This is a genomic window from Lentzea tibetensis (genome assembly GCF_007845675.1).
GTDB classification, from domain to species: domain Bacteria; phylum Actinomycetota; class Actinomycetes; order Mycobacteriales; family Pseudonocardiaceae; genus Lentzea; species Lentzea tibetensis.
This window is the reverse complement of sequence record NZ_VOBR01000010.1, coordinates 1-56,256: the sequence shown is the minus strand read 5'-3', so window position 1 is coordinate 56,256 and position 56,256 is coordinate 1. Positions and strand designations below refer to the sequence as shown.

Sequence of the window (56,256 nt, the reverse complement as noted above, 5' to 3'; positions counted from 1 at the left end):
TGCGGCGGTCGACGTACAGCAGCACGGTCACCGCCGAGCTGAACGGGTAGGTGATGGTGCCCGCGATCGTGCCGCCGACGGCGGTCAGCAGCAGCGCGCCGAACGACGTCGTCGCCGGCTTGCCCGCCATGATCGCGCTGAAGTCCGTGCCGAGCAGGCTGAACGGCAGGCCGATGATGTTGTTGATCATCGAGCCGATCAGCAGCGCCAGCAGCAGGATGCCGAACGTGCGCCACCACGCGTCCTGCACCAGCAGGCGCGACCGGCGGAACGACTCGACGATCGGGCCGCGCTCCAGCACCAGCGCCGGGGTGACCAGGCTGAACATCACCATCAGCCAGATGATCAGCGCGACACCCAGCAGCGCCGACAGGATGAACAGCGGGATGCTCAGCGGGACGAACAGCACGCCGAGCAGGACGCAGAGCGCCACGCCGGTGAGGAGCATCAGGGTGATGAGCGCGGTCGCGCCGAGCAGCGACAGCAGCCGCGGGCGGAACTCGTCCCACGCCTCGCGGAACGAGATGGGCTGGCCGAGCACCGCGCGCCCGACGACGACCGTGACGTACCCGGACAGGAACGTCTGCGCCACCAGCTGCACCAGCAGCGAGACGCCGCCGCCGACGAGCCCGCTGTAGATGACGTCGATCGCCATCTCCCGCGCCTGCGACGGCGTGAGGTCGTTCGGGTCGACGGACGCGAGGTTGTTGATGTCGTTGATCAGCGGCCACACCACCAGAACCGTGATCAGCTGGGTGATCGCGACGACCACCGCCGACACGCCGAGCACGGCCTTCGGGTAGCGCCGCATGGTGGTGATCGCGCCGTCCAGCACCTCGCCGACGCCGAGCGGGCGCAGCGGGATGATGCCGGGCTTCGGCGCCTGCGGCGGCTGGTGGTACGGCTGGCCGTACTGCTGCTGGCCGTACTGCGGGGGAGGAGGCGGTGCCGGGTTGTTCTCCTGCTGCGGTCGCTGGTCAGGAGAGGACCACTCCGGTGTCTCGCTCATCGCGCGCCCCCGCTCGTCGGAATGACCGGCATCCTGCCAGACGAGGCGATCACACCCGACTGGCCACGCCCTGCGCGGTGCGGAGGGCATACAGTGAACTGGTCGAAGCAGTGAGGGACGTGGTGGACGCAGTCGAACCGCCGGACGACCAGGTGTCGCTGACCGCCGATGAGTCTCGCGGGGCGACGGTCGTCCACGTCGCGGGTGAGCTCGACATGGTGACCGCGCCCCAGCTCGAGGAGTACGTGCGCGCCCGGATCGGCGGCGGGGCGGTGGTGCTCGACCTGGCCGGCGTCACCTTCTTCGGCTCGGCCGGTGTCATCGCGCTGATCACGTTGAACAGCGAGTGCGCCCGGCAGCGCGTGGCGTTCCGGCTGAGCGAGTGCTCGGCCGCCGTGCGCCGGACGCTGGAGCTGACCGGCCTGGACACCTACTTCCGCTGCGCCGGGGACGCCGAGACCGGTTAGGGCAGCTGCACCGTCACGGTGTCGGCTGCCGACGAGACCGGCCAGTGCGGCTGTGCTGTCGCGGGAGTCGGGCTGTCGGAGTGACCGGTCAGGGCAGCTGCTCCATCACGAGTATCGCGCCGCTGGGGCTGCCGTCGTTGGCGCGCAACGAGCTGCACACCGCCCGGATCGTCACCGCGCGGCCACGCCGGTTCACCGCCGGTAGCCGCACGTCGGTCATGAACGCCGGGTCGCTGAGCGCCTGCCGCACCACCGGGCGCAGCTCGGCCAGCGGCAGTCCGGCATCGATGTTGAGCAGGTGCTCGCCCTCGGCCTCGTCGCGCCGCACGCCCCACAGCTCCTCGGCGCCGCGGTTCCACGCCAGCACCCGCATCTCCAGGTCCAGCACGATGACGCCGGCGCGCAGGGACGTCAGTATCGACTCGAGGAACTCGTTGACCTGGTCCAGTTCCGAGCTGCGGTCGCGCAGCGCGTCGTTGATCGTCTGGAGCTCGTCGTTGGTGGACTGGAGCTCCTCGTTCATCGTCTCCAGTTCCTCGTTGGTCGACTGGAGCTCCTCGTTCGTGGTCTCCAGTTCCTCCACGGTGGACTGGAGCTCCTCGTTGGTGGTCTCGAGCTCCTCGTTCGTCGACTGCAGTTCCTCGTAGGCCGACTCGAGCTGCCGGTTGGCGTACTCCAGGTCGTCGAGCAGCCTGCGCGCGGACGTGACGTCGCGGAACACGATCGACACGCCGAGTATGCCGTTGTCGTGGTCGATCAGCGGGTTCACGTGGATCTCGAACCACAGCGACTCACCGGGGCTGCGCTGCCACTCGACCTCCTTGATGCGCAACGACTTGCGCTCGACCCGCGCCTGCTCGACGTAGCCGCGCAGCTCGACCGGCCGGTAGGACAGGTCGAGGTCGCGCAGCGGGCGGCCGACGTCCTTCGCCGACAGGCCGAACACGGTCTCCGCCTGCTTGTTGACCAGCGCGATGATGTCCTCGGCCGACACGACGACCTGTGCGACCGGGCTCGCCGAGAACGCGTGCTCGCGCAGCTGGTCCAGCGGGCCGACCTCGACCCGGCGGTCGTGCGCGAACGCCTGCGTGACGAAGTGCGTCGTGGTGCCGGGACCGCTGGGCGCCTTGCGGAAGATGCGCCGCTTCAGGTCGATCGGGTCGAAGATCCGGCTGTGGCTGAGCAGCATCTCGGCCTTGCCGAGGAACAGCACGCCCTGCGGCACCAGCGCGAAGTGGAACCGGCCGAGGATCTTGGCCTGGGTCTCCTGGTTGAAGTACATCAGGGTGTTGCGGCACAGGAGCAGGTCGATGCGCGAGATCGGCGCGTCCTGCACCAGGTCGTTGCGGCCGAAGATGACCGACCGGCGCAGGTCCTTGCGGAAGACGTAGCGGCCGTTCTGCTGCTCGAAGTACTTCGTCTGCAGCTCCGGCGGCACGGACTGCAGGTCGCGTTCGACGTAGCTCGCGTGCCGCGCGTGCGCCAGCGCCTCGTCGTCGACGTCCGTCGCGTAGATCTTCACCTGCTGGCGGAAGCGGTCGGTGCCCAGCGCCTCGGCCAGCACCATCGCGAGGGTGTAGGCCTCCTCGCCGGACGCGCAACCCGCGCTCCACACCCGCACCGGGTCCTCCAGCCCGTGCCCGTCGAGCAGTTGCGGCACCACGTGCTCGCGCAGGTGCTCCCACGCCTCGGGGTCGCGGAAGAAGCCCGTGACGTTGATGAGGATGGTGTTGAACAGCGCGTCGAACTCGTCGGCGTTGACCTGGAGGTGGTCGATGTAGTCCGGGTACGCCTCGATGCCGACCTGCGCCATCCGGTGCCGCACGCGGCGCATGAGGCTCGTGCGCTTGTACCCGGTGAAGTCGAAGCCGCGCGACTCCTTGAGGTGCTGCAGCACGTCCTCGAACTCGTCGTCGGGTGCGGGGAGGTGGTCGGTCACGGGCAGGAAATTACTCGGTTCGCGGAACGGCGAGTACCGCCCACACGACCTTGCCCCCATCGAATGACGGCGACCAGCCCCAGGTGCGGCTCACCCGGTCCACGATGTCGACGCCGTGCCCCGGCACCGGCCGCTCCGGCGGGCGCGGATCCAGGTCGCGCAGCGCGATGGCGAGCGCGAACGGCCGCAGCTCCAGCCGCAGCACCGACGGCGACCCGGCGTGCCGGACCGCGTTCTCGGTGAGCTCGCTCGCGACGAGCACCGCGTCACCGGTGATCAACGGCACGTCCCAGCGCCGGCACGTCGCCCGCACGAACCGGCGTGCGAGCCGCGGTGCCGTCGGGTCCAGCGGCAGCTCGACCGTGTCCCGCCGGTGTGCGGGTGGCCTGCGGACCGACTCCACGGCGACCCGCATGCTCGCGTACGCCGGGACGAACTGGGTGATGCCGCTGCGCCGCATGTCCGCGTGGTGCTGGACGGTCTCCGGCACGAGCACCACCGGCACGCCCGGCCACTCCGACACGCGCATCCACACCGTCGTGAAGACGGCCAGCATCGTGTGCGTCGCGACGTTCAGCTCGCTGCTGAGGCACACGATGATCGCGGCGGGTTCCTCGGCGGCGAGCTTGAGCAGGCCGTCGCGGAACGCGGCGTAGCTGGACAGGTCGAGCCTGCCTCGCGGGCGGACGACAGCGAGGCCGCCGAGGCGGTGGACGCCGAACTGCATCTCGCTGGTGATCACGGTGCTGCCCCCGCTTCGGTGGAGCGGGCGCGGTGGTTGCCGGTGATCACTGTGCCGCTCCCGCTCTGGTCGAGCGTGCGCGGAGTGCCGTGCGGTCGTTCGCGGGTGTCCGGTCGGGTCTGCCGTTGCCGGTGATCACTGTTCCAGCCCCCTCCGCGTCAGGTGGGCGCGCAGGACGTCGGCGGCCTCGGCCGCCTCCTGGTGCGCCCGTGCGTACCGCTCCGCCAGATAGGAGTGCGCGCGCGCCAGCGGGCTGGCCCGCATCCGCCGGGACAGCTCGGCCTTCTCGTCGAGCGTGTGCAGCGCGGTCCACAACGCCCGCTCCATGCTCAACTCGTCGCGCACCGGCCCGTCCGCGTCCACCTGCTGTCCCACGAGGTGCGCGAGCTGGTGGCCGATCTCGCCGACCGGCAGCACGTGGTCGACCCGCACGTGCCGGATCACGCTGAGCGGCATGCCGGAGCACCGCGCCTCCACCGGGTCCTGGACCAGGGCGACGCCACCGCGCGACTTGATCGCGACCATGCCCGCGGTGCCGTCGGCGAGCGCGCCGGACAGCACCACACCGATCGTGCGGGCGCCCCGCGTGCGGGCGGCGGAGGAGAAGAGCACGTCGACCGACGGCCGGTGGCCGAGCGCGGGCGGCTCGTCGGACAGGCGCAGCTGCTCACCGGACACGACCAGGTGCCGGTCCGGCGGCGCGACGTACACGCGGCCCGGCCGCACCGGCTGGCCGTCGGACACCGGGACGCAGCGCAGCGGACCGCTGCGGGACAGGATGAAGTGCAGCGCGCTCGGGCCGCGAGAAGGCATGTGCAGTACAACGGCGACGGCGGCGGGCAGATTCGCGGGCAGGCTCGCGACGAACTTCGTCAGCGCCTCGACGCCTCCGGCCGAGGCACCGACGACCACCAGGTCTCTGCGGGCAGGTGCCACGGCGACCACCTCTCGTGCCCACGGTTACCCCCACGGCCGCCGTGCTACACGGGCGCGTTGTCCGCGGTGTGCACGGACTTCGCGAGTTCCTCGCGTGCCCGCGCGGGGGTGAGCCGCCGCATGCCCGCCGCCTCGCAGCGCCGGACGACGCCCGGTTGCTCGCGCATCAGCCGCCAGCCCCTGCTGAGCAGCACCGGCACGGGCTTGCGGGCCTCGGACACGTCGCGGAAGAACCGCCGCAGGAACGTCACGGGCGCGCTCGGCGCGAGCACGATCGCGTCCTTCAGCACGCCCGTCTCGCGGGCCCGGCCGACCAGCAGGTCCGCGAACAAGCCCTCGGCGATGAACGCGGGCGCGTCGCCCAGGCTGACGGTCTGCGCGCCGACCCTGCGGTCCTCGCCGAGCGCGTACACCGGGGCATCGACCGAGCCCGTGCGGGCGAGGGTGACGACCGCCTCCAGCGCGTCGTCGTCGTTCCAGGAGCCCTCGGCGTCCCAGTCGGCCCTGCCGTGCGCGTCGCGGGGCAACAGCGGGTCGTCGCCTTCGCGGTAGAAGTCGTCCAGCCGCAGCACCGGCCAGCCGAGGCGGGCGGCGAGGGTGGACTTGCCGGAACCGGATGGGCCGGCGAGGAGTACGGCGCGGGGAGGAACAGCCACGAGCGTGCATTTTCGCACAGGTTAGGCTCGAACGCATGAGCGAAGGTCTGTTCGACGAGGGCCTGTTCGGCGCCACCGACGAGGAGAAAGCCGAGCGTCTGGCCGCGAACGCGCCGCTGGCCGTCCGGATGCGGCCCGCGGTGCTGGACGAGGTCGTCGGGCAGGATCACCTGCTCGGCCCAGGAGCGCCGCTGCGCAGGCTGGTGGAGGGCGCCACCCCGGCGTCGGTGATGCTCTACGGCCCGCCGGGCACCGGCAAGACGACGCTGGCCACGCTGGTGTCCAGGGCGACCGGCCGCCGGTTCGTGGCGCTGTCGGCGTTGTCGGCGGGCGTGAAGGAGGTGCGCGCGGTCATCGACGAGGCGCGTCGCCGCCTCGTGCGCTCCGGCGAGTCGACCGTCCTGTTCATCGACGAGGTGCACCGGTTCTCGAAGACCCAGCAGGACGCGCTGCTCGGCGCCGTCGAGGACCGCATCGTGCTGCTGGTCGCCGCCACCACGGAGAACCCGTTCTTCTCGGTCGTGTCACCGCTGCTGTCGCGCTCGCTGGTGCTCCAGCTGCGGCCGTTGACCGACGAGGGCGTGCTGGCGGTCGTCTCGCGCGCCGTGTCCGATCCGCGTGGACTCGGTGGTTCCGTGACGGTCGACGCCGACGCGCTCGACCACCTGGTCCGGCTGGCCGGTGGCGACGCCCGGCGCGCGCTGACCGCGCTGGAGGCCGCGGCCGACTCGGCGGTCGCCTCGAACGACGGTGTCGTGTCGCTCGCCGTGCTGGAGTCCACTGTGGACAAGGCGGCGGTCAGGTACGACCGGCAGGGCGACCAGCACTACGACGTGACGTCGGCGTTCATCAAGTCCATCCGCGGCTCGGACGTCGACGCCGCGCTGCACTACCTGGCGCGCATGATCGAGGCGGGCGAGGACCCCCGCTTCATCGCGCGGCGCCTGGTGATCCACGCGTCCGAGGACGTCGGCATGGCCGACCCGACGGCGTTGCAGGTGTGCGTCGCCGCGGCACAGGCCGTGCAGCTGATCGGGCTGCCGGAGTGCGCGCTGAACCTCGCGCAGGCCACCATCCACCTGGCGACCGCGCCGAAGTCCAACGCCGTCACCACCGCCATCTACGGCGCCATCGAGGACGTGCGGAAGGGCTTCGTCGGCACGGTCCCGCCGCATTTGCGCGATGGGCACTACGCGGGCGCCGCGAAGCTCGGCAACGCGCAGGGCTACCACTACCCGCACGACGTGCCGGAAGGCGTGCTCACGCAGCAGTACCCGCCGGACGACCTCGTGGGCCGCGACTACTACTCGCCCACGCCGCGCGGTGCCGAGCGGGCGCTGTCCGAGCGGCTTCCCAAGCTGCGCAAGGTGATCCGCGGCGAGTAGCCCGTTCGGCTGCGTTACTCTCCGGCCGTGTGGAGCAAACAGAACTGGGGGAGCTGAAGCGCAGGGTGCTTCGGCTGGTGTTCGCGGTCCTGGTCATGCCGCTGCTCGGCTGGCTGCTGGGCGCGACGATCATCAACGCGTTCACCGACAGGTACGGTCCCGATCCCGCGCCGCGGCCGGGGCAGACGTTCGCCATCGCGCGGGAGTGCGACCGGCACGGTCCGGTCAGCACGCACGGGTTCGGCTTCTGGCACCAGTGCATGGCGGACCTGGGGCAGCACGACGGGCCGTTCGCGCGCAGGCCGGTGAACTTCCTGACGCCCGCCGACATCGGTCAGCACGTGCCGGTCGTCAAGGAGGGGACCGGGCGGCGGTCGCACCACGTCCGCGCCGCCGACCAGCCGCTCGCGTGGTGGGGCTGGCTCGCGCTGCCGTTCGCCCTCGGGTGGCTGTACCTGACCTACCTCACGGCACGCCCGGTGCTGCGGAAGATCAAGGCCGAGGTCGACGCCGACGACGCGGCCGGCTACCAGCGGCCCACCGAAGAACCGAGCAGGGACGTCGTCGTCAGCGGTGGGCGGAAGATGTGGCTCGGCTTCAAAGGGCACCTGATCGTGCTGGTGCTCGCCGTCGTCCCGGCCGTCCGGTCGACGCCGTGGGCGTTCGGGGACTACCCGAACCACACCGCGCTGGCCGTCGGCGGATGGGCGGTGGTGCTGCTGGTCGTCGGCAACTGGGTGCGGCGCGCGGTGTTCATGCCGTCGGTCACGATCTCGCCCGAGGGCATGGCGTGGGGCAGAACGAAGCTCGGCTGGGCCGAGATCGGACGGGTGCACCTGACCAGGGCCAACACCCTGGTCATCGAGCCCCGGACGGGGGAGACCACGCGGATCAGGCGGTTCGGGGACGAGCAGGCCACCCGCATCCACGTGGCAATGGGGCACTTCGCGACGGTGCCCTACACGCGGGAAGGGCAGGCCGCACCACCCGAAGCGCTGTCCGAGCCGGAACCCGTGGCGGACGAGCTGCCGAGCGGTGAGGTGTCGGTCATCTCGGGCGGGCGCAAGCCGTGGCTGCGCGGCGGATGGCTCGTGATGGTGCTCGTGATCGCCGGTTCTGGTGCCACCCTCTACACGACCGAGATCGTCGGCGGCAGCCCGAAGGCCAGCTCGTACGGCCTGGTGTGCTGGGCGGTGCTGCTCGTCATCGCGGGCGACCGGGTGCGCAGGTGGAAGTTCGCGCCGGAGATCACCGCGTCGCCGGAGGGACTGGCGTGGCGGCGCGGAATGCTGTCGTGGCAGGAGATCTCACGGGTCCACCTGTCGCGGGGCAACGTCGTGTCGATCCAGCCGGTCGGCGGCGAGCTCGCGCAGATCGGGCCGTTCGGCGACGAGCAGGCCGACCAGGTGCACGGTGCGCTGCTGCGGTTCGCACGCGCCGAGTACACCCGCGAGGGCTCACCAGCCGTCCACGGGAGCGATCGCTGACACGGAGTGCATCGGGTTCGGGACCTCGCCCGCCGACGGGATCGGCGGACGCTGGGCGAGGTCCCGGTACCCGAGCGTGAGCCGGTAGCCGTTCAACGGGAACCGCGTGAAACTGGGCCCCAGCAACGTTCCCGCGTCCATCCGCGACGCGAGGTCGGGGTGGCGGTTGCGGTAGGACTCGACCTCGCCGCGCACCATGCCCCAGAACTGGGCCTCGGTCAGCGGCAGGAGCAGCTGCAACGGGCGGAAGACACCGACCAGCAGCGCGTCGACCAGGTACTGCCGCAGCACGTTCCAGTGCTTGCGCGGCAGCACCCGGTCGTGCGAGTCGGGTTCGAGCCCGCGCTCGGGCACCGGCTCCACGGACACGTTCACGTCGTCGACCAGGTCGTGGATCACCGCGCGGACCGGCACACCGCCGGAGCAGATGATCGCCACGTTCTCGCCGTGCGGGTTCACCGTGATGCCGTACGTGTAGAGCACGTGCAGCAACGGCCGCAGCAGCACGCGCAGCAGCGCGGCGAACCAGTCCGCGGCGGAAAGTCCGGACAGGCGAACGAACTCACCGACCAGCGGCGTGCCCCACGGGTCGACGTGCAGCGCCGCCGCGAGTGACCACGCGGTCTCGCCGGGACCGACGTGCGGGGTGAGCGGCTCGCGCCAGATGCACCCCAGCGTCTCCAGCCACTGGTACGGCACGTCGCCCGCGCGCGTCAGGTGCGGGTGCCGCACGGTCACCGACGCGAACTCGCCCAGCAGCACCGTGCCCCACTCGGACAGCAGCTTGTCGCGCGACCACAGACCCTGCAGCCACTGGGTGGTCATCGGCGCGGCGGCCGTGCAGTGCGGCGGGATGCCGCGGTACACGGCGGTGTTGAGGATTCGCAGCGGCAGCTTCACCTGCGCGCGGCCCGGACTGTCCACGTTGCACATCGTGCGCACGGACTGCGTCGGCAGGTACCAGTCGGGCGCCTCGCCGAGCTCGACCAGGCGGCCGGTCGCCAGCTCGGGTGCCCACATCGTGCGCACCACGTGGTCCAGCTGCCACGGGTGGACCGGCAGCCACACGTACGCGGCCGGGTCGAGGCCCAGGTCGTTCAACGCCTCGGTGAACCGCTCGCGCGTCGCCGCGTCCAGCTCGTCGGCGAACAGCGACGACTCGGACACCGTCGAGGTGGCCCGGAACTCGGCGAGACCGCGGTGCGCGGCGAGCCAGGCCAGCCGCACCGGGGTGCGCGACTCGGGTGCGTAGCGCTCGCGGTCGGACTCGGCGAACCCGACGCGGCCCTTGTTCGCGAACAGCCACGGGTGGCCGGTGAGGTGACCGTCCAGCTCGATGTGCGGCAACGAGGTCAGCTCGGCGACCGGGCGCGCGGTCGACGCGAGCGCCACGTCCGCCGCCAGCGTCGAGGTCGTCTCGGACAGCAGGCCCGCGGTCGTCGAGCCGTCGACCCCCATGTGGCGGCACGCGTCGACGAGGAACTGCTGCACGTCCTCGCACGGCTCGACCACGTCGTCGCCGAGGATGCCGGACGCGGCCCGGCGCACCGAGCCGGGCGTGACGACCCAGCCGTCGAACGCCGTCCGCTCGGCTTCGAACGTGTAGACGGACTCGGCGAAATGCAATACGCAGCCCTGCTCGGGGGTGAGCCGCTGCTCGAAGCACAACTCGCCGATGATCTTCGCGAGCAGCCTTCGCGAGCACTCACGCCACAGGTCGGTCAACAGAGTCTCCCGGTGCGGTGAAGCTGGTGAACGCGGTCCGCTTGGGCAGCGGGTACACCTCGCGGCCGGTGACCGCGTTGATGATCGTCGCGTTGCGGACGGCGCCGATCCCGAGGTCGGGCGCGGCGACGCCGTGGCTGTGCAGGTCCGCGTTGGCCACGAACACCCGGCCCGCCACCACGGGCGCCAGCTCGACGGAGTGGTCGAGCCCGACGACGAACCGGCCGTGCGAGTCGCGCTTGACCAGCGGCTCGAGCGGTTGCAGGAACACGGGCCTGCGCTGCCGGTACCCGGTCGCGGCGATCACCAGGTCGGTGGTGTGCTCGAACGCCCGGCCGGTGTCGCGGTGCGTGCACGTCAGCACCGCCTGCCCGGAGTACGACACGCGCGACTCGCGGATCGCCGTGCCCGGCCGCAGCTCCACCTCGCGCAGCCCGTGCAGCAGCTCCCGCCGGTACAGCAGGTCGTGCAGCTCGTCGATCGTGCCCTCGGAGATCGCCTTGTAGTGCCGCCACTGCTCGGCCACCAGCGAGTCGCGCTTGTCCTGCGGCAGCGAGTGGAAGTGCCGCACGTACCCCGGCGTCGTCATCTCCAGCACGAGCTTCGTGTAGTCCAGCGGCGCGAACACCGGCGTGCGGGTCAGCCAGCTCACCGCTGGTCCGCCGGACATGTTGCGCCGCAACAGGTCCAGCACCACCTCCGCGCCCGACTGGCCGGAGCCGACGACCGTCACGTGCTCGACGTCGACGTCCCGGTTGAGGTAGTCGGCGCTGTGCATCAGCCGCTCGGACGGCAGGTTCGCCAGCGCGTCGGGCACGTACGGCTCCGTGCCCACCCCGAGCACCAGGTCGTCGCCGTGCACGGTGATCCGCTTGCCGTCGCCGCGGGTCGCCTGCACGGCGAACCGCTCGCCGTCCCACCGCACCGACTCGACGCGGTGGGAGAACCGCACGGACGGCAGCCGCGACGCGGCCCAGCGCAGGTAGTCCTCGTACTCGCGGCGCGTCGGGTGGAACCGCTCGCGCACGTAGAACGGGTACAGCCGGTCCACGTCGTGCAGGTAGGCGAGGAACGACAGCGGGTGCGTCGGCGCCACCATGCTCACCAGGTCTGCCAGGAAGCTGACCTGCAGCACCGCGTCGTCGAACATGACGCCCGGATGCCAGCGCAGCTCGCGCTCCGCTTCCAGCACCACCACGTCGAGGTCGTCCACAGTGGACGCCAGTGCCGCCAGCCCCAGGTTGAACGGCCCGCAGCCGATGGCCACGACCTTCTTGGGAGTCATCGCGGGCACACCATCAGCGCGGCCACCTTGTCCGGCAGCAGGATCTCGTCCGCGAGCTGGAAACCACCGGCCTGGAACGACTTGATGGCGCGCGTGTTGCGCACGTCCGGCTCCAGGATCACCCGCGTGCACTGCGGGTCCGCGTCGAACAGCGCCCGCGTCAGCACCGGCAGCAGCGTCCGGACCAGCCCGCGATCGGTCATCGCCAGCTCACCGACGGCGATGTGCAGCCCGATGTCGTGCGGCCGGGCGTGGTAGCACTTCGCGACGCGGTCGCGCGCCGCCCGGTACACCTCCAGGTAGATCACCGGCCTGCCCTCCAGCGCCACCAGCACCGGCCGGATGTCGTTGCCGGCCAGGTGGTCGCGCAGCTCCAGCTCCCACCGGTCGCGCGGCCACGCCTGCCGCCAGAACGCCGCCACGTGCGGCGACTGCATCCACCGGTGGATCAGGTCGAGGTGGAACCCGTCCGGGTCGGCCAGCCGCGCGTCCCACGGCTGCGGCAGCACCGGTAACGGTGGCGCTGGTGCCTCCACGTGCCCGGCCGTCCGGTACGAGTCGAGGTGGCTCACGGGCCTCACTTGGCCTCCAGCAACGGGTTCGGCGTGTCCAGGTACACAGATTGCGCGTCGAGTGGTGCCAGGACCTCGTCGATCCCCTGCAACCGCGTCAGCAGATTTCCCTTGCACGGCAACGTGGGTGCGGTCAGCCAGCGGCGCGCCAGCCGGTCGCCGTCCGGACCGGCCTTGGCCAGCGCGGGCAGTGCTTCCTCGAGTCTTCCGGCGAGCACGCCCAGCAGCTCCCGCTCGTCGGCGACGCCGTGCGCGCCGAAGCAGCCGATCGGCGCGAGCGCCTGGTTGCGCAGCAGGTAGTAGGTGAGCCGGTCGTCGACGATCGCGTCGTCCACCACGGCCAGCCGCGAGTGCTCGGCACCCAGGTGGTCGAGCAGCTTCGGCAGGTACGACGACGCCAGGTAATAGCCCTGGTTGTCCCGGTACGCACCACCGGACGCGTCCTCGCGCACCAGCGTGTTCTGCTGGTGCCCCTCCAGCCCGATCCCGGTCTCCGCGTACAGCTTCAGCATCGGCACCAGCACGTGGTCGGTGTACGACGCGACCCACGCGGCCGGATCGGGCACGACCGAGATCAGCTTGCTGGGCCCGATCCCCGGTCGCGGCGCCACCAGACCGGCGAGGCAGCGCAGGTCGGTGAGTCCGGGCGGCACGTCCCGCACCGCCACGTCGAGCCCGGTCACGTCACCGTGCTCGTCGACCGCGATCCACGACGGGTCCCGCACGACCGTGAACTCGGGGTGCGCCAGCACCGTCTCGGCCGCGTACCCGGTGTCCAGCAGCTGCTTGATCTCCATGCCGCGGCGCAGCTCGGTCGCCGTCGACTCGCGCCGCGAGTTCGTGATCCGCAGGCCCAGCGACAGCTTCAGCATCACCGGCGCGCCCGGCCGGTACACGGTGCGCAGCGACGACGTCGGGAACCACTCGGGCCCGAACTCGCCGAGCGACTCGAGCAGACCGTGTTCCAGCAACGACCTGATCCGCGGCCGCTGCACCAGGTCGTGCGCCTGCCACGGGTGCGCGGGGATCAGCAGCTTCCCGTCGACGTGCCGCCCGGCGAGCTCCTGCATCAGCACGTCCGCACCGCCGGCGTGCGACACCACCGACGGGTCCGCCGCGAACCAGTGCAGCGGGAACGACCCGCGCAGCTCCGGTGCGAACCGCGCGTTGTCCCGGTCGGAGATCCCGTCGCGCGACTTCGGCGCCGGGTGGTGCAGGTGCCCGAGCAGGAGCGACTGCTCGGCGTCCAGGAACCCGTCCGCGGGGGTGGGGGAGTGGCCGCGGTGCTCCAGGAACCCGGCGACCCTGCGCACCGACTCGGCAGTGCGCTCGACGAGGTCAGCCGTCTCGCCGCCCAACTCCTGCGCCACCAAGGCGACTGCCAGCACCGGGTCGGCCGGAAGCGTTCCGATCGTCACCGGCCCGAACGTGTGCCAGCCCGTCGCCGACGCGTGCCGCACCTCGGTGTGCAGCGCGAGCCCGGTCGACGGCAGCGGAACCGTCAGCGGGCCGGGCGAAACCGCTGTGTTGGTCTCTCGCACCCAAGCCCGCAACAGGGCCTCCAGGTGCGCGTGCTCGGCGTCCGTGCGTGTGCTCATGCGACGCCCTCCTGTCGCAGCATCTCCTCGGTCACGGCACCGGCGTGGCGCACCAGGCCCAGCAGCCGGACGAGGTCGTCGGGTGTGGTCTTCGGGTTGAGCAGCGTGAACTTCAGGCATGTCGCCTTGCCGACCTCGGTGCGCCCGACCAGCGCGACGCCGGTGCGCATCAGGTGCCGCCGCAGCTCGGCGTTCACCGCGTCGGTCAGCTCGGGATCCGATGCGGTGTAACGGAACACGACCGTCGTCAGGGTCACCCCGCCGATCAGCTCGAACGCCGGGTCCTCGGCCAGCAACGCGGCGGCGTGCTGCGCGAGCGAGTGGCAGTGGTCGACGAGCTGCCCCAGCCCCTCCCTGCCGAACGCGAGCAGCGTGGCGGCCACCTTCACCGCGTCCGGCCGCCGGGTCGTCTGCAGCGAGCGGCCGAGCAGGCCGTCGTACCCGGCCGTCCGGTCGTCCTCCGGGTTCAGGTAGGCCACCGAGCGGTTCAGCGGCTCGAACGCCGCCGCCGACCGCACCAGCAACGCCGACGCGGCCGCGGGCTGCCAGCCGATCTTGTGCAGGTCCGCGGTGATCGAGTCGGCCAGCTCCAGCCCGTCGAGCAACGGCGCCAGCCGCGTGGAGAACAACGCGCCGAAGCCGTACGCGGCGTCGACGTGGAACCACGCGCCGTGCGCCGCGGCGATCTCCGCGACCTCGCGGAGCGGGTCGATCGAGCCGAAGTCGGTCGTGCCCGCGGTCGCGACGACCGCGACCGGCGTCGACGCGTGCCGCAGCGCGCGGGCCAGCGACGACGGCTCCATCCGGAACGACGAGTCGACCTCGATCGGGCGCACCGCGTTCTCGCCGATCCCGAGCGTCGCGCACGCCCGCTGCACAGAGAAGTGCGCCAGCTCCGAGCAGTACACGGTCGGCTCGACCAACTCGGCGACCCCGTCGAGCCGCACGTCGACGCCGTGCCGCGCGGCGGCCGCGTCGCGGGCCAGCAGCAGCGCGGTGAGGTTCGAGATCGTGCCGCCGGGCGTGAACACCCCGTCGCCCGACGGATACCCGGCCAGCGTGGCGAGCCGCGCGACGACCCAGCGTTCGACGGCGATCGCGGCCGGACCGGAGTCGTAGGTGTCGAGCGAGGCGTTCGACGCGCTCGCCAGCGCGTCCGCGAGCACCGCGACGGCCAGCGGTGGCGGTTGCAGGTGGGCTGCCGAGTACGGGGACCGCAGGCCGACGCCGTACGTCTCGAGCACGTCGGCGAGCCTGCGCAGTGCCTGCTCCTGGCCGATCCCGTGTTCCGGCAGTTGGTCGCCCAGCGACCCGGCCGCGGCCGCCAGCACGTGCGCGGGCCGTCCGGGGGGCAGGGACCTGGGGTGCACGACACCTCCGCATGAATTCAACTAAGGGTAGGCTTACCTCATCTACTCCGAGTCGCGTGTGTCAAGCCCCGTGTGATCACCGTTTCACGGTCGGTGACCACGCTAGTCGCTGAAACACGTGGTTTCGGTGGGCCGATTGGGGGACGTGTGACTGGACGTGCAGCTACCTGCAAGCGAACTGAAAGCCGCGATTCCTAACGTCCCGCGCCATGGGAACTCTCAGGAAACTCACCGCGATGATGGTGATGGCGATGGCTGTGACGCTCGCGCCCTCCGCGCCGGCGACTGCCGCCGCCGGTGACTGGATGTCCGTCACGTGGCAGAAGCAGCAGACCGGCTACTGGTGCGGTCCCGCGGCCATCCGCATGGCGATCTCCGCGCGGACGTCCTCGCTGCCGACCCAGGCCGCCATCGCCGCCAGGGTCGGCACCACACCGGACGCGGGTACGAACCGCTACCAGGTGCGCGACGGGATCAACAGCTACCTCAACAGCCGCTACCAGGTGTTCAACGTGAACAACCCGATGACACCCGCGCAGCTCGACGCGATGTGGGGGATGTTCAAGCGCAACGTCGGGATCAACTGGGCCACGCCGGTCAACATCGTCACCAGGCCGGGAGGGGTGCGGCCGCCGGGGTACGCGGCGAGCACCAACGTCGACCACTGGGTCGTGGTGACGGGGTGGTCGTTCGACGGGACCAACAACTACGTCCACGTGCACGACCCGGCGTCGGGGAGTCCGGGCTTCAACAGCTCGCCGACCTGGAGCATGACCCTGTGGTCGTTCCGGCAGCTCGTCACGAAGACCTACGTGGCCTGAGGCCGCCGAATCGCCGTGGAGGCCGCCGTCGCGACGCGACGGCGGCCTCCACGGCAAAGGGAGACCTGATCAGGGTCGTGAGCTGGCGCACGGTAATCTGACCGGCACTTCCGCCAGTCGCTCCCACCAGGAGGATCCGTGTCGCCAGGGCAGATCGCCGCACTGGTCGCCGCCGGTGCGTTCGTGCTGCTTGTGCTCCTGCTGGCGATCCCGTTGATCAAGCTGGGACGCACGCTCGACGAAGCCACCGTCGCGATCCGCAAGGCGCACCAGAACAGCGACCCGCTGTTCGACGAGGCCAACACGACGCTGACGCACGTCAACACGCAGCTCGAGCGGGTCGACGGCATCACGGCCAACGCCAAGGCCGTCACCGGCAACGTCTCCGCGCTCACGAGCCTGTTCACCGCCACGCTCGGCAGCCCGCTGGTCAAGGTCGCCGCGCTGTCCTACGGCGTCAGCAAGGCCGTCAAGGCCCGCAGGAAGGCCGCGCAGGAGCCGAACAAGCACGCCCGCCGCCGTCCTCGCAAGGGAGGCAAGCGATGAGCCGCCTCTTCTGGTTCGGGCTCGGCGCCGCCGCGGGCATCATCGCCGCGCGCAAGGCCGCCGAGGTCACAAAGCAGGCGACCCCCGCGGGCATCGGCGCTAACGTGGGTGAAGGCCTGCGTGAACTCGCGGGCGCGCTCGGTTCCTTCGGGGCCGAGGTGCGCGCCGGGATGGCCGAACGGGAGCAGGAGTTGCAGGAGACCGTGGAACGTCAGACGGGCCAGACGCCGGGGCGCCGAGCGCCCAGGGCGAACGACAGGTAGTCGTTCGCCTCTTCCGCGCGCCCTGACAACTTTTCTGAACCCGAGGAACTTCCGTGCAGACCCACGAGATCATCAAGCGTTTCCGCGAGCACTTCGAGAACGCCGGGCACAAGTACATCCCGAGCGCCTCCCTGTTGCTCGACGACCCGAACCTGCTGTTCGTCAACGCCGGCATGGTGCCGTTCAAGCCGTACTTCCTCGGCGAGGCCCCGCCGCCCGCCCCGCGGATGACGAGCATCCAGAAGTGCGTGCGCACGCCGGACATCGACGAGGTCGGCAAGACGACGCGCCACCTCACGTTCTTCCAGATGGCCGGCAACTTCTCGCTCGGCGACTACTTCAAGGAAGACGCCATCCGGCTCGCCTGGGAGCTGATCACCAAGTCCCAGGACGACGGCGGCTACGGCTTCGACCCCGAGCGCATCTGGGTCACCGTCTACCTGGACGACGACGAGGCCATCGAGCTCTGGCAGAAGATCGCCGGCCTGCCGCTGGAGCGCATCCAGCGCCGCGGCGTCGAGGACAACTTCTGGTCGATGGGCGTGCCCGGCCCGTGCGGCCCGTGCTCGGAGATCTACTACGACCGCGGCCCCGCCTACGGCAAGGAGGGCGGGCCCATCGTCGACGAGGACAGGTACCTGGAGATCTGGAACCTCGTCTTCATGCAGAACATCCGCGGTGAGGGTGGCGCCAAGAAGGACTACCCGATCCTCGGCGAGCTGCCGTCGAAGAACATCGACACCGGCATGGGCGTCGAGCGCGTCGCCTACCTGCTGCAGGGCGTCGACAACGTCTACGAGACGGACCTGGTCCGCGCCGTGATCAGCAAGGCCGAGGAGCTGTCCGGCCGCAAGTACGGCGACAACGAGACCGACGACATCCGGTTCCGCGTCATCGCCGACCACGCCCGCAGCGGCGTGCTGCTCGTCGGCGACGGCGTCACGCCCGGCAACGAGGCCCGCGGCTACGTGCTGCGCCGCCTGCTGCGCCGCATCGTGCGCTCCAGCCGCCTGCTCGGCGTGAACGAGCCGGTGCTCAACCAGTTCGCCGAGGTCGTCCGCGACTCGATGGGCCCGGCCTACCCCGAGCTGGTCAGCGGGTTCGCCCGCATCCAGCAGGTGCTCAAGGCCGAGGAGGACACGTTCCTCCGCACGCTCGACGCCGGTTCGCGGATCTTCGAGAACGCCGCCGCCGAGGTGAAGGCCGACGGCCGCGCCACGCTGCCCGGTGACCAGGCCTTCCAGCTGCACGACACCTACGGCTTCCCGATCGACCTCACCCTGGAGATGGCCTCCGAGGCCGGGCTGAGCGTCGACGAGGACGGCTTCCGCAAGCTGATGGCCGAGCAGCGCGCCCGCGCCAAGGCCGACGCCGCCGGCAAGAAGACCGGCCACGGCGACCAGACCGTGTACCGCGAGCTGCTCGAGCTGGGTGCCACCGAGTTCACCGGGTACCAGGAGCTGGCCTCCGAGGCCACGCTGCGCGGCATCATCAACGAGGGCAAGCGGGTCAAGTCGGCTCGCGAAGGCGAGATCGTCGAGGTCGTGCTCGACCGCACGCCGCTCTACGCCGAGTCCGGTGGCCAGGAGAGCGACGCCGGCACCATCGTGACCGGCAACGCCGAGCTCGAGGTCATCGACGTCCAGAAGGTCTCCCGCAAGCTGTTCGTGCACCAGGTGCGCGTGCTCAGCGGTGAGATCGCCGAGGGCGAGCACGTCGAGGCCCGCGTCGACCCGGAGTGGCGCGTCGGCGCCCGCCAGGGCCACTCGGGCACGCACGTCGTGCACGCCGCCCTGCGTCAGGTGCTCGGCCCGTCCGCCCTGCAGAGCGGCTCGTACAACAAGCCCGGCTACCTGCGCCTGGACTTCGCCTGGACCGGTGGTCTCTCGGACGAGGCCAAGTCCGAGATCGAAGAGGTCTCGAACCTCGCCGTGCGCAAGGACCTGCCGGTGCAGGCCATCTACACGGACATGTCCGGTGCCCAGGAGCTCGGCGCCGTCGCCCTGTTCGGCGAGACCTACGACGAGACCGTTCGCGTCATCGAGATCGGCGGCCCCTGGTCGCGCGAGCTCTGCGGTGGCACGCACGTCGAGCACTCGTCGCAGATCGGCGCCATCACGCTGCTCGGCGAGTCGTCCGTCGGCTCCGGCGTGCGCCGCTTGGAGGCCTACGTGGGCATCGAGGCCATGCGCTACCTGGCCAAGGAGCGGGCCATCGTGCAGAACCTGAGCGACATGCTCAAGGTGACCGGCGAGAACCTGCCCGGCCGCATCGAGGCCCTGCTCGACCGGCTCAAGTCGGCCGAGAAGGAGCTGGAGAAGGTCCGCGCCGCCGAGCTGCTCGCTTCCGCCGGTGAGCTGGCCGCCAAGGCCCTCGACATCCGCGGCCTGTCGTTCGTGGCCCACGTGGCCGAGGGCGTGTCGGGCAACGACCTGCGCACGCTCGGCGGCGAGATCCGCAACCGGCTGGGCAACCGGCCGGGCGTGGTGGCCCTGTTCGCTCCGGACGGCGACAAGGTCAGCTTCGTGGTCGCCACCACGGCCGCGGCCCGCGACCTGGGCATCGCCGCCGGCAAGCTGGTGCCCGTGTTCGGCCCGGCCATCGCCGCCCGCGGCGGTGGCAAGCCGGATCTGGCCCAGGGCGGCGGCACGAATCCGTCTGGGATCCAGGACGCCGTCGCGGTGCTGACCAACGAACTGGACAAGGTGCTTGAGCAGCGCTGATTCGCCCTTCGTCGACGATCCGGGCCCCGGAAAGCGGCTCGGCGTCGACGTCGGTTCCGTGCGGGTGGGAATATCTCTCAGCGATCCGACAGCATTTCTGGCCACGCCGCTGGTTACCCTGCAGCGAGACGAGAAGGGTGGTTCGGACCTTTCCGAGCTCACCGCTCTCGTGGCCGAGCACGACGTTGTCGAGATCGTGGTCGGTTTGCCCAAGACCCTGGCCGGGCGACACGGACCAGCGGCTGAGGTGGCGACGGCGTACGCTGCCGCCTTGGCCGATCGGGTCGCCCCCGTGCCGGTTCGGCTCAGTGACGAGCGCCTGACGACCGTCGTCGTGAGCCGGGTGCTGGCGCAGCGGGGCGTGAAGGGCAAGAAACAGCGCGCCGTGGTCGACCAGGCCGCTGCAGTGGAGATCCTGCAGTCCTGGTTGGATGCGCGAGCGCGAGCGGTTGCCCGAAAGGAATGAGCCTTGAGCGACGATCTCGGGTTGTTCGACCCCGACGTTGATGTTGAGCGTGAGCGTCGCCCCAGCACCAAGAGCAAGGCACGTGCGGCGGCGGCCCGCAAGAAGCGCAAGCAGAAGAAGACGGTCCTGTGGATCGTCGTGGCGATGGTGCTGGCACTGGGTGCCGGCGGCGCCTACTACGGCTACCGCGAGCTGCGCGGCATCGGTTCGTGGGACGACTACTCCGGCACCGGTGAGAGCGACGTCATCATCGAGGTCAAGGACGGCGACCCGGTGAGCGAGATCGCGTCGACGCTGCAGAAGAACGGCGTGGTGGCGAGTCCCCGCGCGTTCACCGAGGCCAGCAAGACCGACCAGCGGGTCACCGCGATCCAGCCCGGCTTCTACGTCATGAAGACGCGCATGTCCGGTGCGTCGGCGGTCGCGCGCATGATCGACCCGAAGACGAAGGTCGGCGCGCTGCAGGTCGTGGGCGGCGTGATCCTGCGCGACCTGACCGGTGGCGACGGCAAGGTCGTGAAGGGCATCTACACCCAGCTGTCCGAGGCGAGCTGCACGGAACGCGGCGGCCAGAAGGTCTGCGTGCCGGTCGAGGAGATCAAGGCCGCGGCCGAGACGGCGGACCCCGGCGCGCTGGGCGTGCCGGACTGGGCGATCGCGGACGTGAAGGCCGCGCCGCCGGAGTTCCGGCTCGAAGGCCTGATCATGCGCGGCGTGTACCAGGTCAACCCCGGTGTCTCGGCGGTGGAGATGCTCCGCGGTGTGATCACGGCGTCCGCGCAGAAGCTGCAGGGCTACGGCATCCCGAGCAACACCGGTGACACGGGCTTCCGGCCGTACGAGGTGCTGGTCATGGCTTCCCTGATCGAGAAGGAAGGCATCGAGAAGGACTTCGGCAGCGTCTCGCGGGTCATCTACAACCGGTTGAAGCTGCCGATGAAGCTGCAGTTCGACTCCACGGTCAACTACAAGCTGAACCAGCCGCACATCCGCACGTCCGACGCGAACCGCCAGGCCGCCGGTGCGTACAACACCTACAGCACGGGTGGTCTGCCGCCGACGCCGATCGGCTCGCCGAGCATCAAGGCCATCGAGGCCGCGCTGAAGCCGGCGGACGGCAACATGATCTACTTCGTGAAGTGTCAGAAGGACGGCACGTCCTGCTTCTCGGACAACCAGGAACAGCACGACATCTACGACGCGAAGGCACGGGCGGAGGGCGTTTTCTAGTGAGGGCAGCGGTGATCGGTTCGCCGGTCGCTCACTCGCTTTCCCCGGTGCTGCACAACGCCGCGTACGCGGCGCTCGGGCTGTCCGGCTGGACGTACGAGCGCATCGAGTGCGTGGCTGAGGAAGTGCCCGCGTTGCTGGCGGGACTCGGCCCCGAGTGGGTCGGCCTGTCGTGCACGATGCCGAACAAGCGCGCGGCGCTGGCGGTCGCCACCGAGGTGACCGCCCGCGCCGCTGCCGTCGGTGCCGCGAACACCTTGGTGCGCACGGAGAACGGCTGGCGCGCTGACTGCACCGATGTGGACGGTGTCGTGGGTGCGTTGCGCTCGGTCGGCTTCTCCGGTGGTGGCCGCGGCGTGCTGCTCGGCGCGGGCGGCACCGCGACGGCGACGCTGGCCGGGTTCGCCGAGCTGGGCGTGAAGGACGTTTCCCTCGTGGTGCGCGAACCTTCGCGTGCCGAGGAGGCCGTCGAGTGCGCCGCGCGCGTCGGCGTCGAGGTCTCCGTGCTGCGGCTGTCCGATGTGGACCTGGGTGAGCTCGCGTCCACTTCGGACGTTCTCGTGAGCACCGTTCCTGCGGAGGCGACCGCGACGGTCGCGGACGCGCTGGCGCGGGCCCCGTTCGTGCTGGACGTGATCTACCACCCGTGGCCGACGCCGGTCGCGACCGCGGTCGAGCGCACCGGGAGCAAGCTCGCGACCGGGCTGGACATGTTGCTGCACCAGGCTTTCGGCCAGGTGGAGCAGTTCACCGGCCATTCGGCCCCGCGCGACGTGATGCGGGTGGCCCTGCGCGAAGCCCTCGGCTGAAACTTTCGGCCACACCGGGGGCTGTTTCGCTTCCCACCGATCGTCTCACGTGGTTACTCTGCGCCCGAACAAAGTCGTTTGGGTCCGGACGAGCCCGCTGGACCCATCATGCCGGCGCTGCGGCTGCGCCGGTGGGCGGGGCCGTGCGGGTCGATGCGGTGGGCCGGGACTCCGCGTGGGCGCGGGGGTTTCCGGTGAGGGACCGTCCGCCCGCACGGCCCGCCTCTTTCGGTGCGCCCGGCTGAGACGTCGGGCATCCTTCGGCCAGAACGGGGTGCGGAGGCGATGCGATTCGCGTGCGCTGTGGTTGCCTGCCGCCGTGCCGTCACTTCACGTTGGTTCCGATGATCTGACTGTCACGGCCACCGCCGTTGTGGCCCGTGAACCCGGCGTACTGGACGTCGCCGTGGACCCGAGCGCTGAGCTGCGCATGAACGAGTCCGTCAAGCTCATGCGCGACCTGATCGCGACCGGGCAGCCGATGTACGGCATCACCACCGGCTTCGGTGACAGCTGCACGAGGCAGATCAGCCCGGACAAGGTCGTGGCGCTGCAGCGCAACCTGATCCGCTACCACCTCAACGGCAGCGGCCCCGGTGCCGCGCGGGACGTGGTGCGCGCGACGATGCTCGTGCGCGCGAACTGCCTGGCGCGCGGGTACTCCGGCGTGCGCCCCGAGGTCGTGCGGCAGCTGCTGGACTTCCTCCGCCACGACATCGTGCCGGTCATCCCGGAACGCGGCTCCGTCGGCGCGAGCGGTGACCTGGTTCCCCTGTGCTACCTGGCGTCCGCGCTGACCGGCGAGGGCGACGTGTGGTTCCGCGGCTCGGTCGTCGACGCGGCGGACGCGCTGCGCGAGTGCGGGCTGGACCCGCTGGTGCTGGGGCCCAAGGAAGGCCTCGCGCTCATCAACGGCACGTCGTTCATGTCCGGCTTCGCCACGCTGGCGTGCGCCGACGCGGCCGAGATCGCGCACGTGGCGGACGTGTGCACCGCGCTGGGCATGGAGGCGCTGCTCGGCAACCGCGGCCATTTCGACCCGTTCATCCACGCGCAGAAGGCGCACGCGGGTCAGGTGCGCAGCGCGGGGACGATCCGGTCGCTGCTGGAGGGATCCACGCTCACCCGCGACGACCACCACGTGCTGCGGGCGAACACGGCCTTGGGGGACAACAGGTTCCTCAAGCTGGAGCACCCGATCCAGAACCGCTACTCGCTGCGCTGCGCGCCGCACGTCGTCGGAGTCCTGCACGACACCCTGGACTGGGCGCGCGGCATGGTCGAGGTGGAGATCAACTCGACGAACGACAACCCGCTGTTCGACGTGGACGCGGGCGCGGTGCGCAACGGCGGCAACTTCTACGGCGGTCACATCGGTCAGGCGATGGACTCGCTGAAGACGGCGGTGGCGAGCGTCGGCGACCTGCTCGACCGTCAGCTGGCACTGGTGGTGGACGAGAAGTTCAACAACGGGCTGACGCCGAACCTCATCCCGTTCCTCGCCGACGACGACGAGACCGGCCTGCACCACGGCTTCAAGGGCACCCAGCTGGCCGCCTCCGCGTACACCGCCGAGGCGCTGAAGCTCACCATGCCCGCGACGTCGTTCTCCCGCTCGACCGAGGCGCACAACCAGGACAAGGTCAGCATGGGCACGATCGCGGCCCGCGACGCCAGGACGGTCGTGGAGCTGGTCCGCGAGGTCGCGGCGATCGTGCTGATGGCGCACTGCCAGGCGATCGACCTGCGCGGCGCGGAGGGCCTGGCCGACGGCACCCGCGCGGTGCACTCGCTGGTGCGCTCGAAGGTCACGTTCCTCGACCGGGACCGCAGGCTGGACGGCGACATCGCCGAGGTCGTCGAGCTCATCCGCTCCGGCGCGGTCCGGGCGGCGACCGCGTGACGCCGCCGCGGTTCGGCGAGGTCAAGCACCTGCCGGTCACCCAGGCGCTGCGGGACTACATGGTGCGCCACTCGTCGCCGCTGGACCCGGTGACGGCGAGCCTGCTCGACCGCACGGCCGAGCTCGGTCACCCGGCGCTCATGCAGGTCCCGGCCGAGCAGGCCACCCTGCTGACCCTGCTCACGTCGCTGACCGGCGCCACCGTCGCGATCGACGTCGGCACGTTCACCGGTCTCTCCGCGCTCTCGATGGCCCGCGGCCTCGCGCCGGGCGGCCGGGTGATCACCTGCGACGTCACCGACGACTGGGGGATCGCGCGGGAGCACTGGGAGAAGGCAGGCCTCACCGACGTCATCGACTTCCGCGTCGGCCCGGCGCTGGAGACGTTGCGGTCGCTGCCTGCCGACCTCGTGGTCGACATCGCGTTCCTCGACGCGGACAAGGACAACTACGAGAACTACTACCGGCTGCTGCACCCCAGGCTGCGCTCCGGTGGCCTGCTGCTCGTGGACAACGTCCTGTTCAACGGCTACGTCATGGCACCGGACTACGCGGACCCCGGCGTGATGCGGGACAGCGCGCACGCGCTCGCGGCGTTCAACAGCGTGCTCGCCGCCGACGAGTCGATGGACGTCGTGATCCTCCCGATCTCCGATGGGCTCACTGTCGCCAGGAAGAAATGAGAACTCCCTTGTCCCACCCGCTCAACTACCGCGTCGACTACGGCGACTGGGCCTTCGACTACGACCTCAGCGTGCCGGGGAAGCTGAGCTACACCGGCGCCACCGAGGCCGTCCGTCACGTCGACGAGACGGTGGACGTGTCGGTGGTCCCGGTGGCGTCCGAGGTGTTCGTGGTGAGCTTCACCGAGCCGAGCGCGTCGATCGTGTCGGTGCAGGACTTCGGACGGCGAGTGGTCAACACGTGGTTGACCCTCGTCGCCGACAACTCGTTGGTGCACATGACGGGTGAGCTGATTCCCGCTTAGTCCCTGCTGAGCTTGACCGGGAGGGTGTCCAGGCGGCGCATGAACATGCCTGGACGCCACCGGACGTCCTCCGCCGCGACGGCGAGCTCGATGCTGGGGAAGGTGTCCAGCAGCACGTCGAGCGCGACGGTCGTCTGCATCCGGCCGAGCTCGGCGCCGAGGCAGCGGTGGTTGCCGTGGCTGAAACCCAGGTGTCCCTTGGGACAGCGGGCCACGTCGAACCGGTCCGGCTCGGCGTACTTGGCGGGATCGCGGTTCGCCGCGCCGGTGGACACCAGGATCAGTTCGCCCGCGGGGATCGTGACGTCCGCGAGCTCGAGCGGGTGGTCGAGGTAGCGCGGGGTCAGCATGCGGAACGGCGTCTCGTAGCGCAGGACCTCGTCGATGGTGCCCGGCAGCAGTGACCGGTCGGCGCGCAGGCGAGCCAGCTGCTCCGGGTGCTGCACCAGCGTCAGCACGCCGCTGCCGATGACGCTGGTCGGTTCGAGTCCGGCGATCAGCAGCAGGGTGATCATCGAGATCACCTCCATCTCGGCGAGCACACCCTCGTCGCCCGCCCGCACCAGCGTGGTGAACAGGTCGTCGGCGGGCTCGGCGCGCTTGAGCTCGATGATCTCCCTGGCGAACGCGTGCAGCTGGCGGCCCGCGTCCTCGACCTCCTCCTTGGTCGGCGCGGTGAGAATCGCGGTCTCCCACAACGGAAAGCGGTCCTGGGCGTCCACGGGCACGCCGAGCAGCTCCGACTGGAGGATCACCGGGAGCGGCCGTGCGTAGGCCTCGATCAGGTCGACCTCGCCGGACGGGATGGCGTCGAGCAGCCCGCGCGCCACCTCCTCGACGCGGGGCCGTGCCGCTTTCAGCCTGCTGGGGCTGAAGAACCCGCTCACCAGTCCGCGCAACCGGCGGTGGTCCTCACCGTCCTGGTCGAGCATGCTGCGCCGCAGTTCCCTCGGCAGCTTGGGTTTGCGCTCGCCGTTGACGAGGTTCTGCTTCACCACCTCGTGCCGGTGCTTCACCAGGTCCCGGTGCAGCGACGGGTCGGCGAGCACCGCCCGTGCGTCCTCGTAGCGGGTGAGCACCCACATGCGGAAGCCGCCGTTCTCGACCGGCACCGCCGCGCACGACTCCCGCATCTCCGCGAGCGACGGGTACGGGTCGTGCATGAACGCGCGGTTGAGCAGTTTCATGAGAGCTCCACGGGAAGTGTTGTCAGCACGTTGACGAGCGGGGTCTGGCGCCAGGACACGTCTTCCGCGCGCAGAAGGGCGTGCGGGAACCGTTCCGCGAAGACGGCGATGCCCACCTGCGCCTGCAGCTCGGCCAGGTTCGCGCCGAGACAGCGGTGGATGCCGTGGCTGAACGCCAGGTGCTGGTTGTCGCGGCGCCGGACGTCGAACCGCTCCGGCTCGGGAAAGCGCTCCGCGTCGTGGTTCGCGGCCAGCAGCGAGCACAGCACGATGTCGCCGCGCGGGATCGTGATGCCGTCGACCTCGACGGGCTCGGTCGCCATCCGGAACGCCGACATCTGCAGCGACGGGTCGATCCGCAGCGTCTCCTGCACCGCGGACGGCACCAGGTCCGGCTTTTCGCGCAGCGCGGTCAGCTGGTCCGGGTTGGTCAGCAGCAGGTGCAGACCCTTGGCCAGCAGCTGCGCGGTGGCCGTCTGGCCGGCGATCATCAGGATGAACACCATCGAGCTGAGCTCGTCGTCGCTGAGCCGGTCCCCGCTGTCGCGCAACGAGATCAGTCGCGTGACCATGTCGTCGCGCGGCTCGTCGCGGCGCCGCCGCACCAGGTCCGCCGCGTACTCGGACAGGCTCGCGGTGGCCGCCATGACCTCCTCGCTGAGCGTGAGCAGCTCCATGACGAACATGTCGGACCACCGCCGCACGTCCGGCGCGTCCTCGGGATCCATGCCGATCAGCTCACCGAGCACCCGCGTGGCGAGCGGTCCCGCGAAGTCCTCGACGAGGTCCGCCTCGGCGCCGCACGCGTCCAGCAGCTCGTGGGCGATGCGCTCGATCCGCGGCCGGTGCTCGGCGATGCGCCGCACGGTGAACGTCGGCGCGACCAGCCTGCGCAGCCTGGTGTGCGCGGGCGGGTCGCAGTTGAGCATGTCGCTCGCCACCGCGGCCTGCACCGACTCCGGCAGTGCCGCGAGCGGCGCCTGGTCGCCCATCTTCCTCGTGTCGTTGGACAGCCGCGGATCGGTGAGCACCTGCCTGGCCTCGTCGTAGCGGGAGACCAGCCACACCTTGCGACCGTCGGGCAGTGCGATCGGATCGACGGAGCTCATCTGTTGATGCTAGGGACGACAAGCTCGACTAAAGTCCACATCTCTCGCAGTTAGCGTGCGCTGGTGGACCGCAGGAAGCTCGCACCGGACGTCGAAGTGCACCCGCTCGGACTCGGGACCGCGACGTGGACGGACGTCGCCGACGCGACGAAACAGGCGCACGCCTTCATCGAGGCGGGCGGCTCGCTGATCGACACCGCCGACATCTACCTCGGCGGCCGCTGCGAGACCGTCGTAGGACAGTTGTGGGACAACGGGATCGCGCGCTCGGACGTGGTGCTCGCCACCAAGGCCGCCGGCGTGCGGCCGGGCGAGGCGAACGCCACCCGCGCACACTTGCTGTCCTCTTTGGACACCTCACTGAGCAGGTTGCGCACCGACCACGTCGACCTGTGGCAGCTGCACGTGTGGGACCACAAGACGCCCGTCGAGGAGACGCTGAGCGCTCTCGAGACGGCCGTCTCAAGTGGTCGCGTGCGCAACGTGGGCGTGTGCAACTACGCGGGCTGGCAGACCGTCCGCGCCGCGCTCGGCCCGGTGCCGCTGGTGACGACGCAGGTCGAGTACTCGTTGCTGGAACGCGGCATCGAGCGCGAGGTCGTGCCCGCGGTCACCGAGCTCGGCATGGGCGTGCTCCCGTGGGCGCCGCTCGGGCGCGGCGTGCTCACCGGCAAGTACCGCAAGGGCGTGCCCGCGGCCAGGGAGAACAGCGACTTCTTCCGCTGGTACGTCGGCCACCACCTGCGCGCCGACCGCACCGCGCTGATCGTCGAGGCCGTGTCGGCCGCGGCGGAGCTGCTCGAGACGACCGCGCTCGGCGTGTCGCTGGCGTGGGTGCGCGACCGGCCGGGTGTGGTGGCGCCGATCGTCGGCGCGCGCAACGTCGACCAGCTGCTCGAGACGCTGTCCGTGCTCGACGTCGTGCTGACGCCCGAGATCCGCGGGCGGCTGGACCACGTGTCCGCGCCGTACATCGGCTACCCCGAGTCGGGCGTCTAGAACACCACTAGCCGTCGCAGGCGAAGCCCGGCTTCGTGCCCGCGACGCGCAGTCCCGCGCTCGTCGCGGTGCAGCTGAGCTGGGCGTAGCCGGAACCGGTGAGCGAGCCGACCTCGATCGGCACGACGACCACGGTGTCGCGGAACTCCACCGGGGCGGTCGTGATCGGCAGGTCGGTCGTCAGCCCGTCGGCCCGCTCCTGCTCGTTCGGCCCGGTCAGCAGCGCCTGCAGCGGTGAGGCGACGGTGAACTCGCCGGTGATCACGCGGGTGCGCCGCACCAGCGCGCCGTCGGCGGACAGGAAGTAGAGCGTCACCTCGTTCGACCTGACGGTCGGCGCGGGGCCACCGGTCAGCACGCCGGTCGGACGCACGCCGCACGCGGTGACGAGAAGGGCTACCAGGGCAAGCGCAACACGAACAGCGCGCCTCCCTCCGGTCGGTTGGCCGCTTCGATCGTGCCGCCGTGCAGGCGCGCGTTCTCCCATGCGATCGCCAATCCCAGCCCGCTGCCCTCTGATCGGGTGCGGGCCGTGTCCGCCTTGTAGAACCTGTCGAAGACGTGGGGGAGCACCTCGGGCGAGATGCCGGGCCCGCGGTCGCTCACCTCCAGCCGGTCGGGGCGCAGCACCACGCGGACCGGCGGCCCGCCGTGGCGCAGCGCGTTGCCGACGAGGTTCGCCACGATCACGTCCAGCCTGCGCCGGTCGACCCGGCCCGTGACGCCCGTCGGCAGGTGGGTCTCGACGACGCCGGTCCAGCCGCGCGCGGCGAGGCTGTCCGCGACCGCGGTGCCGATGTCCCACTCGTCGAGCACCAGCTCGTTGCGCGCCTCGTCGAAGCGCGAGATCTCGATGAGATCCTGCACGAGCCGGGTGAGCTTGCGGGTCTCCTCGGACACCAGCCGTGCCGCGACGGCCGTGTCCGGCGGCAGGTGCTGCGCGTCCTCGTCGAGCACCGCGGTGACGGCGTTCATCGCGGTGAGCGGGGTGCGCAGCTCGTGCGACACGTCCGCGACGAACCTCCGTGACGCGGCCTGGCTCGCCTCCAGCGCCTCGGCCGCGCTGTTGAACGTCCGCGCGAGCTCGGCCAGCTCGTCCGAGCCGATCGGTTCGATGCGGGTGTGCAGCTTGCCGTCACCCAGTGCGCGGGCGGCGGTGCCGAGCCTGCGCACCGGCCGCAGCACGCCGCGTGCCGCGAGCAGGGCCAGCGCCAGCGCGAGCGGCAGCACGAGCGCCACGGCGATCCACGCCCACTGCGCGAGGTTCGTGATGGCGCGTTCCGGGCCGACCAGCGGGGAGATCGTGTACACCTCGACACCGCTGGGGCTCGCCGCGCCGTTCTCGCCGGGCTTGAGCACCGGGATGCCGACGACGAGCGAGGGCTGGCCGTCGGCGACGACGCGCTGGAACAACACGGTGCTGCTGGTGCGCATCTCGGTGCGCAGCTCCGCCGGGATGCTCGCCAGGTCGGGGCCGGTCTGCGAGCGCTCGTCCTGGTAGACGACCACGACGTAGGACTGCAGCGAGGTGGCGAAGTCGTTGAGCGTCTGCTGGGTCGGCGGCAGTTCCAGCCGGTTCGCGTACGCGGTGACCTCGTCCTTGAGCGGGTTCATCACCTCGTTCTGCGCGTCGTCGAGCAGCGTGTTGCGGGCGGTGGCGTAGCTGGCGCCGCTCGCCGCGACCGCGCCGAGCAGCGTGACGACGGTGAACGCGGCCATGAGCCTCGGCCGCAGGCCGCGCCAGAACGCCAGGCGGTGGATCATCTCGGGCCGAACCGGTACCCGAACCCGCGGACGGTGTGCACGTACTTCGGGTCGGCGGGGACGTCCTCGATCTTGGCGCGCAGCCGTTGCACGCACGCGTCGACGAGCCGCGAGTCGCCGAGGTAGTCGTGCTCCCACACCGCCTCGAGTATCTGCTGGCGGCTCAGCACGCGGCCGGGCGTGCGGGACAGCTCCAGCAGCAGCTTCAGCTCGGTCGGCGTGAGGCCGACCTTCTCGTCGTTCTTGGTGACCTCGAAGCCCGCGCGGTCGATCACCAGCTCGCCGTGCCGCTCGCTGTTCGACGGCTCGGTCGTCGACGTGCGGCGCAGCACCGCGCGGATGCGCGCGTCCAGCACCCGCGGCTCGGTCGGCTTGATCACGTAGTCGTCCGCGCCCGCCTCCAGCCCGGCGACGACGTCGAAGTCGTCCCCGCGCGCGGTGAGCATGATGATCGGCACCTCGGCGATCGTCCGCATGCGGCGGCACGTCTCGAAGCCGTCGATGCCGGGCAGCATCAGGTCCAGCACCACGATGTCCGGTCGTCTCGTGCGCAGCTGCTCGACGCCCTCTTCGCCGGAACCCGCCGCCTGCACGTCGTGACCCTGGCGGCGCAGTGCGAGCTGCAGTCCTTCGCGCACCGCCGGGTCGTCCTCGACCAGTAGAACCATCACCACCCGGCCCATTATTCGCACGGCCGGGTGATCTCGCCCGGTCTGTAGCAGAACCATGACATCGCGCGGACCAGGCCGGGAAGTCCGGTGCGGACAGTCGGAGACATGATCGGTTGTGTCGCCGCGTTCCTGTTCGCCTACTACGCGCTCGTGCTGACGTCGTTCGGTCAGCGCGTCGAGAACACCGCACTGCAGGAGATCTCGCTGGTCAGCTCACTGGGCTGGCTGGAGACCGCCGTGGTCGTCGCCGGCGTCGCGGTCGTGCTGCTCGGACGGCGGCGATGTCTGCCCGCGCTGGCCGTCCTGGGTGGTTCGATCGCGTTGTCGCAGGTGCTGAAGCTGTCCGTGCTGGAGCGTCCGCTGCTGGACGACAACGCGGTGGTCGTCCACAACAGCTTCCCCAGCGGGCACGTGACGGCCGCTGCCGCCGCCGTGGTGGCGATCGCGATGGTGCTGCCTCGGCGCGTGGTGTGGCTGGCCGTGCCGCTGGCCGGCTTCCCCGCCTACGTGGCCTACGAGACCCTGGCGCTGGGCTGGCACCGGTTCAGCGACGCGCTCGGCGCCGCACTGCTCGTGTCCGTGGTGTGCTGCCTGGTGCTGCGGGCCTGGACGCGCGGTGCGCTGGTCCCGGTCGTGATCGCCGCGCTCGGCATCTACCTGATGGTGTTCAGCTCGGTGCCGTCGACCTGGCTGGCCGCGGCCTCGGTGTTCGCTCTGTGCACCTACTGCGTGGTTGTCGTCAGGGCCACATCCACTGCCGCGGATGTGGCCCTGACGACGAGCGGATCAGTCGTCGAGGTCGGTCGCGATGATCGCGGCGATCGCTTCGAGAGCGGTGTCAGCGCCGTCTCCGTCGGCGGTGAGCACCACCTCGTCACCGTGCATTGCCCCGAGCGTCATCAGTCCGAGCACACTCGCGGCTTCCACGGGGTCGCCGCCGTCCTTCCTGATGGTGACCTGCACCGGCTGGTCGGCGGCGGCCTTCGCCAGCAGTGCGGCCGGTCGGGCGTGCAGTCCGACCTTGCTGGCCACGGTGACCCGTCGCTCCGGCATGATCCGTCCTCTTCTCGTTCTCGCTAGCTACTTTTCGTTCCGCGCCGAGGTGCTGACGCTCTCATCGGTCTCGGGCGACTCGTCGTCCTCGCGACCCGGCGTCTTCAGGTTCCACTTCGTGATCACGAAGCGGAACAGGAAGTAGTAGATCGCCGCGTAGACGAGGCCGATCGGGATGAGCATCCACGCCTTCTGGCCGATGCCGAAGTTGAGGATGTAGTCGATGGCACCCGCGGAGAACGAGAAGCCCATGTGGATGTCCAGCGCGTTCGTGATCGCCAGCGCGGTACCCGTGAGGAACGCGTGGATCAGGTACAGCGGCCACGCCACGAACATGAAGGCGAACTCGAGCGGCTCGGTCACACCGGTGATGAACGACGTGAGCGCACCGGCCAGCATGATGCCGCCGACGAGCTTGCGCTGGTCGGGACGCGCGGTGTGCCAGATCGCCAGAGCCGCGGCGGGCAGCGCGAACATGAAGATCGGGAAGAAGCCCGTCATGAACGTGCCGGCCGTCGGGTCCTTGGCGAAGAACCGGTTGAGGTCACCGGTCACGTCGTTGGTCTTGCCGAACACGAACCACATGAACGTGTTGATGATGTGGTGCAGACCGAACGGGATCAGCAGCCGGTTCGCGATGCCGTAGACACCCGCGCCGACGACCGTGCTGCCGGCGATGGCGTTGCCGAACTTGGTCAGACCCGAGTCGAAGATCGGGAAGATGAGCGCGAAGACGACGCCCAGCAGCACCATGACACCGGCGGTGATGATCGGCACGAACCGGCGGCCACCGAAGAACGCGAGGTACGGAGGCAGCTTGATGCGGTAGTACTTCTGCCACAGCAACGCGCTGATGACGCCGACCATGATGCCGGCCAGCACTCCGTACGGCCAGGACATCGGCATGGTGCCGAGCTGGTCGGGAGTCAGTGTGGCTGGTGCTTTGTCGTTGAACTCGTGAAGCGGGTTGGGCTTCTTGTTCAGCACCTGGACGACCCGGCTGAACACCAGGTAACCGACGACCGCGGCGAGCGCGGTCGAGCCGTCAGCCTTGCGTGCGAAACCGACGGCGACACCGACGGCGAACAGCAGCGGCAGGTAGTCGAACAACACGCCGCCGGCACCGCCGACGACGGCCGCGAGGTCCTGCCCGAACGTGGTCTTCCACCTCCCGAGCAGGTCGTCCTGACCCAGTCGGAGCAGAAGACCGGCTGCGGGCAGAGCCGCGATCGGCAACATGAGGCTGCGACCCAGGCGCTGCAACGCGGCTAGGCCCTTGAACTCGCGACCGCCGGTGGCCTGTGGGGCGCTGGCGCTCATCGGGTACCTCCCTTGGCGGAGAACGGTCCGGAACCCGGGACGGTCCGGTCCAGCTGCATGGTCACCTGGTAGAGATCGCCCCGGTACCAGGAAGTCATGTCCTCCACCGCGCGGCCGGCACTGCTGGCGACGCGGCGGAAGACGAGGAGCGGGCTGCTCTTGCGAACCTCGAGCAGCTTCGCGGTGTCCGGGTCCGCGGCTTCGGCCCAGACGGTTTGGTGAGCGTGGTCGAGCTGGACGCCGTAGCTGTCGGCGATCAGCGTGTAGAGCGAGACCGCGAGGTCGTGCCGGTCGAGGTTCGGCAGCATCCGCGGGCTGTACCAGCCGCGTTCGACGGCGAGCGGTACGCCGTCCGCCCTCCTCAGCCTGGTCAGGCGGAACGCGGGCTCCTGCGGTCCCAGATCGAGTGCGGCCGCGGTCGCCGTGCCCGGCACCGCGCGTGTGCAACCGATCAGGTCTGTGCTCGGGGTGAGTCCCCGGTGCACCATGTCGTCCGTGAACGACTCCAGGTACAGCTGGGCGTCCAGCCTGCGGCGCGCGGTGAACGTTCCGCGCCCCTTCGCCCTGGTCAGGAGTCCTTCAGCGACGAGCTGGCCGACCGCGGCGCGCACCGTGATGCGGCTGACGCCGTACCGCTCGGCCAGGTCGCGCTCGGACGGGATGGGCGAGCCGGGAGCGAGCTCGTCCTCGGCGAGACGGCGGAGGATTTCGCGGAGTTGTGCGTGCTTGGGCTTGGGCCCGTCCACGATCTCGCTCATCCGTCACCGCCTCAGTGGTACTTTCCGGTCTAGACCAGTTGGTGCGGGAGAATGCTCCCCGCACATCGCGGGTGTCAACCGCTGTTACGGGAACGAGAGGTACTTCAGGTGGCCTACGACGCGAAGAAGATCATTGAGGCGCTGGGCGGTGCCGACAACATCGTCGAGATCGAACCCTGCATCACCCGCCTCCGCTGCGAGCTCGAGGACGGGTCGGTCGTGGACGAGAAGGCCCTGAAGGCGCTGGGAGCGCACGGTGTCATGCGTTCCGGCAACGTCGTCCAGGTCGTCGTCGGACCTGAGGCGGACACGATCGCGTCGGACATCGAGGACCTCCTGTGAGCCTCCGCGTCGGCAGCCCCGTGGCCGGGCGCGTGGTATCGCTCTCAGCGGTCCCGGACCCGGTGTTCTCGCAGGCGATGGTCGGGCCCGGCGTGGCCGTCGAGCCGTCGCGCGGTCCGTCGGACGTCGTGTCGCCCGTCGACGGCACCATCGTCACGCTGCACCCGCACGCGTTCGTCGTCGCCACCGGTGACGGGGCCGCGGTGCTCGTGCACCTCGGGATCGACACCGTGAAGCGCAAGGGCGAGGGCTTCACGCTGCACGTCGTGAAGGGCGAGAGCGTGCGCGCCGGTCAGCCGGTCGTCACCTGGGACCCGGCCGAGGTCGAGGCCGCCGGGTTCGCGCCCATCTGCCCCGTCATCGCGCTGGACGCGTCCGCCGAGGTGCTGGCCGACCTGGCGACCGATGTGGACGTCAAGGCGGGCGACGCGCTCTTCACCTGGTCCCGCTGACACGATCGGGGCTCCTCGCAGCCGCGGGGAGCCCCACGGCGCCGGAATTGTCGGTGCTGGCTGAGAGAATGAAAGCAGGGGTCCCCCAGGCGGGGACGCCTGCGTGAGCGAACTCGCCGCGTGAACGGGCCGTTCACGGCACCACCTGATTGCCTCGCCGCACCACCGGCCGCGACCGTGGACGTGTGGTCGAACTGTGCGGGTGGGTGGCGGGAGCGGTGGGCGGCTCGGCGTTCCGGCGCTGGGGCGTCAGTCCACTGTGGTCCGGCGCTCTCGTGGGTCTCCTGTGGACGGTCGCGCCGCGTCCGCTGCCGATGGCGCTCGCCTGGTTCGGCGTCCTGCTCGCCGCCATCGACCTGGAGCACCGCCGCCTCCCGGACGTCCTGACCCTCCCGCTGTACCCGGTCGTCGCGGTCCTGTGCGCGCACGAGTGGCGCAAGGCGCTCATCGGCTGTGCCGCGTTCGGCGGCGTCCACCTGGTGACACGCCTGGTGAACCCGCGCGCGATGGGCGGCGGTGACGTCAAGCTGGCGGGCGCACTGGGCGCCGCTCTGGCCGTGCACGACTGGTTCGCCCTGGTGTGGGCGACCGGGCTCGCGAGTGCGGTCACGCTCGCGATCAGTGTCGTCACGCGCAGGCGCGAGGCGCCGCACGGGCCCGGCCTGCTGGCTGTCACCTGGTGGGTGACCGCGCTGTGAAAGGATTGCCCACGTGCTGCGTTGGATTACCGCTGGAGAGTCTCACGGGCCCGCACTGGTCGCCGTGCTGGAGGGCATGCCCGCCGGGGTCGAGGTCACGACCGCCGTGCTGACCGAGCAACTGGGCCGTCGCAGGCTCGGGTTCGGGCGCAGTCCGCGGATGAGCTTCGAGGTCGACGACATCGAGATCCTCGGCGGCGTGCGCCACGGCCGGACGCAGGGCGGCCCGATCGCCGTGCGCATCGGCAACACCGAGTGGCCCAAGTGGCAGAAGGTCATGTCGCCCGACCCGGTCGATCCGAGCGAGCTCAAGCCGACCGGCCGCAACGAGGCGCTGACCAGGCCCCGGCCCGGCCACGCCGACCTGCCCGGCATGCAGAAGTTCGGGTTCGACGAGGCCCGGCCCGTGCTCGAACGCGCCAGCGCCCGCGAGACGGCGGCGCGCACGGCGCTCGGCACGGTCGCGAAGGAGTTCCTGCGGCAGCTGCTCGGCGTCGAGATCGTCAGCCACGTCGTGTCCATCGGCACGGCGAAGAGCCCGGAGACCGTGCACCCCGGCCCGGACGACCTGGCCGCCATCGACGAGAGCCCGGTGCGGTGCTTCGACCCCGCGGGCACCGAGGCGATGATGGCCGAGGTCGAGGCCGTGCAGAAGGCCGGTGACACGGTCGGCGGCGTCATCGAGGTACTTGCGTTCGGGCTGCCGCCGGGCCTCGGCTCGCACGTGCACTGGGACCGGCGCCTCGACGCGCGGCTCGCCGCCGCGCTCATGGGCGTGCAGGCGATGAAGGGCGTCGAGATCGGCGACGGGTTCACCACCGCCGAGCGGTGGGGCAGCCAGGCGCACGACGAGATCGACCGCGGCAGCGGGCCGGTCGGCGTGACCCGGCGGTCCAACCGGGCCGGTGGGCTCGAAGGCGGCATCACCAACGGCGAGCCGCTGCGCGCCCGTGTCGCGATGAAGCCCATCTCGACCGTCCCGCGCGCACTGGCCACTGTGGACGTTCGCACCGGCGAGGCCGCGACGGCGATCCACCAGCGTTCGGACGTGTGCGCCGTGCCCCGCGCGGGTGTGGTGCTGGAGTCCGTCATGGCGCTGGTGCTCGCCGAGGCCGCGCTGGAGAAGTTCGGCGGCGACTCGCTCGACGAGACGCGCCGCAACGCCCACGCGTACCTGAAGGCGCTCGAAGCCCGTTGGGAGGGGCTGTGAGCCCGAAGATCGTGGTGCTGGGCCCGCCCGGAGCGGGCAAGACGACCGTCGGTGAGCTGCTCGCGAGCAAGCTCGGTGTGCCGTTCCGCGACGTCGACTCGGACATCGTCGAGACCGCGGGCAAGCCGATCTCGGACATCTTCACGCAGGACGGCGAACCCGCTTTCCGCGCCATGGAAGAGGAAGCGGTCGCCAAGGGCCTCGCGGAGCACGACGGCGTGCTCGCGCTGGGCGGTGGTGCGGTGCTGTCCGCGACGACCCGCGACAACCTCAAGGGGCACACGGTCGCGTTCCTCAACGTGGGCATGGCCGAGGGGGTGCGGCGCACCGGGATGTCCTCGGCGCGGCCGCTGCTCACCGGCGTGAACCCCCGTTCGACTTTCAAGGCGTTGCTCGACGCGCGCATGCCGCTGTACCGGGAGGTCGCGACGGTCGAGGTGCTGACCGACGCGCTCGACCCGGAGCAGGTGGCCGACACCATTCTCGAATTCTCAGCGATCAAGGGAGTGGAATGACCGAGCCCGTGCGCATCCGGGTCGCGACCGCCGAGCCGTACGACGTGGTCGTCGGCCGAGGACTGCTCGGCGACGTGGTCGAGCACGTGCGCGGCGTCGTGAAGGCCGCGATCATCCACCCGCCCACGCTGACCGCGACCGCGGACGCCGTGCGCGACGAACTGATCGCCGTCGGCGTGGACGCGCACCGCGTGGAGATCCCGGACGCCGAGGACGGCAAGGACCTCGCGGTCGCCGGTTTCTGCTGGGACGTGCTCGGCCGCATCGGGCTGGGCCGCCAGGACGTCGTCATCGGGCTCGGCGGCGGTGCGGTCACCGACCTCGCCGGGTTCGTCGCGTCCACCTGGATGCGCGGCGTGCGCCTGGTGAACGTGCCGACGACGCTGCTCGGCATGGTCGACGCGGCTGTCGGCGGCAAGACCGGCATCAACACCGACGCGGGCAAGAACCTCGTCGGCACGTTCTACGAGCCGGACGCCGTCTTCGTCGACCTCGCGACGCTGGAGACGTTGCCGCGCAACGAACTCGTCGCCGGCATGGCGGAGATCGTGAAGGGCGGCTTCATCGCCGACCCGGTGATCCTCGACCTCGTCGAGAAAGATCCCGCCGCCGCGCTGGACCCGACCGGCGACGTGCTCGCCGAGCTGGTCCGCCGCAAGATCCAGATCAAGGCCGACGTCGTGGCGAACGACCTCAAGGAGTCGTCGCTGCGCGAGATCCTCAACTACGGCCACACGCTCGGTCACGCGATCGAGCGGCGCGAGCGGTACAAGTGGCGGCACGGAGCGGCGATCAGCGTCGGCCTGGTGTTCGCCGCCGAGCTCGCCCGCCTCGCCGGCCGCCTCGACGACGAGACCGCGGACCGGCACCGCGCGGTGCTGAAGTCGCTCGGCCTGCCCACCACGTACGACCCGGACGCGCTGCCGCAGCTGATGGAGGGCATGCGGGTCGACAAGAAGAACAAGTCCGGCGTGCTGCGCTTCGTCGTGCTGGACGGCCTGGCCAAGCCCGGTCGGCTGGAAGGTCCCGACCCGTCGCTCATCGCCGCCGCGTACTCGGCCGTCGCCGCCGAGGCCAAGGGACCGGGGACGGTGCTGCTGTGAAGGTCCTCGTCCTGAACGGCCCGAACCTCGGCCGCCTCGGCACCCGCGAGCCGGACGTCTACGGCGCCACCACGCACGCCGACCTCGCCGCGCTGTGCGTGGAGGAAGGCGCCGAGCTCGGGTTCGACGTCGAGGTCAGGCAGACCGACCACGAGGGGGAGATGCTCGGCTGGCTGCACGCGGCCGCCGACGCGGGCACCCCGGTCGTGCTGAACGCGGGCGCGTGGACGCACTACTCGATCGCCGTGCGCGACGCGTGCTCGCAGCTCACCGCGCCGCTCGTCGAGGTGCACATCTCGAACGTGCACAAGCGCGAGGACTTCCGGCACCACAGCTACATCTCGGCCGTCGCGTCCGGCGTCATCGTCGGGCTGGGCGTCGAGGGCTACCTGCTCGCCCTGCGCTGGCTGGCGCTGCGGAAGTGACGCTGCACCACGTCGAGCTATGGGTGCCGGACATGGCTCGGGCCGAGTCGACGCTGGGGTGGCTGCTCACCGCGTTGGGCTGGACCGAGTACCAGCGCTGGTCAGCGGGTGTGAGCTGGAAGATGGACCGCACGTACGTCGTGGTCGAGCAGTCACCGGCCATGACCGGGGGACATGACCGCATGCGGGCGGGACTCAACCACCTCGCCCTGCACGCCGGCACCCGCGCCGAGGTCGACGCGGTGACGGAGCAGGCGTTGTCGCACGGGTGGACGCTGATGTTCGCGGACCGGCACCCGCACGCGGGTGGCGACGATCACTACGCCGCATACCTGGAGAACAGCGACGGTTTCGAGGTCGAGCTCGTCGCCGCATGACACCGGGTTATCGCCCACTCGGGTGAGTTGATCACTAGACTTGTTCGCATGTCCCCGATCCGGCTCGTTGTCGCCATGGCGCTCGTCTGCGGACTGACGGCGTGCGACGACGAGCCGGTCGCGATCGCCCCGCCGGTGGAAAAGCCCAGCTCCACCACCAGTTCGGCGCCTCCACCAGCCCCGGAGAAGCTCACGCTCGCCGTGGAGAAGCCCCGGCAGAGCGGCGGCGTCGTGGTGGAGGGCGGCGGGAACGCGCCGTACAACTACGCCCCGACCGTGCTCAGCGAAGGCGGCCGGATCCGCGCGTGGTGGTGCAGCCAGATGCAGGCCGCGGTGCCACCGGGCGACGACGTCCTGATGAGCGAGGGCCCGTCGGCGTCCGGCCCGTTCGGCCCGGCGTCAGCCGTCTTCGCGGGCAGTTCGACGGGCTTCGACGGCATGCACGTGTGCGACCCGTCCGTGCTGCGCGTCGGCGACACCTACTACATGTACTACACGGGTGCGGCCGGTGATCACGCGAACGGCAACGCCATCGGCGTCGCGACCAGCCCGGACGGCATGAACTGGACGCGCGCGAACAACGGCGCCCCCATCGTCGGCCCGGCGTACGACGCGATGCGCGAGAACACCTACGGCGCGGGCCAGCCGTCCGTCACGCACGTCGACGGCTGGTACTACCTCATGTTCACCGACACCACGGGCCGCGCGACCGAGCACAACGGCGCGGGCCAGTTCGTGCTGCGGTCGAAGAGCCCGCTGTTCACCGAAGGCGTCGAGGCGCTGGGGGAGTCCGGCATGGCGCCGGTCACCGCCACGAACACCCCGCGCACCCGTTCGATCGTGCAGGCGTTCAGCGCGGACTGGATGTGGGTCGACGCGGCACACGCGTTCGCCATCGCCCACGAGACCGACGCGGGCACCACGATCACGTTCTGGGACAAGGACTTCACCCGAACCCCTTATGACCCGGTGCTCATCCCCGGCGTCTGGCGCGAGGGCCCGGGCCTGGTGCGCACCGCCGAGGGCCACGCGCCGATCGACCCGGCCGACCCGTGCGGCCGGGTGTCGCTGGACGTGCTGCGCGCCACCACCACCGGTGCCGCAGGCGCGCCGACGGCCATCAGCCACTTCGGCCTCGACGCCGTCGGGATGGCCGGCTGCTTCGACATCCACTCGGCGACCGCACTGGACGGCCTGGCCCTGCCGTCACCGGAACGCACCGTCGACCTGGTGCTGGGCGGCAAGGTCATCCGCTTCGAACGCCGCTCGGTGGCCGAGAAGTTCGCGCGCGGCGTGATCGCTGTACGTCCCGCGTTCGTCGACTCGCTGCCGGTCGTGGCTCGGGTGCCCGCCGGGGCGCAGGCCGTGCGCGGGCCGGACGGGCAGGTGGGGCTGGTGCTGGACGGCAAGTTGTGGATCGTGGGGGCCGAGGAGGTGGCGGCGCTCAACTCGTCGACCATCACGGGCATCGGCAAGGACGAGTGGAATCGGTATGAGCGGCGCGGTGACCTGACCGTGCGTCGCTAGCGCGGTGACTCGCCGGTGTTGCGCGTGTGCGGCGGATGGTGTGTCGCTGGCGCGACGGCCTGGCCGTGTGCCGCGGGTGCGCCGGCTTGACGTGTGTCGCGGGGGCGGTGACCTGGGGGTGTTGCGTGAGTGTGGTGGTGCGCCGCTGGCGCAGTGACCTGGTCCTGTCCCGCGAGGGCGACAGACGATGTGCCGCGAGTGCGGTGAGCTGACTCGTCGGTGTGTTGCGAGTGCGGCGGATGGTGCTCCGCGGGCACAGTGAACTGGCCCTATGCCGTGAGTGTGGCTGACGGTGCGCCCCTTGTGCGGCGACGTGGCGGTGTTGCGCGTGTGGGGCGGACGGCATGCCGCTGGCGCGGCGGCCTGGCTGTGTGCCGCGTGTGCGGCGGCGTGGCCGTGTGCCGCGAGTGCAGCGACCTGGCGGTGTTGCCCGAGTGCAGCAGACGGGGCGCCGCCGGCGCGGCGACCTCACCGTGCGTCGCTAGTGCGGTGACTTGGCGGCGTTCCGCTGATCGTCAGCAGGAAGCGAGCCGCCGAGCAGCAGCCCGAGCCCGGCGGGCGCGAGCACGAGCAGCGCGGTGAACGCGGCGCCGCCGGTCAGCGCGACCCAGAGCGCTTCCTGGCCGGTCTGGTCGACGAGCAGCGCGGAGCCGATGACGCCGAGCGCGCCGGCGAACGGTCCCGCGATCAGCGCGGCGATGAACCACTGCATGCCCCGGTCGGGCAGCTGGCGCCACCCGTCGACGACGCCCCACAGCGCCGCGGCCACGATGAGCAGGCCGAGCGCGATCGGGCGGATCGACGTGGCCTCCGGGCTGCGCACGCTCACGGCGGCCACGCCCGTCTGCACGGCACCGTGCAGCAACCCCATCCACAGTGCTCGCACGAACCACGGCCGCATGTCCACACCCTAATCCGCGCTTCGTCCACGCACGAACGGCGCACGAGGTCAGGCCGGCACCTCCGATCGGGTTCACGGCCCCCCGCGCGAGGCCCGTCGGCCGTAGGCTGCGAGGCATGTCGGAGTCGTACGCCCACCGCCGCGCCGCCCTGCGCGCCAAGCTCCGTGACCTGGAGCTGGACGCACTGCTGGTCACCGATCTGCTCAACCTGCGCTACCTGACCGGGTTCACCGGCTCGAACGGCGCCGTGCTCGTCGACGCCGACGGCGACGAGAGCACCGTGTTCTGCACCGACGGCCGGTACCTGACGCAGTCCGCGCAGCAGGTGCCCGACCTGGAGCGGATCATCGAACGACCCTGCGACCTGGCGCTCGCCGCGAAGGCGAAGGGGCGGACGGGCTACGAGAGCCACCACGTCACGGTCGACGGGCTCGACGCGCTGACCAAGATCTCGGACGCGGACCTGGTGCGGTCGCCCGGACTGGTCGAGCAGCTGCGGCTGGTCAAGGACGAGGTCGAGATCGAGGCGCTGCGCATGGCGTGCGCGGCGGCCGACCGGGCGCTCGCCGCGCTCATCGGACACGGTGGGCTGCGGCCTGGGCGCACGGAGAAGGAGGTCGCGCGCGAGCTGGAGAGCCGCATGCTCGACCACGGTGCCGCAGGCCCGTCCTTCGAGAGCATCGTGGCGTTCGGCGCGAACAGCGCGGTGCCGCACCACCGGCCCACCGACGCCCAGCTGCACACCGGCGACTTCATCAAGCTCGACTTCGGCGCGCTGGTCGACGGCTACCACTCGGACATGACCCGCACGCTGGTGCTCGGCAAGCCCGCGGACTGGCAGCGCGACCTGTACGACCTGGTCGCGCGCTCGCAGGCGGCCGGGCGCGGCGCCCTCAAGCCGGGGACCGAGCTGAAGAACGTCGACAAGGCGTCCCGCGACGTGATCGAGAACGCCGGCCACGGCGAGCACTTCCTGCACGGCCTCGGGCACGGCGTCGGCCTGGAGATCCACGAGGCTCCGGCGCTGTCGAAAGTCGGTGACGGTACACTTTCCGCCGGTATGGCGGTCACCGTCGAGCCCGGCGTCTATCTGCCGGGGAAGGGCGGGGTCCGCATCGAGGACACTCTCGTCGTGCGCGACAGCGCACCGGAGCTCCTCACCCTGACCACGAAGGAACTCGTGGTCGTCTGACGTCTGCGAGTTACAGGAGAATTTCCACCGTGGCCACCACGAACGACCTCAAGAACGGCCTGGTGCTGAACCTCGACGGCCAGCTGTGGACCGTCACCGCGTTCCAGCACGTCAAGCCGGGCAAGGGCGGCGCATTCGTGCGCACCACCCTGAAGCACGTGCTGACCGGAAAGGTCGTCGACAAGACCTTCAACGCGGGCACCAAGGTCGAGACCGCCACCGTGGACAAGCGCGGCATGACGTTCCTCTACAAGGACGGCTCCGACTTCGTCTTCATGGACGGCGACACCTACGACCAGATCCCGATCCCCGGCGAGACCGTCGGTGACGCGGCGAACTACCTGCTGGAGAACCAGGAAGCCGTCGTCGCGATGCACGAGGGCGTGGCGCTCTTCATCGAGCTGCCGACCTCGGTCGAGCTCGTGATCGAGCACACCGACCCCGGCCTGCAGGGCGACCGCTCCACCGGTGGCACCAAGCCGGCGAAGCTCGAGACGGGCGCCGAGGTCCAGGTCCCGCTGTTCGTCACCACCGGCGAGAAGATCAAGGTGGACACCCGCGACGGTCGTTACCTCGGTCGCGTCAGCTCCTGACATGGGTGCACGGAGCAAGGCGCGCAAACGCGCGGTCGACTTCCTCTACGAAGCCGACCTGCTGGGGACCAACGCGGTGACGCTGCTCGCGGAACGCGTCGGCTCGCCGGACGTCCCGCCGGTGAACGACTACACCGTGACCCTCGTCGAGGGGGTCACCGCCCACAAGGCGCGCATCGACGACCTCATCTCGGAGCACTCCGAGGGCTGGACGCTGCAGCGCATGCCCGCGGTCGACCGGGCCGTGCTGCGCCTCGGCCTGTACGAGCTGCTGTGGGCCACCGACGTGCCGGACGCCGTCGCGATCGACGAGGCGGTCGAGCTGGCCAAGGGCCTGTCGACCGACGACTCGCCGCGCTTCGTCAACGGCGTGCTCGGCCGCATCGCGGTCATCGCGGACCAGATCCGCGCCGTGCTGTAGGACCTGCGACAAAGGGGCTGCCCGCGGCGCGGGCAGCCCCTTTCGCGTTGTGAACGGCCCGTTCGCGCCGTTGAGCCGCAAGAATTGTCGGTGTCACGCGGGACAATGGAATCAGGGGTTCCCCCGGCGGGGACCCCCGCTCCGCGTTCGCGACGAGCTTGTGCCCCCTTGACGCGCTCCGTCAGGGACAGCGCATCAAGGGGACACAAACCTCCGAAATCAGTCCTCCTTGGCCGGGCGGGCCTCGGGGGGAAGGACGCCCCAGTCGATGAGCTGTTCGGTCAGCTCACCAGGCGTCATGTCGTAGATGATGGCGAGTGAACGCAGGTCCTCGGTGCGGATGGAGAGGACCTTGCCGTTGTAGTCGCCGCGCTGGGACTGGATGGTCGCGGCGTAGCGGGCCAGCGGGCCCACCTTCTCGACCGGCAGCTGCTGCAGCCGCTCGAGGTTTATCACGATCTTCGTTGCCGGCTCGGCGCCGGACGGGACGCGGCCCTCGGGAAGAAGCTCGGCCACGGGAACCCCGTAGAAGTCGGCCAGCTCGGCCAGCTTCTGCACGGTCACCGCACGATCGCCGCGCTCGTACGAGCCGACGACCACGGCCTTCCAGCGACCGCCGGACTTCTGCTCGACGCCGTGCAGGGACAGGCCCTGCTGCTGGCGGATAGCGCGGAGCTTTGCCCCCAGCGCCTTGGCGTAGTCGCCCATGTGGCGGTTCTCCGTTCATTCGCCCCGTCAGCAGTACGGGCGGCTGCGGGGAGGCTTAGATCGATACGCAGAGTAATGATTGCTCTCCGTGGTCATAAGGTCAAGCTGATCTCGCTGAGACAGGCGAGCGGACAACGTCAGACCACCCGGAAGGTTGACAGTGCGTACCTGATACGGTGCAGGTCAGCCCGGTCGCAACCGGGTGTCCGACGTCCTTTAAGGACCCGTCCAGTGAGGCGGGGAAGGAGGTCCAGCCGTGGCGCCACGTCAACGTGGTGCGACGGATCCGGCTGGAGATCGCGAGATCTTGTCGGCCGGTGATGTCGCGCGCACCGTCGCCCGAATGGCCCATCAGATCATCGAGAAGACCGCTCTCGATGCACCGAGCGCACCCGACGTCGTCTTGATGGGTATCCCCAGCAGGGGTGCACCACTCGCACGGCGGCTCGCCGCCAAGATCGCCGAGTTCGCCGGGAACGCCGTCCAGACCGGCACCCTCGACGTCACCCTCTACCGCGACGATCTCCGCCGCGGGCCGACCCGCCCGCTGGAGACGACCGCGCTCCCCGACGGCGGCATCGACGACAAGCTCGTCATCCTCGTCGACGACGTCCTCTTCTCCGGCCGCACGATCCGCTCCGCGCTCGACGCGCTGCGCGACCACGGCCGTCCGCGCGCGGTGCAGCTCGCCGTGCTGGTCGACCGGGGCCACCGCGAGCTGCCGATCCGCGCGGACTACGTGGGCAAGAACGTGCCCACCGCGAAGAGCGAGGACATCGTCGTGCTGCTCGAGGAGTTCGACGACCGCGACGGAGTGCTGATCAGGTGAAACACCTGCTCTCCACCGAAGGCATCAGCCCGGACGCCGCCACGGCGATCCTCGACACGGCCGACCGCCTCAAGCAGGCGCTGCTGGGCCGCGAGGTCCGCAAGCTCCCCACGCTGCGCGGCCGCACCGTCATCACGATGTTCTACGAGAACTCCACCCGCACCCGCGTCAGCTTCGAGATCGCGGGCAAGTGGATGAGCGCCGACGTGATCAACGTCAGCAGCAGCGGCTCCAGCGTCAGCAAGGGCGAGAGCCTCCGCGACACGGCGCTGACCCTGCAGAGCGCGGGCGCGGACTGCATCATCGTCCGCCACCCGGCGTCCGGCGCCGCCCACAACCTCGCGGGCTGGCTCAAGCACACGAACACGTCCGTCGTGAACGCGGGCGATGGCATGCACGAGCACCCCACCCAGGCGCTGCTCGACGCCGCCACGCTGCGCGAACGCCTCGGCTCGCTCAAGGATCGCCGCATCGCGATCGTCGGCGACGTCCTGCACAGCCGGGTCGCGCGGAGCAACGTCCACCTGCTCACCGCACTGGGCGCGGACGTCACGCTCGTCGCCCCGCCGACGCTGCTGCCGACCGGCGTGGAGAACTGGCCGGTCACCGTGTCGCACGAGATCGACGCGGAGCTGCCGAGCCAGGACGCGGTGATGCTGCTGCGCGTCCAGGCCGAGCGCATGCACGGCGGCTTCTTCCCGAGCGCCCGCGAGTACTCGATCGCCTACGGCCTCAACGAGAACCGCCTCAAGCTGCTCCCGGAGCACGCGGTCGTGCTGCACCCCGGCCCGATGCTGCGCGGCATGGAGATCGCGTCCGTCGTCGCGGACAGCCCGCGGGCCGCCATCACCGACCAGGTCCGCAACGGCGTCCACGTGCGCATGGCGGTCCTGTACCACTTGCTCGCGCACGAAGAAGAAACGGAGTAAACCCTTTGCTGCTCAAGGGAGTCAGGCCCTACGGCGAGGGTGACCCGGTAGACGTGCTGATCCGCGACGGCGTGATCGCAGAAATCGGGAACGACCTCGAACACGACGGAGAACACGACGGGGACGTCATCGAAGGCGGCATCCTGCTGCCCGGTTTCGTCGATCTCCACACCCACCTGCGCGAACCGGGCCGCGAGGACACCGAGACGATCGCGACCGGTAGCAAAGCGGCAGCGCTGGGCGGGTACACGGCCGTCTTCGCCATGGCCAACACGGACCCGGTCGCGGACAACGCGGTGATCGTCGAGCACGTCGCCCGCCGCGGCAGGGAGGTCGGCCTGGTCGACGTCCACCCGGTCGGCGCGGTCACGGTCGGCCTGAAGGGCGAGATGCTCGCCGAACTGGGCACGATGGCCAAGTCCAGCGCGAACGTCCGCGTCTTCTCGGACGACGGCCACTGCGTGCACGACCCGCTGATCATGCGCAGGGCGCTGGAGTACAGCAAGTCGCTGGGCGCGGTCATCGCGCAGCACGCGGAGGAGCCGCGGCTCACCGTCGGCGCGCAGGCGCACGAGGGCGAGAACGCCGCACGGCTCGGCCTGCAGGGCTGGCCCGCGGCGGCGGAGGAGTCGATCGTCGCCCGTGACTGCATCCTCGCGCAGCAGGTCGGCGCGCGTCTGCACGTCTGCCACGTCAGCACCGCCGGCACGGCGGAGATCCTGAAGTGGGCGAAGGCGCGCGGCGCTGCAAATGTGCCTCAGGCCGGCAGGCCGGGGATCTCCGCCGAGGTCACCCCCCACCACCTGCTGCTCACCGATGAGCGGCTGGAGACCTACGACCCGATCAACAAGGTCAACCCGCCGCTGCGCACGCAGACCGACGTCGACGCGCTCCGCCGGGCGCTCGCCGACGGCACGATCGACTGCGTCGCCACGGACCACGCCCCGCACGCCGTGCAGGACAAGGACTGCGAGTGGTCCGCCGCACGGCCGGGCATGCTCGGCCTGCAGACCGCACTCAGCGTCGTCGTCAAGACCATGGTCGAGACGGGCCTGCTGGACTGGCGCGGTGTCGCCAGGGTCATGAGCGAGAAGCCCGCCGAGATCGCCGGACTGACCGACCACGGCCGTCCCGTCGAAGTGGGCGAACCCGCCAACCTCACGCTGATCGACCCCGGAGCCAAGTGGGTCGTGCGCGGCGCCGAGCTGGCGAGCGTGGCGGGCAACACCCCGTTCGAGGGCATGGAACTGCCCGGCGTGGTGACGGCGACCATCTTGCGTGGCCGCGTCACCGCCTCGCGGGGAAGGATTGACGCATGACCAGGGTATTGCTCGCTTTGGCGGTGTTCGCCTTCTTCGCGCTGTGCGTCTACGGCATGTGGCACGGCTGGCAACGACGCGCCAGGCAGCAGGCGGCGACGCTGCCCGAGTTCCCGAAGAAGCCCGCGACGCTCGGCGACGACCTGATCCCGAGCACGACCGGTGTGTACGTCGGCACGACGAACGCGGGCAACTGGCAGGACCGCATCCAGGCCGGCGACATCGGCCACCGCGCCGAGGCGACGCTGCGCCTGGTCCCGGAAGGACTGTCCATCGAGCGCATCGGCGCCGAGGACCTGTTCATCCCCAAAACGGCGATCAAGGACGTCCGCACGGACAAGGGACTCGCGGGCAAGGTGATGTTCGGCGATGGCCTGCTGGTCTTCCAGTGGGAACTCGAGGACCGCCTGTTCGACACCGGTTTCCGCGGTGACGACAAGAGCGTTTACGAGCAGTGGGTAGTTGCCCTCAGCCAAGAGGAAAATTCGGCCGGAGGTAAGGCGTGACCAACGCGGCTTTGGTTCTGGAAGACGGTCGCGTGTTCCGCGGCGAGAAGTTCGGCGCCGAGGGGCGCTCGCTGGGCGAGGTCGTGTTCTCCACGGCCATGACCGGCTACCAGGAGACGCTGACCGACCCGTCCTACCACCGCCAGATCGTGGTGCAGACGGCGCCGCAGATCGGCAACACCGGGTGGAACGACGAGGACGACGAGTCGTCGCGCATCTGGGTCGCGGGCTACGTCGTGCGCGACCCCGCGCGGGTGCCGTCGAACTGGCGCTCCACCAGGAGCCTCGACGACGAGCTCGTCCGGCAGGGGATCGTCGGCATCGCGGGCATCGACACCCGCACCCTCACGCGGCACATCCGCGAGCAGGGCGCGATGCGCGCCGGAGTCTTCTCCGGTGCCGAGCTCAGCGACGACGAGACGATGCTGGAGCAGGTCCGCACGAGCGCGGAGATGCTGGGCGCGAACCTCGCGGGCGACGTCACGACCGACCAGCCCTACGTCGTGGAAGCCATCGGCGAGAAGAAGTTCACCGTCGCGGCGCTCGACCTGGGCATCAAGTCGAACACCCCGCGGATGATGGCGGCGCGCGGCATCGAGGTGCACGTCCTGCCGCTCACCAGCACGATCGACGACATCCTGAAGATCAGCCCGAACGGCGTGTTCCTCAGCAACGGTCCGGGCGACCCGGCCACGCAGGACCACGCGATCGGGCTGACGAAGGAGGTGCTGCAGCGCAAGCTGCCGCTGTTCGGCATCTGCTTCGGCAACCAGATCCTCGGCCGCGCGGTCGGCCGGGGGACGTACAAGATGCGCTACGGCCACCGCGGCATCAACATCCCGGTGATCGACGTCGCCACCGGCAAGGTCGCGATCACCGCGCAGAACCACGGGTTCGCCATCGAGGGCGAGCCGGGCGAGGAGTTCGGCTCCGACTTCGGCCGCGTGCAGCTGTCCCACTACTGCCCGAACGACGGCACCGTCGAGGGCGTGCGGCTGCTCGACACCCCGGCGTTCTCCGTGCAGTACCACCCCGAGGCCGCCGCTGGCCCGCACGACGCGGCACCCCTGTTCGACGAGTTCGTGACCCTGATGAACGGGGGCAACTGACATGCCTAAGCGCACCGACCTCAAACACGTGCTCGTCATCGGTTCCGGCCCGATCGTCATCGGCCAGGCCTGCGAGTTCGACTACTCCGGCACCCAGGCGTGCCGGGTGCTGCGGGAGGAGGGCCTGCGCGTCAGCCTGGTCAACTCCAACCCGGCGACGATCATGACCGACCCCGAGTTCGCCGACGCCACCTACATCGAGCCGATCACGGCCGAGTTCGTGGAGAAGGTGATCGCGGCCGAGCTGCCCGACGCCATCCTGGCCACGCTGGGCGGGCAGACCGCGCTCAACACCGCGATCGCGCTGCACGAGCGCGGCGTGCTGGAGAAGTACAACGTCGAGCTGATCGGCGCGGACATCGACGCCATCCAGCGCGGCGAGGACCGGCAGATCTTCAAGGACCTGGTGCGCAAGATCGGCGCCGAGGTCCCGCGCAGCGCGGTCTGCAAGTCCATGGAGGAGGTCCGCGAGACGGTCAAGGACCTCGGTCTCCCGGTCGTCATCCGGCCGTCGTTCACCATGGGCGGCCTCGGTTCCGGCATGGCGCACACCGACGAGGAGCTGGAGCGGCTCGCCGCGACCGGCCTCGCCGAGTCGCCGGTCACCGAGGTGCTGATCGAGGAGAGCGTGCTCGGCTGGAAGGAGTACGAGCTCGAGCTCATGCGCGACCGCAACGACAACGTGGTCGTCATCTGCTCCATCGAGAACATCGACCCGATGGGCGTGCACACCGGCGACTCGGTCACGGTCGCGCCCGCGATGACGCTGACCGACCGCGAGTACCAGCACATGCGCGACGTCGGCATCCAGGTCATCCGCGAGGTCGGCGTCGACACCGGCGGCTGCAACATCCAGTTCGCGATCCACCCGGACAACGGGCGCATGGTCGTCATCGAGATGAACCCGCGCGTGTCCCGTTCCAGTGCGCTGGCGTCGAAGGCGACCGGCTTCCCGATCGCCAAGATCGCCGCGAAGCTCGCCATCGGCTACACGCTCGACGAGATCACCAACGACATCACCAAGGAGACGCCCGCGTCGTTCGAGCCCACGCTCGACTACGTGGTCGTGAAGGTGCCGCGGTTCGCGTTCGAGAAGTTCCCCGGCGCGGACCCCAGGCTGACGACGACCATGAAGTCCGTCGGCGAGGCCATGTCGATCGGCCGCAACTTCGTCGAGGCGCTCGGCAAGGCGCTGCGGTCGATGGAGACCAAGTCCGTCGGCTTCTGGACGCAGCCGGACCCGGAGGACACGACCCTCGAGTCCACTCTGGACGCGCTGAAGACGGGTCACGACGGCCGCCTCTACACGGTGGAGCGCGCGCTGCGGCTCGGCGCGACGATCGAGCAGGTCTACGAGGCGTCCGGCATCGACCCGTGGTTCATCGAGCAGATCGCCTGGCTCGGCACGCTGCGCGCCGAGCTGATCGATGCTCCGGTGCTCGGGGAACAGTTGCTGCGCAAGGCGAAGCGCGCCGGGTTGAGCGACCGGCAGATCGCCGTGATGCGCCCGGAGCTGGCAGGCGAGGACGGCGTGCGGGTGCTGCGGCACCGGCTCAAGGTCCGCCCCGTCTACAAGACGGTCGACACCTGCGCCGCCGAGTTCGACTCCAGGACGCCGTACCACTACTCGGCCTACGAGCTCGACCCCGACGCGGAGTCCGAGGTCGCCGAGCAGCGCGAACGACCGAAGGTGATCATCCTCGGCTCGGGTCCGAACAGGATCGGGCAGGGCATCGAGTTCGACTACTCGTGCGTGCACGCCGCGATGGCGCTGCGCGAGGCCGGGTACGAGACCGTGATGGTCAACTGCAACCCGGAGACCGTGTCGACCGACTACGACACCTCGGACCGCCTGTACTTCGAGCCGCTGACGTTCGAGGACGTGCTGGAGGTCGTGCACTCCGAGCAGGCGTCCGGCACCGTCGCCGGCGTGATCGTGCAGCTCGGCGGCCAGACGCCGCTCGGCCTCGCGCAGCGCCTCTCCAACGCGGGGGTGCCCGTCGTCGGCACGACGCCCGAGGCCATCCACCTGGCCGAGGACCGCGGCCAGTTCGGCAAGGTCCTCACCGAGGCCGGGCTGCCCGCGCCTCGCTTCGGCACGGCCACCTCGTTCGAGGAGGCCAAGGAGATCGCCGACGAGATCGGCTACCCGGTGCTCGTGCGGCCGTCGTACGTGCTCGGCGGGCGCGGCATGGAGATCGTCTACGACGAGGAGTCGCTGTCGGGCTACATCGCCCGCGCGACCGAGGTGACGCCCGAGCACCCGGTGCTGGTCGACCGGTTCCTCGACGACGCCATCGAGATCGACGTCGATGCCCTGTGCGACGGCACCGAGGTCTTCATCGGCGGCGTCATGGAGCACATCGAGGAGGCCGGCGTGCACTCCGGCGACTCGTCGTGCGCGCTGCCGCCGATCACCCTGGGCGCGTCGGACATCGAGAACGTCCGGCGCTCCACCGAGGCCATCGCCAAGGGCATCGGCGTGAAGGGCCTGCTGAACGTCCAGTACGCGCTCAAGGACGACGTGCTGTACGTCCTGGAGGCGAACCCGCGTGCCTCGCGCACGGTGCCGTTCGTGTCCAAGGCGACCGCGGTGTCGATGGCGAAGGCCGCGTCCCGCGTGATGCTGGGCGCGACGATCGCCGAGCTGCGGGTCGAGGGCCTGCTGCCCGCCAAGGGCGACGGCGCGCAGCTGCCCGAGCACGCCCCGGTGGCGGTGAAGGAGGCCGTGATGCAGTTCCACCGCTTCCGCACCCCGGAGGGCCACGGCGTCGACTCGCTGCTCGGGCCGGAGATGAAGTCCACCGGCGAGGTCATGGGCATCGACTCGTCGTTCGGCAAGGCGTTCGCCAAGTCGCAGACCGCGTCCTACGGCTCGCTGCCGACGTCCGGCCGCGTGTTCGTGTCCTTCGCGAACCGCGACAAGCGCGCGATGATCTTCCCGGTGAAGCGGCTCGCCGACCTCGGCTTCGAGGTGCTGGCGACGTCCGGCACCGCGGAGGTGCTGCGCCGCAACGGGGTCCCGTGCACCGTGGTGCGCAAGCACTTCGAGGGCGAGAAGAACGTCGTCGACATGATCCTCGGCGGCGAGGTCGACATGATCTTCAACACGCCGTACGGCAACAGCGGCCCGCGCATCGACGGCTACGAGATCCGCACCGCCGCGGTCGCCAAGGACATCCCGTGCGTCACCACGATCCAGGGCGCGGCGGCGGCCGTGCACGGCATCGAGGCACTGATCCGCGGCGACATCGGCGTGCAGCCGCTCCAGGCGCTCCAGGCCGCTCTGCGGGGGGACAAGTGACGTTCGGGGAACGGCTCACGAAGGCCGTCAACGCGCACGGGCCGCTCTGCGTCGGCATCGACCCGCATCCGGGCCTGCTGGACGCCTGGGGCCTGCCGCAGGACGCCGCGGGGCTCGAACGCTTCGCGCTGACGTGCGTCGAGGCGTTCGGCGGCCGGGTGTCCGTGGTGAAACCCCAGTCGGCGTTCTTCGAGGCACGGGGCTCGCGTGGCGTGGCCGTGCTGGAGCGGGTCATCGCCGAGCTGCGCGACTCCGGGACGCTCGTGCTGGTGGACGCCAAGCGCGGCGACATCGGCTCCACCATGGCCGCGTACGCGGCGGCGTACTGCACCGACGGCTCGCCGCTCGCCGGGGACGCGGTGACGCTGTCGCCGTACCTCGGTTTCGGCTCGCTCGACCCCGCGCTGGACGCGGCGCGGGCGAGCGGGCGGGGCGTGTTCGTGCTCGCGCTGACGTCCAACCCGGAGGGCGCTTCGGTCCAGCGGACCGTTGGGCCGGACGGGCGAACTGTGGCTCAGTCGATCGTGGATTTCGCCGCCGACAGGAATTCCGGCATTTCCCCCGTGGGTGATGTCGGACTGGTCGTCGGCGCCACGATCGGGGAAACCGGTGTCGACCTGACGAAGCTCAACGGGCCCGTCCTCGCGCCCGGTTTCGGGGCCCAGGGAGCCACCGCGGCGGATCTAAAGACCTTGTTCGGTGAGGAACTTCGACACGTTCTGCCCACATCGTCCAGGGATGTGCTCAAGCATGGACCGGACGTATCGTCGCTGGTCAGCGCCGTGGAACGGGTCCAGAACAGCCTCTGAGGAGGAGCGCGCCGCGCCCTGCACCGCAAATTTAAGGGTGTGGCGCGCTCACCTGGGGAAACTTGTGTTGGTAGGGTCCCTGCCACCGGTAGCCCCGCTGGTCATCGGGCGCATACCACGCAGGTTGTGGGCGTTGCGTCACCGGTGGCGGTGATCAGGCTGTCGGAGGGTGCTGGTACTACTACCACCCGCCGCTACGAACGGCCGCTGGAAGATTTACTTGACTGGGTCGCGTTGTACCCAGGCAATTGCGGTCGGTACCGTCGCGGCACCGATCCGAAAAGAATCCACACCACGGAGGAAATCGTGGCCCTTCCCCAGCTTACCGAGGAGCAGCGGGCCGCAGCGCTGGAGAAGGCTGCTGCCGCTCGTCGCGCTCGGGCTGAGCTCAAGGAGCGCCTCAAGCGCGGCGGCACGACCCTTACGGACGTGCTCAAGGCCGCCGAGAGCGACGAGGTCCTGGGCAAGATGAAGGTGTCCGCGCTGCTCGAGGCCCTTCCGGGCGTCGGCAAGGTTCGCGCGCAGCAGATCATGGAGCGCCTCGAGATCGCTCCGAGCCGTCGTCTGCGTGGCCTGGGCGACCGCCAGCGCAAGGCCCTGCTCTCCGAGTTCAGCGGAGAGTGAATGACACCGAGGCGGGGACGGGCGCTTTTCGCGTCCGGCCCCGCCTCACCGTCTTGTCCGGGCCGTCAGGTGTTGGCAAGTCCAGCGTCCTGGCGGAACTGCGCAGGCAGCAGCCGGAGATCTACTTCAGTGTCTCGGCCACGACGCGAAAGCCTCGGCCGGGAGAGGTCGACGGGGTGCACTACCACTTCGTCGCACCGGAGAAGTTCCAGCGCATGATCGCGGACGGCGAGTTCCTGGAGCACGCCGAGTTCGCGGGCAACTGCTACGGCACCCCGCGCACCCCGGTTCTCCAGGCCCTCGCGGCCGGCAAGCCCGCACTGCTCGAGATCGAGCTCCAGGGCGCCAGGCAGGTCCGGATCGCGATGCCGGAGGCCCAGCTCGTCATGCTGGCCCCGCCGTCGTGGGACGACCTGGTCGTCAGGTTGACCGGTCGCGGCACCGAGGATCCAGCCGTCGTCGAGCGCAGGCTGGAGATCGCCAGGGAAGAACTGGCGGCCGAGAAGGAGTTCGACGAGGTCGTTGTGAACGGCGACGTGCGAGCGGCGGCCGCGCACTTGCTATCCTTGATGGTCGGACCACAATCTCAGGAGTTTGACGAGTGATCACCCACACCGAGCTCGGTCACCTGACCGGTTCCCCGGAGGGCATCACCAACCCGCCGATCGACGACCTGCTTGAGCAGGTGAGCTCGAAGTACGCGTTGGTGATCTACGCAGCGAAGCGTGCCCGCCAGATCAACGACTACTACGCGCAGCTCGGCGAGGGCCTGCTCGAGTACGTCGGCCCGCTCGTTGAGCCGGGCCCCCGTGAGAAGCCGCTCTCCATCGCGCTCCGAGAGATCCACGCCGGTCTCCTCGAGCACACCGAGGGCGAGTGAGCGAGGGGTCCACTCGGGCAGCGGTCTGTCCGCGGAAAGCGCGGACCAGGTCGTGGACCCGTGTTTTGTGGGGGCCGAGCCCCCACACCCCGCGCCGGGGGCAAGCCCCCGGACCCCTAGCGGGCGTTGGCTTGTCTGAGGCGGAAAGCTGCGGTGCATGAGCATTTCGTCTTCCGTCGATGCCCCCGTACGCCCCCGAGTCATTCTCGGGGTGGGCGGGGGCATCGCCGCGTACAAGGCCTGTGAGCTGCTGCGACGGCTGACCGAGTCCGGTCATTCCGTCCGCGTGGTGCCGACCGAGGGCGCACTGAAGTTCGTCGGCGCCGCCACGTTCGAGGCCTTGTCCGGCGAACCCGTCTCCGCCGACCCGTTCGACGCGGTGCACGAGGTGCCGCACGTCAAGCTCGGGCAGAACGCGGACCTGGTCGTGGTGGCCCCGGCGACCGCGAACCTCATCGCGAAGGCCGCGCACGGCCTCGCCGACGACCTGCTGACGAACACGCTGCTCACCGCGCACTGCCCGGTGCTGCTGGTGCCCGCGATGCACACCGAGATGTGGGAGCACCCGGCCACCCAGCACAACGTGGCCCTGCTGCGGTCCCGCGGTGTGATCGTCATGGAACCCGCTTCGGGCCGCCTGACCGGCAAGGACACCGGCAAGGGCCGCCTGCCCGAGCCCGCCGAGATCTTCGACGTCGCCAAGCTGCTGCTGGCCCGCCCGGACGCGCTGCCGCGGTCGATGGAGGGCGTGCGGGTCGTCATCTCCGCGGGCGGGACGCGCGAGCCGCTCGACCCGGTCCGCTTCATCGGGAACCGCTCGTCCGGCAAGCAGGGCTACGCGCTGGCCCGCGTGGCCGCTCAGCGCGGTGCGACTGTGACGTTGGTCGCTGCCCACGTCGCCGACCTCGCTAACCCCGCAGGGGTAAATGTGCAGCGTGTCGGCTCGGCTCTCGAGCTGCGCGACGCGATGCACGCGGCCGCCGCCGAGGCGGACGTCATCGTGATGGCCGCGGCCGTCGCGGACTTCCGCCCGGTGTCGCTGGTCACCCACAAGATCAAGAAGTCCGACGCCGACCCGGAGCCCGTCGCGCTGACGAAGAACCCGGACGTGCTGGCCGAGCTCGTCGCCGCGCGGCGAGAAGGCCAGTTCATCGTGGGTTTCGCGGCCGAGACCGGCGACGCGGAGAACGACGTGCTCAGCTACGGGCGCGCCAAGCTCAAGCGCAAGGGCTGCGACCTGCTCGTGGTGAACGCCGTCGGCGACGGCAAGGCGTTCGAGGTCGAGGACAACGCGGGCTGGCTGCTGACCGCCGACGGTCACGAGACGCCTATCCCACACGGCTCGAAGGCGCAACTGGCGGCCGCAGTGTGGGACGCCGTTACCCTGAAATGACCGTCCCTGGACACACTACTGACCGTTCCTGGACACACTTGCGAGTGAGCGTCCGTAAACTTGTCGCATCATTTCTGAACCGGAGGAGTGTCCGTGAGCCAGCACAGCAGCAGGCTGTTCACCAGTGAGTCGGTGACTGAGGGACACCCTGACAAGATCTGTGACGCGATCAGCGACTCGATCCTGGACGCGTTGCTGGCGAAGGATCCGCGTTCGCGGGTGGCGGTCGAGACGCTGGTGACGACGGGCCAGGTCCACGTCGCGGGTGAGGTGACGACCGAGGCGTACGCGGACATCCCGTCGATCGT

At 70.3% G+C, this 56,256-nt stretch carries 58 protein-coding genes and 1 pseudogene (1 of these 59 only partly in view); 39 read left to right on the top strand and 20 right to left on the bottom strand.

Annotation, left to right across the window (positions count from 1 at the left end):
- Positions 1–1,009, bottom strand: the 5' portion of a protein-coding gene (locus tag FKR81_RS17450) for a hypothetical protein (RefSeq protein ID WP_146353121.1). It extends 62 nt beyond the left edge of the window; only the first 1,009 of its 1,071 coding nucleotides appear in the window; its start codon is at positions 1,007–1,009; the stop codon falls past the left edge of the window.
- Positions 1,010–1,128: 119 nt separating this feature from the next.
- Here FKR81_RS17450 and FKR81_RS17445 point away from each other — a divergent pair, with 119 nt between their 5' ends.
- Positions 1,129–1,476: an STAS domain-containing protein gene (locus FKR81_RS17445; protein ID WP_186763017.1), complete on the top strand. Its 348-nt coding sequence runs from the start codon at positions 1,129–1,131 to the stop codon at positions 1,474–1,476.
- Between the two features lie 88 nt (positions 1,477–1,564).
- On the opposite strand, the gene FKR81_RS17440 is transcribed toward FKR81_RS17445, so the two are convergent.
- The 4 genes from FKR81_RS17440 to FKR81_RS17425 form a co-directional block, all read right to left on the bottom strand.
- Positions 1,565–3,475, bottom strand: coding sequence for a CheR family methyltransferase (locus tag FKR81_RS17440; protein ID WP_146353119.1), 1,911 nt, complete (start codon positions 3,473–3,475; stop codon positions 1,565–1,567).
- Positions 3,426–4,157 carry a hypothetical protein gene (locus tag FKR81_RS17435; protein ID WP_146353118.1) on the bottom strand — a complete coding sequence of 244 codons (732 nt, stop codon included), beginning with the start codon at positions 4,155–4,157 and terminating at the stop codon, positions 3,426–3,428. Before FKR81_RS17435 ends, FKR81_RS17440 begins: the two co-directional genes overlap by 50 nt.
- A 135-nt stretch (positions 4,158–4,292) precedes the next feature.
- Entirely contained in the window at positions 4,293–5,093 is an 801-nt protein-coding gene (locus FKR81_RS17430) for a chemotaxis protein CheB (protein ID WP_146353117.1), read from the bottom strand.
- Positions 5,094–5,137: 44 nt separating this feature from the next.
- Positions 5,138–5,749 carry a uridine kinase family protein gene (locus FKR81_RS17425; RefSeq protein ID WP_235921607.1) on the bottom strand — a complete coding sequence of 204 codons (612 nt, stop codon included), beginning with the start codon at positions 5,747–5,749 and terminating at the stop codon, positions 5,138–5,140.
- Positions 5,750–5,784: 35 nt separating this feature from the next.
- Here FKR81_RS17425 and FKR81_RS17420 point away from each other — a divergent pair, with 35 nt between their 5' ends.
- Together FKR81_RS17420 and FKR81_RS17415 are read left to right on the top strand one after the other, a co-directional pair.
- The gene (locus FKR81_RS17420; protein ID WP_146353115.1) at positions 5,785–7,134 is read left to right on the top strand and encodes a replication-associated recombination protein A; all 1,350 of its coding nucleotides are present in this window, start codon (positions 5,785–5,787) and stop codon (positions 7,132–7,134) included.
- Positions 7,135–7,163: 29 nt separating this feature from the next.
- A complete protein-coding gene (locus FKR81_RS17415) occupies positions 7,164–8,621 on the top strand; it encodes a DUF6346 domain-containing protein (protein WP_146353114.1) in 1,458 nt (485 codons plus the stop codon).
- Here the strand turns inward: FKR81_RS17415 and FKR81_RS17410 are convergent.
- The 5 genes from FKR81_RS17410 to FKR81_RS17390 are packed head-to-tail and all read right to left on the bottom strand — an operon-like array spanning position 8,592 to position 15,171.
- Positions 8,592–10,346 carry an IucA/IucC family protein gene (locus FKR81_RS17410; protein ID WP_235921606.1) on the bottom strand — a complete coding sequence of 585 codons (1,755 nt, stop codon included), beginning with the start codon at positions 10,344–10,346 and terminating at the stop codon, positions 8,592–8,594. The two genes, FKR81_RS17415 and FKR81_RS17410, sit on opposite strands and share 30 nt — an antisense overlap.
- Positions 10,327–11,631 (bottom strand): lysine N(6)-hydroxylase/L-ornithine N(5)-oxygenase family protein, encoded by a 1,305-nt coding sequence (locus FKR81_RS17405; RefSeq protein WP_146353113.1) that lies wholly within the window; start codon positions 11,629–11,631, stop codon positions 10,327–10,329. The genes FKR81_RS17410 and FKR81_RS17405 overlap by 20 nt, the downstream gene beginning before the upstream one ends.
- A complete protein-coding gene (locus FKR81_RS17400; protein ID WP_235921605.1) occupies positions 11,628–12,212 on the bottom strand; it encodes a GNAT family N-acetyltransferase in 585 nt (194 codons plus the stop codon). Before FKR81_RS17400 ends, FKR81_RS17405 begins: the two co-directional genes overlap by 4 nt.
- Positions 12,209–13,801 carry an IucA/IucC family protein gene (locus tag FKR81_RS17395; protein ID WP_146353112.1) on the bottom strand — a complete coding sequence of 531 codons (1,593 nt, stop codon included), beginning with the start codon at positions 13,799–13,801 and terminating at the stop codon, positions 12,209–12,211. The genes FKR81_RS17400 and FKR81_RS17395 overlap by 4 nt, the downstream gene beginning before the upstream one ends.
- A complete protein-coding gene (locus tag FKR81_RS17390; RefSeq protein WP_235921604.1) occupies positions 13,798–15,171 on the bottom strand; it encodes a pyridoxal phosphate-dependent decarboxylase family protein in 1,374 nt (457 codons plus the stop codon). Before FKR81_RS17390 ends, FKR81_RS17395 begins: the two co-directional genes overlap by 4 nt.
- A 209-nt stretch (positions 15,172–15,380) precedes the next feature.
- On the opposite strand from FKR81_RS17390, the gene FKR81_RS17385 reads away from it, so the two are divergent.
- The 10 genes from FKR81_RS17385 (at position 15,381) to FKR81_RS17340 (ending at position 24,920) form a co-directional block, all read left to right on the top strand.
- On the top strand, positions 15,381–15,992 hold the full coding sequence (locus tag FKR81_RS17385) for a C39 family peptidase (RefSeq protein WP_146353110.1): 612 nt from the start codon (positions 15,381–15,383) through the stop codon (positions 15,990–15,992).
- A 138-nt stretch (positions 15,993–16,130) separates the two neighbouring features.
- Entirely contained in the window at positions 16,131–16,538 is a 408-nt protein-coding gene (locus FKR81_RS17380; protein ID WP_146353109.1) for a DUF948 domain-containing protein, read from the top strand.
- Positions 16,535–16,801, top strand: a complete 267-nt coding sequence (locus FKR81_RS17375; RefSeq protein ID WP_146353108.1) for a hypothetical protein — start codon at positions 16,535–16,537, stop codon at positions 16,799–16,801. The genes FKR81_RS17380 and FKR81_RS17375 overlap by 4 nt, the downstream gene beginning before the upstream one ends.
- A 53-nt stretch (positions 16,802–16,854) precedes the next feature.
- Complete coding sequence (gene alaS / locus FKR81_RS17370; protein WP_146353107.1) at positions 16,855–19,524, top strand: alanine--tRNA ligase; 2,670 nt, start codon at positions 16,855–16,857, stop codon at positions 19,522–19,524.
- A complete protein-coding gene (ruvX, locus tag FKR81_RS17365; RefSeq protein ID WP_146353106.1) occupies positions 19,511–19,990 on the top strand; it encodes a Holliday junction resolvase RuvX in 480 nt (159 codons plus the stop codon). The genes alaS and ruvX overlap by 14 nt, the downstream gene beginning before the upstream one ends.
- A 3-nt stretch (positions 19,991–19,993) precedes the next feature.
- A complete protein-coding gene (mltG, locus tag FKR81_RS17360; protein WP_146353105.1) occupies positions 19,994–21,220 on the top strand; it encodes an endolytic transglycosylase MltG in 1,227 nt (408 codons plus the stop codon).
- An 11-nt stretch (positions 21,221–21,231) separates the two neighbouring features.
- On the top strand, positions 21,232–22,029 hold the full coding sequence (locus FKR81_RS17355) for a shikimate dehydrogenase (protein ID WP_222598294.1): 798 nt from the start codon (positions 21,232–21,234) through the stop codon (positions 22,027–22,029).
- Between the two features lie 49 nt (positions 22,030–22,078).
- Entirely contained in the window at positions 22,079–23,932 is a 1,854-nt protein-coding gene (locus tag FKR81_RS17350) for an aromatic amino acid lyase (RefSeq protein ID WP_407936527.1), read from the top strand.
- A complete protein-coding gene (locus tag FKR81_RS17345; RefSeq protein ID WP_235921602.1) occupies positions 23,929–24,615 on the top strand; it encodes an O-methyltransferase in 687 nt (228 codons plus the stop codon). Before FKR81_RS17350 ends, FKR81_RS17345 begins: the two co-directional genes overlap by 4 nt.
- Positions 24,612–24,920: a MoaF-related domain-containing protein gene (locus FKR81_RS17340; protein WP_146353103.1), complete on the top strand. Its 309-nt coding sequence runs from the start codon at positions 24,612–24,614 to the stop codon at positions 24,918–24,920. Before FKR81_RS17345 ends, FKR81_RS17340 begins: the two co-directional genes overlap by 4 nt.
- Here FKR81_RS17340 and FKR81_RS17335 read toward each other — a convergent pair.
- Together FKR81_RS17335 and FKR81_RS17330 are read right to left on the bottom strand one after the other, a co-directional pair.
- The gene (locus tag FKR81_RS17335) at positions 24,917–26,107 is read right to left on the bottom strand and encodes a cytochrome P450 family protein (protein ID WP_146353102.1); all 1,191 of its coding nucleotides are present in this window, start codon (positions 26,105–26,107) and stop codon (positions 24,917–24,919) included. The genes FKR81_RS17340 and FKR81_RS17335 overlap by 4 nt on opposite strands.
- Positions 26,104–27,216 carry a cytochrome P450 family protein gene (locus tag FKR81_RS17330; protein ID WP_146353101.1) on the bottom strand — a complete coding sequence of 371 codons (1,113 nt, stop codon included), beginning with the start codon at positions 27,214–27,216 and terminating at the stop codon, positions 26,104–26,106. The genes FKR81_RS17335 and FKR81_RS17330 overlap by 4 nt, the downstream gene beginning before the upstream one ends.
- A gap of 63 nt (positions 27,217–27,279) precedes the next feature.
- On the opposite strand from FKR81_RS17330, the gene FKR81_RS17325 reads away from it, so the two are divergent.
- Positions 27,280–28,215, top strand: coding sequence for an aldo/keto reductase (locus FKR81_RS17325; RefSeq protein WP_146353100.1), 936 nt, complete (start codon positions 27,280–27,282; stop codon positions 28,213–28,215).
- Positions 28,216–28,222: 7 nt separating this feature from the next.
- Here the strand turns inward: FKR81_RS17325 and FKR81_RS17320 are convergent, their stop codons facing one another.
- Genes FKR81_RS17320 through FKR81_RS17310 form a run of 3 tightly spaced genes read right to left on the bottom strand, consistent with a single transcriptional unit; the run spans position 28,223 to position 30,647 of the window.
- Positions 28,223–28,588 (bottom strand): hypothetical protein, encoded by a 366-nt coding sequence (locus tag FKR81_RS17320; RefSeq protein ID WP_146353099.1) that lies wholly within the window; start codon positions 28,586–28,588, stop codon positions 28,223–28,225.
- Between the two features lie 23 nt (positions 28,589–28,611).
- Positions 28,612–29,979: a sensor histidine kinase gene (locus FKR81_RS17315; protein ID WP_146353098.1), complete on the bottom strand. Its 1,368-nt coding sequence runs from the start codon at positions 29,977–29,979 to the stop codon at positions 28,612–28,614.
- The gene (locus tag FKR81_RS17310; protein WP_407936528.1) at positions 29,976–30,647 is read right to left on the bottom strand and encodes a response regulator; all 672 of its coding nucleotides are present in this window, start codon (positions 30,645–30,647) and stop codon (positions 29,976–29,978) included. The genes FKR81_RS17315 and FKR81_RS17310 overlap by 4 nt, the downstream gene beginning before the upstream one ends.
- Positions 30,648–30,755: 108 nt before the next feature.
- On the opposite strand from FKR81_RS17310, the pseudogene FKR81_RS45025 reads away from it, so the two are divergent.
- Positions 30,756–31,244 (top strand): annotated as a pseudogene (locus FKR81_RS45025) (phosphatase PAP2 family protein); the annotation flags it as partial.
- A gap of 192 nt (positions 31,245–31,436) precedes the next feature.
- On the opposite strand, the gene FKR81_RS43610 reads toward FKR81_RS45025, so the two are convergent.
- Genes FKR81_RS43610 through FKR81_RS17295 form a run of 3 tightly spaced genes read right to left on the bottom strand, consistent with a single transcriptional unit; the run spans position 31,437 to position 33,781 of the window.
- Positions 31,437–31,703: an HPr family phosphocarrier protein gene (locus FKR81_RS43610; RefSeq protein ID WP_186763035.1), complete on the bottom strand. Its 267-nt coding sequence runs from the start codon at positions 31,701–31,703 to the stop codon at positions 31,437–31,439.
- Positions 31,704–31,730: 27 nt separating this feature from the next.
- Entirely contained in the window at positions 31,731–33,023 is a 1,293-nt protein-coding gene (locus tag FKR81_RS17300) for a PTS transporter subunit EIIC (RefSeq protein WP_146353095.1), read from the bottom strand.
- Positions 33,020–33,781, bottom strand: a complete 762-nt coding sequence (locus FKR81_RS17295; RefSeq protein ID WP_146353094.1) for a GntR family transcriptional regulator — start codon at positions 33,779–33,781, stop codon at positions 33,020–33,022. The genes FKR81_RS17300 and FKR81_RS17295 overlap by 4 nt, the downstream gene beginning before the upstream one ends.
- 108 nt (positions 33,782–33,889) lie before the next feature.
- On the opposite strand from FKR81_RS17295, the gene FKR81_RS17290 reads away from it, so the two are divergent.
- The 9 genes from FKR81_RS17290 (at position 33,890) to FKR81_RS17250 (ending at position 40,430) form a co-directional block, all read left to right on the top strand.
- On the top strand, positions 33,890–34,123 hold the full coding sequence (locus FKR81_RS17290; RefSeq protein ID WP_146353093.1) for a glucose PTS transporter subunit EIIB: 234 nt from the start codon (positions 33,890–33,892) through the stop codon (positions 34,121–34,123).
- The gene (locus FKR81_RS17285; RefSeq protein ID WP_146353092.1) at positions 34,120–34,575 is read left to right on the top strand and encodes a PTS sugar transporter subunit IIA; all 456 of its coding nucleotides are present in this window, start codon (positions 34,120–34,122) and stop codon (positions 34,573–34,575) included. Before FKR81_RS17290 ends, FKR81_RS17285 begins: the two co-directional genes overlap by 4 nt.
- A 185-nt stretch (positions 34,576–34,760) precedes the next feature.
- On the top strand, positions 34,761–35,273 hold the full coding sequence (locus tag FKR81_RS17280) for a prepilin peptidase (protein WP_235921601.1): 513 nt from the start codon (positions 34,761–34,763) through the stop codon (positions 35,271–35,273).
- Between the two features lie 13 nt (positions 35,274–35,286).
- Positions 35,287–36,483, top strand: a complete 1,197-nt coding sequence (aroC, locus tag FKR81_RS17275) for a chorismate synthase (protein WP_146353091.1) — start codon at positions 35,287–35,289, stop codon at positions 36,481–36,483.
- Positions 36,480–36,998, top strand: coding sequence for a shikimate kinase (locus FKR81_RS17270; protein ID WP_146353090.1), 519 nt, complete (start codon positions 36,480–36,482; stop codon positions 36,996–36,998). The genes aroC and FKR81_RS17270 overlap by 4 nt, the downstream gene beginning before the upstream one ends.
- On the top strand, positions 36,995–38,101 hold the full coding sequence (gene aroB / locus FKR81_RS17265) for a 3-dehydroquinate synthase (RefSeq protein WP_146353089.1): 1,107 nt from the start codon (positions 36,995–36,997) through the stop codon (positions 38,099–38,101). Before FKR81_RS17270 ends, aroB begins: the two co-directional genes overlap by 4 nt.
- Positions 38,098–38,526, top strand: coding sequence for a type II 3-dehydroquinate dehydratase (gene aroQ / locus FKR81_RS17260; RefSeq protein WP_146353088.1), 429 nt, complete (start codon positions 38,098–38,100; stop codon positions 38,524–38,526). The genes aroB and aroQ overlap by 4 nt, the downstream gene beginning before the upstream one ends.
- Positions 38,523–38,903 carry a VOC family protein gene (locus tag FKR81_RS17255; protein ID WP_235921600.1) on the top strand — a complete coding sequence of 127 codons (381 nt, stop codon included), beginning with the start codon at positions 38,523–38,525 and terminating at the stop codon, positions 38,901–38,903. The genes aroQ and FKR81_RS17255 overlap by 4 nt, the downstream gene beginning before the upstream one ends.
- Before the next feature lie 48 nt (positions 38,904–38,951).
- Positions 38,952–40,430, top strand: coding sequence for a glycoside hydrolase family protein (locus tag FKR81_RS17250; protein ID WP_146353087.1), 1,479 nt, complete (start codon positions 38,952–38,954; stop codon positions 40,428–40,430).
- 481 nt (positions 40,431–40,911) lie between these two features.
- Here FKR81_RS17250 and FKR81_RS17245 read toward each other — a convergent pair whose 3' ends face one another.
- Positions 40,912–41,331, bottom strand: a complete 420-nt coding sequence (locus FKR81_RS17245; RefSeq protein WP_146353086.1) for a B-4DMT family transporter — start codon at positions 41,329–41,331, stop codon at positions 40,912–40,914.
- Between the two features lie 116 nt (positions 41,332–41,447).
- Between FKR81_RS17245 and FKR81_RS17240 the strand changes: the two genes are divergently transcribed.
- The 3 genes from FKR81_RS17240 to nusB are packed head-to-tail and all read left to right on the top strand — an operon-like array spanning position 41,448 to position 43,538.
- Entirely contained in the window at positions 41,448–42,524 is a 1,077-nt protein-coding gene (locus FKR81_RS17240; protein WP_146353085.1) for a M24 family metallopeptidase, read from the top strand.
- Positions 42,525–42,553: 29 nt separating this feature from the next.
- The gene (efp, locus tag FKR81_RS17235) at positions 42,554–43,117 is read left to right on the top strand and encodes an elongation factor P (protein ID WP_146353084.1); all 564 of its coding nucleotides are present in this window, start codon (positions 42,554–42,556) and stop codon (positions 43,115–43,117) included.
- Position 43,118: 1 nt separating this feature from the next.
- On the top strand, positions 43,119–43,538 hold the full coding sequence (nusB, locus tag FKR81_RS17230) for a transcription antitermination factor NusB (RefSeq protein WP_146353083.1): 420 nt from the start codon (positions 43,119–43,121) through the stop codon (positions 43,536–43,538).
- 219 nt (positions 43,539–43,757) lie between these two features.
- Here the strand turns inward: nusB and bldD are convergent, their stop codons facing one another.
- On the bottom strand, positions 43,758–44,246 hold the full coding sequence (gene bldD / locus FKR81_RS17225) for a transcriptional regulator BldD (protein WP_030471611.1): 489 nt from the start codon (positions 44,244–44,246) through the stop codon (positions 43,758–43,760).
- 256 nt (positions 44,247–44,502) lie between these two features.
- On the opposite strand from bldD, the gene pyrR reads away from it, so the two are divergent.
- The 12 genes from pyrR to FKR81_RS17165 form a co-directional block, all read left to right on the top strand.
- On the top strand, positions 44,503–45,075 hold the full coding sequence (gene pyrR / locus FKR81_RS17220; protein ID WP_146353082.1) for a bifunctional pyr operon transcriptional regulator/uracil phosphoribosyltransferase PyrR: 573 nt from the start codon (positions 44,503–44,505) through the stop codon (positions 45,073–45,075).
- Positions 45,072–46,004, top strand: coding sequence for an aspartate carbamoyltransferase catalytic subunit (locus FKR81_RS17215; protein WP_146353081.1), 933 nt, complete (start codon positions 45,072–45,074; stop codon positions 46,002–46,004). Before pyrR ends, FKR81_RS17215 begins: the two co-directional genes overlap by 4 nt.
- 5 nt (positions 46,005–46,009) lie before the next feature.
- The gene (locus FKR81_RS17210) at positions 46,010–47,323 is read left to right on the top strand and encodes a dihydroorotase (RefSeq protein WP_146353080.1); all 1,314 of its coding nucleotides are present in this window, start codon (positions 46,010–46,012) and stop codon (positions 47,321–47,323) included.
- A complete protein-coding gene (locus tag FKR81_RS17205; RefSeq protein WP_146353079.1) occupies positions 47,320–47,829 on the top strand; it encodes a PH-like domain-containing protein in 510 nt (169 codons plus the stop codon). Before FKR81_RS17210 ends, FKR81_RS17205 begins: the two co-directional genes overlap by 4 nt.
- Positions 47,826–48,938: a glutamine-hydrolyzing carbamoyl-phosphate synthase small subunit gene (gene carA / locus FKR81_RS17200; RefSeq protein WP_146353078.1), complete on the top strand. Its 1,113-nt coding sequence runs from the start codon at positions 47,826–47,828 to the stop codon at positions 48,936–48,938. The genes FKR81_RS17205 and carA overlap by 4 nt, the downstream gene beginning before the upstream one ends.
- A gap of 1 nt (position 48,939) precedes the next feature.
- The gene (gene carB / locus FKR81_RS17195) at positions 48,940–52,242 is read left to right on the top strand and encodes a carbamoyl-phosphate synthase large subunit (protein ID WP_146353077.1); all 3,303 of its coding nucleotides are present in this window, start codon (positions 48,940–48,942) and stop codon (positions 52,240–52,242) included.
- Positions 52,239–53,051 (top strand): orotidine-5'-phosphate decarboxylase, encoded by an 813-nt coding sequence (gene pyrF / locus FKR81_RS17190; protein WP_146353076.1) that lies wholly within the window; start codon positions 52,239–52,241, stop codon positions 53,049–53,051. Before carB ends, pyrF begins: the two co-directional genes overlap by 4 nt.
- 306 nt (positions 53,052–53,357) lie before the next feature.
- The gene (gene mihF / locus FKR81_RS17185) at positions 53,358–53,675 is read left to right on the top strand and encodes an integration host factor, actinobacterial type (RefSeq protein ID WP_030471603.1); all 318 of its coding nucleotides are present in this window, start codon (positions 53,358–53,360) and stop codon (positions 53,673–53,675) included.
- The gene (gene gmk / locus FKR81_RS17180) at positions 53,672–54,280 is read left to right on the top strand and encodes a guanylate kinase (protein WP_146353075.1); all 609 of its coding nucleotides are present in this window, start codon (positions 53,672–53,674) and stop codon (positions 54,278–54,280) included. The genes mihF and gmk overlap by 4 nt, the downstream gene beginning before the upstream one ends.
- Positions 54,277–54,555: a DNA-directed RNA polymerase subunit omega gene (gene rpoZ, locus FKR81_RS17175; RefSeq protein WP_045313812.1), complete on the top strand. Its 279-nt coding sequence runs from the start codon at positions 54,277–54,279 to the stop codon at positions 54,553–54,555. Before gmk ends, rpoZ begins: the two co-directional genes overlap by 4 nt.
- Positions 54,556–54,712: 157 nt before the next feature.
- Positions 54,713–55,948, top strand: coding sequence for a bifunctional phosphopantothenoylcysteine decarboxylase/phosphopantothenate--cysteine ligase CoaBC (gene coaBC, locus FKR81_RS17170; RefSeq protein WP_146353074.1), 1,236 nt, complete (start codon positions 54,713–54,715; stop codon positions 55,946–55,948).
- 93 nt (positions 55,949–56,041) lie between these two features.
- The coding region (locus FKR81_RS17165) for an S-adenosylmethionine synthetase N-terminal domain-containing protein (protein WP_268891562.1) at positions 56,042–56,256 on the top strand (215 nt) is incomplete at its 3' end.

What these genes read in the sequence shown, in the direction of transcription:
- FKR81_RS17440 (WP_146353119.1), bottom strand. Translation starts at nt 3,475, where the DNA reads ATGGGGGCAAGGTCGTGTGGGCGGTACTCGCCGTTCCGCGAACCGAGT.
- FKR81_RS17420 (WP_146353115.1), top strand. Translation starts at nt 5,785, where the DNA reads ATGAGCGAAGGTCTGTTCGACGAGGGCCTGTTCGGCGCCACCGACGAG.
- FKR81_RS17405 (WP_146353113.1), bottom strand. Translation starts at nt 11,631, where the DNA reads ATGACTCCCAAGAAGGTCGTGGCCATCGGCTGCGGGCCGTTCAACCTG.
- FKR81_RS17395 (WP_146353112.1), bottom strand. Translation starts at nt 13,801, where the DNA reads ATGAGCACACGCACGGACGCCGAGCACGCGCACCTGGAGGCCCTGTTG.
- FKR81_RS17385 (WP_146353110.1), top strand. Translation starts at nt 15,381, where the DNA reads ATGGGAACTCTCAGGAAACTCACCGCGATGATGGTGATGGCGATGGCT.
- FKR81_RS17375 (WP_146353108.1), top strand. Translation starts at nt 16,535, where the DNA reads ATGAGCCGCCTCTTCTGGTTCGGGCTCGGCGCCGCCGCGGGCATCATC.
- FKR81_RS17340 (WP_146353103.1), top strand. Translation starts at nt 24,612, where the DNA reads ATGAGAACTCCCTTGTCCCACCCGCTCAACTACCGCGTCGACTACGGC.
- FKR81_RS17335 (WP_146353102.1), bottom strand. Translation starts at nt 26,107, where the DNA reads ATGAAACTGCTCAACCGCGCGTTCATGCACGACCCGTACCCGTCGCTC.
- FKR81_RS17330 (WP_146353101.1), bottom strand. Translation starts at nt 27,216, where the DNA reads ATGAGCTCCGTCGATCCGATCGCACTGCCCGACGGTCGCAAGGTGTGG.
- FKR81_RS17315 (WP_146353098.1), bottom strand. Translation starts at nt 29,979, where the DNA reads ATGATCCACCGCCTGGCGTTCTGGCGCGGCCTGCGGCCGAGGCTCATG.
- FKR81_RS17310 (WP_407936528.1), bottom strand. Translation starts at nt 30,647, where the DNA reads ATGGTTCTACTGGTCGAGGACGACCCGGCGGTGCGCGAAGGACTGCAG.
- FKR81_RS43610 (WP_186763035.1), bottom strand. Translation starts at nt 31,703, where the DNA reads ATGCCGGAGCGACGGGTCACCGTGGCCAGCAAGGTCGGACTGCACGCC.
- FKR81_RS17300 (WP_146353095.1), bottom strand. Translation starts at nt 33,023, where the DNA reads ATGAGCGCCAGCGCCCCACAGGCCACCGGCGGTCGCGAGTTCAAGGGC.
- FKR81_RS17295 (WP_146353094.1), bottom strand. Translation starts at nt 33,781, where the DNA reads ATGAGCGAGATCGTGGACGGGCCCAAGCCCAAGCACGCACAACTCCGC.
- aroB (WP_146353089.1), top strand. Translation starts at nt 36,995, where the DNA reads ATGACCGAGCCCGTGCGCATCCGGGTCGCGACCGCCGAGCCGTACGAC.
- FKR81_RS17250 (WP_146353087.1), top strand. Translation starts at nt 38,952, where the DNA reads ATGTCCCCGATCCGGCTCGTTGTCGCCATGGCGCTCGTCTGCGGACTG.
- FKR81_RS17245 (WP_146353086.1), bottom strand. Translation starts at nt 41,331, where the DNA reads ATGCGGCCGTGGTTCGTGCGAGCACTGTGGATGGGGTTGCTGCACGGT.
- FKR81_RS17240 (WP_146353085.1), top strand. Translation starts at nt 41,448, where the DNA reads ATGTCGGAGTCGTACGCCCACCGCCGCGCCGCCCTGCGCGCCAAGCTC.
- nusB (WP_146353083.1), top strand. Translation starts at nt 43,119, where the DNA reads ATGGGTGCACGGAGCAAGGCGCGCAAACGCGCGGTCGACTTCCTCTAC.
- bldD (WP_030471611.1), bottom strand. Translation starts at nt 44,246, where the DNA reads ATGGGCGACTACGCCAAGGCGCTGGGGGCAAAGCTCCGCGCTATCCGC.
- FKR81_RS17205 (WP_146353079.1), top strand. Translation starts at nt 47,320, where the DNA reads ATGACCAGGGTATTGCTCGCTTTGGCGGTGTTCGCCTTCTTCGCGCTG.
- carB (WP_146353077.1), top strand. Translation starts at nt 48,940, where the DNA reads ATGCCTAAGCGCACCGACCTCAAACACGTGCTCGTCATCGGTTCCGGC.
- coaBC (WP_146353074.1), top strand. Translation starts at nt 54,713, where the DNA reads ATGAGCATTTCGTCTTCCGTCGATGCCCCCGTACGCCCCCGAGTCATT.